We start from the raw sequence: 57,316 nt of genomic DNA, 5'->3' as shown, positions 1-57,316 counted from the left end.
CGAGTGCTCATGGCGGTTCCTGGTTATCGTGGGGGTTGGGGCGTTTGAAATTGTTTTCCTGCCGCACTTCGCGGCGCATGGCGAGAAGCTCAGCGTGCTGTTGCCGGAGGCTGAGCTTAGTGGGCAACCGGGAATCTGCGAGTGCTTGAACGTGACCTGATGTGTTGCGCCTTAAATCAGCGGGTCCCAACGTTGCGACCAATCACTGTCGGCCTTGACCACGCCGCGCAGCAGTTCCAACGCCTGTTGCAACACCGCTGAGTCCCGTGCACGCGAATACACCAGGTAGGTTGGAAAGCTGAATTCCGGCGCCTTGGCTACACGCTCCATCACGCCGCTGTCCAGATAGCTCTGGACCACCCGTGTGCGGAAGTAACCGGCGCCGCCGTTTTCCAGGATGTACTGCAAGGCCAGCGGCCCCAGATTGAAACTCACGGCGGCACGGGCTTTGTCGGGCAGGGCGGCATCGTGCTGCTGGCGAAAGCCCGGGCCCCAGTCGATGTACACGTATGGGGCCGGGTTACTCACCAGTTGCACCAGGATCAGTTTTTCTTCCAGCACTTGCTCCACCTGCAAGCCCGGCCAGTATTGCGGCTGGAACACCAGTGCCGCATCAAGCACACCCAGCTCCAGTTGGCGCAGCAGGTATTCGCCTTCGCGCACGACTGTGCGCAGGGCGTGCCCGGGAATCTGTTCGCGCAGGGCCTGGGCCCAACCGAGCATCAACGGGTTGCACAGGCTGACCTCGCCGCCGATGTGCAGCACATTGCAATAGCCGTCGGGCAACGGCAGATCGCGGCGCGCGGCCTCCCAGGTTTGCAGCAACTGATTGGCGTAAACCACGAACGCCTCGCCGTCGGCGGTCAGCCGCGCACCTGCGCGGTTGCGCACAAACAGCGTGCAGCCCAACTGGGTTTCGAGGTTTTTGACTCGTGCGGTGATCGCGGTCTGGGTGACGTGCAATTTCTCGGCCGCGGCGGCAAGGCTGCCGCAGCGGGTGATTTCGAGGAAAGTGCGTGCAAGTTCGATATCCATACATCTCTCGCAAGTGGCTCAGCCACGCAGTGTAGCCTTCAGGCCGGCGAAAAAATCAGCTCCACATCGATCTGATGCCCCTGGCGCAGCACATACTCGCTTAAACCCTGGCGATTGCGGATCAAGTAGCCGGGATCATAGACGAAGCAAATCAACCGTCGGCACCGCGGGTGTGCGGCATAGCGTGCGATGTCGATGATCAACTGTTCGCCCAGTTGCTTGTCCTTCAACCCCGCGCGGGTCATTTTCACTTCGACCCCGACTTGCAGATCGTGCAGCAGAAAATCCATGCGCGATGAGGCGCCTGCGCAACTGGGCACGGGCTCCTCGGCACGCAGGTCGGCGATATGCAGGCTCAGAAGTGCGCGCAACAGGTCCTGCACATCGTATTCGTTATGCACCGACAGGCCCGTGCGGCCATCGTGACGATGGGTCAGCGCCAGGCAGAAGCGATGAAAATGCTGGAGCAGATGCCGGACGGTATCGAGCGGCGAAGGCGCGGGGGCGTCGGGTTCATCGTCAAAAAAGCGGGCCAGCTGGCGCTCTTCGAAATCCACGATGGCCGTCGGCTCCTTGAGGCTGGCGTAGATCAACAACAGCAGCAAAATGATTTCGAGCAGGACAAACAGCAACAGGCCCGACAAGGCCGGTCGCAGGGTGATCTGCGGTTCGTAACGATAGCGCGGCAGTGTGCCGTCGGCTTTTTCGCCCTGGGGAACGAGCTGGAACTTCAGGCTGACGTATATCCATAAATGCCCACGGTCCGGCACGATAAAACTGGACAGTGCATCCAGGCGCTCCTGGCTCGGCTCGCGGTTGTAGGCCTTGAGTTTGTCGAACAGCGGGTCGGTGTTCTGGCGGAACTCCTCGGAGATCATCAGGTGATACACCGCCGGGTTAGTCTGGTCGGCGGGCTGAAACACCTCATAGATCAGCAACAGGTAGTTGATGGCGATGCTCACCATGATCAGCACCAACAGCAGCCGCGTCCTGCGCTTGTAAAGGCGGGTACTCAGGATGACCTGGGCGAGGGATTGCGGCGACGGCTTGCGCCGGATCGACTTGAACCAACTGATCATAAAGCGGTGTTCTCGCGCGACGGGCTATTGAATACCGATGGACCAGCGTCGGGTCGTCTGGTCTTCGTGGCGTTTGTCGATATCGGTTTCGTATTGGCACTGCGGGCCCTCGCAACTGTATTCGAGCGTGAGCGAGGGCGGAGGTTGAATCGCGAACAGCGAGCTGGACTGCGCCGCCGGTTCGGTCGTCAGGGGCTCAGTCGCGGGCGCGGTGTAAGTCAGATCCAGCGCGGCGCTGCAGGCCATGGCTGGCAGGATGGCGAGCAGTGCACTCGCCACAACGGTCCTTGTGAATGCCATCTAAAACAATCCGTACCACAAAAAATGAAGCGCGAATTATAGGCCGATAGCGAAGGGGGATGCACCGCGCTATCCCCGGACGGCCAACCCACAGATCACGCAGGCTGCCAGCTGTTGAGTGAGGTTGCGTCGTAAACGATGTTCTATCTATCGCCCCACACCTGAATCCACGCAGCGGATGGACGCAGGAGGCCGTTTGCCGTACGCCAGAAAAACCCCGATCCATCGGGCTGCACAGCCGCTGGTCCCTGGGCTGGTTGGCTCCTTGAGGTGCAATTGTTCGACCTGAGGCGCGCTGAGGCTGTTGCCCTCGCCGTTGACCAGCACCATGCGCGCGATGCGCTCGGGAAACAGCGCGGCGTAATGGTCACCCAGGCGTGTCGCTGCTGCGTTGCCCAGGTAATGCAGTTGTGGGTCGCCCAGTTGGACGCGGACGAACTCCATGTCGCGAGCGGCCTGTTCAACGCCCTTGTCCTGGCTCAGGTCGTGCGAGCTGAGCTCAATTACGTCGTAGCGGTTGAGCAATGTGCGATAGGCCTGTGCCGAAGACGCGCCCCAGTGGCTGGCCAGTTGAATGGCGAAGGTGCCCACTGCGTTTCGTTGTGGCGGGTCGCCAGCCTGGGCGAAGACTACGCCCTCGCGACTCAAGGGGTCGCGGGCACCCACTCGGGTCACGTAGAGACGCCGATTGCCTTGGCCGGGGGCCGTATGATCGCGCGGTACGCTCACGATGCCGCATTGGGTGCGCGCCAGTACGTCAGGGTCCAGGCGTTCCGCGGCGGGGAGGGGGCAGTCCAACAGCCAGTCAATGGCGGTGGGTTTGATCAGCGGCTCGGCATGGCCAAGGCTCGCCGCCAAACATAGGCAGCCCCACACCAGGTGTTTTGCAACGGTCATCAGGAGGTCCAGGGCTGCCGTGTGAGAACGGCTTTTTACCAAGGACCTGGGGCTGAAGAATGTAGGGTTAAAAGACGGACGCTGTAGGAAATTTGAGTTTCGTTTATCGGATATCGCTTTGCCAGCCGCCGCCCAATGCTTTGTACAACGTGATGCTGGCCTGCAGGCGTGACAAGCGCAACTGCACGTTCAGGTCCTGGGCGGCGTACAACGTGCGCTGGGTTTCCAGGACGCTGAGCAGGTCCTCGGCGCCCGCCTGATAGCGGCTTTCGGCGATCCGGAAGGCGGTCTGAGCCTGTTGCAGTTCTTTTGTCTGCCAGTGGCGCTGCTGGTCCAGGCGCGTAACGCTGCTGAGGGCTTTTTCCACATCGGCAAACCCATTGATGATTGCGCCGCGGTAGCTTTGCAGCAGTTCATCCTGGCGCGCGCGGGCTTTGTCGCGTTCGGCGCTTAAACGGCCATTGTTGAAGATCGGTCCCACCAGCCCGGCCGTCAGGGTGTAGTAGGGGCTGCGCAGGATATCCAGCGCCTTGTAAGCGTCGGAGCCCACGGTGGCGCCGAGGGTGACCGCCGGCAGCATGGCCGCGCGCGCCACGGTGACGTTGGCCTGCGCCGCTGCCAGTTCGGCTTCGGCCTTGGCAAGGTCCGGCCGGCGGCTGAGCAATTGGCTGGGCATGCCGCTGCCGATGGTCGGCCAGGTCAGGGCCTCAAAGGGCTCGGCGGCCAGGTCCAGGGCTTGCACCGGTTGGCCGAGGAGGGCGGCGAGGGTTATCCGTGATTCTTCGGCAAGCTGTGCAATCAATGGCAACTGGCGCTGCTGGCTGGCCACCAGGCTTTTCTGCCGGGCCAGTTCCAGCGCGGTGGCTGCGCCGGCGTCATAGCGGGTTTGCACCAGGTCGAGCACGTTGCGCGCATTGGCCAGGTTCAGCTCGGCGATCTGTTGGCGTTGGTGCGCGGCCAGGGTTTGTGCGTAGCGGTCGGCCACGTTGCTCAGCAGGGTCAGCTCCACGGTGGCTTGGTCGAACGCGCTGGCTCGCAGGCTGTGCAGGGCGCTGTCGCGCGCGGCGGCGCGACCGCCCCAGAAGTCCACTTCGTAACTGGCGGCAAAGTTGGCGCCAAAGCCGTCCTCGGTGTCATCACTTTTCGACACGTCCAGGTTCGGTCCACCTTCGCCGCGCAGCAGCTTCTGGCGGCTGGCGGTGAGGTTGAACTTTACTTCGGGCAACAACGGCGCGCCGGCGATCACTGCCGTGGCCTGTGCCTGGCGCACTCTGGCCATGGCGGCGGCGACGTCGAAACTGTCACGTCTGGCCTGGTCGATCAGACGGTTCAGTTGCGGGCTGCCAAACTGCGTCCACCACTGGCTGTTGCTGGCCTGGGCCGCGTCGCGCTCGGCGAATTGCCAGGCGGTCGGCGGCGCGACGCCGCTGTCGACGACGGGCGGGTCGCCGGCGCAGGCGTTGAGCAGCAGGCACAGGCTGATGAGGGACAGGTGCGCAGGGATGCATCGTTTATTCACTGGTCAATGCCTTAACCGGATCGAGCCGGGCAGCTTTACGGGCCGGCATAAAGCCGAATACGACGCCGGTGACCAACGCGCAACCAAATGCGCCGAGCACCGCCACCAGGGAAAACTGCACAGCCACTTTGGCCAGTACCAACACACCCCCCACCAGCAGGGCCAGCGCGATACCGCACAGGCCGCCGACCACCGAGAGCATCACCGCTTCGGTGAGGAACTGGCGCAGGATGTCGCGCTGCCGGGCCCCGGTGGCCATGCGGATGCCGATTTCGCGGGTCCGTTCACGCACGGTCATCAGCATGATGTTCATCACGCCGATCCCGCCCACCAGCAACGAGATGGCGGCAATCGAGCCGAGCATCAGCGACAGGGTGTTCTGGGTGTGCGCCTCGGCCTGGATCATCGCGGCGTTGTTGGTCAGCTCGTAGTCGCGTTTGCCGTTGTGCAGGCGTTGCATCAACTGGTCGATGGCCAATTCGGCCTCGTGGACCTTGCGCGCATCGGCGGCGGCGATCACCACATATTCGGGGTCGTAACTGCCGAATAGGCGCACGCTGGCGGCGGTGTAGGGGATGGCGATACGGTCGTCGCTGTCCTTGTCGCCGGAGGCGGCGCCTTTTTCCGCGAGCACGCCGATCACCTGGAATGGCACGTTCTCGATCAGGATGTATTGGCCGATGGGGTCCACCAGGCCTTTGAACAATTTGTCGCGCACACGATGGCCGATCACTGCCACCGTGGCGCCCGCGCGCTCGTCGGCTGCCGTGAAGTAGCTGCCCTCGACCACCGGCCAGTTGAAAATGTCCGGAAAGTTGGTGTCGTTGCCGCCCACATAGGCCACGTAATCGACATTGCCGAAACGCACCCCGGCCTCGCTGCCGTTGACCGGCATGATGCGCTTGACCTGGGGCAAGGCTGCCAGCGCCGCGACATCATTGAGTGTGACCACCCCCGGCGGCGTGCGCGGGTTGGGCGCTGAGCCGCCGAGGTAGAGGATGTTGGAGCCGAAGGCGCCCATCTGCGCCATGACCTGGCGCTTGCTGCCTTCACCCACCGCCAGCATCACCACCACCGAGGCCACGCCGATGATGATCCCCAGCAGGGTCAGCGCGGTGCGGAAACGGTTGATCCACATCACGCGCCAGGCCGCTTGCACCGCGTCCATCAGTTCGGCTTTCCAGGCGCCGTTGTGCTCGGCACCGTCGGCCAGCCGTTGGCGCAGGTCCACGGCTTGCAGTGCGCCGCTGTTGACGGTTGGCGCGCCGCTGTCGGCGTCGGCGGAATCGCTGATGATCAGGCCGTCGCGAATTTCGATAACGCGGTTGGCCCGCGCCGCCACTTCGCGGTCGTGGGTGATCAGGATCACCACGTGGCCCTGGCTGGCCAGTTCGTCCAGCAGGGTCATCACCTCGGCGCCGCTGTGGCTGTCGAGGGCACCGGTGGGTTCGTCGGCGAGGATGATGTGGCCGCCATTCATCAGCGCACGGGCAATCGATACGCGTTGCTGCTGCCCGCCGGACAACTGGTGCGGACGGTTGCCGGTGCGCTCTGCCAGGCCCAGGCGGCTGAGCAGGGCGTGGGCGCGGGCATGGCGCTCGGCGGCGCTGACACCGGCATAGATCGCCGGCATCTCGACGTTTTCCAGGGCCGAACCCGAGGGGATCAGGTGGTAGCCCTGGAACACGAAGCCAAAGGCTTCGCGGCGCAGCCAGGCCAGTGCGTCACTGTCCAGGTGGGCGACGTTTTCGCCGGCGAACAGGTAGTCGCCGACGCTTGGGCGGTCGAGACAGCCGAGGATGTTCATCAGCGTGGACTTACCGGAGCCGGACGCGCCGACAATGGCGACAAACTCCCCGGCATGGATCGACAGGTCGATGCCACGCAACACGTCGACCTGGGGGCTGTCACCGCCGCCGTAGGATTTGCGGATGTTCTTGAGTTCGATCAGAGGCGTGGTCAACTCAACCCCCGGTGCCGGTGGCCGGGCCGATCAGCAGGTGATCGCCTTCACTCAAACCGCTGAGCACCTGCACCCGCAGACGATCACTGATGCCAAGGCGTACTTCGCGTTCTTCGATGCGGCCGTTCTCCAGCACCACGCGGGCGATCTGCCGGTCGGCGCTGCTGGTGCCGGTCAGGGCGGCAACCGGCGCGGTCAGGGTGTCCTTGGCTTGGCCGGCGACAAAAAACACCTGGGTGGTCATTTCGGCCATCAAGGCGTTGTCGCCGTTGTCCACATCCAGCAACACGGTGTAGAGCACCACGCGGCCGGTACCGCTTTTGCCGGAGCTGTTGGGGCTGCCGCTGCCCTGGGTTTCGTTCAATGGCTTGGGCGGTATCGGCAGGATCTGTCGCACGGTGCTGGACCAGCGCCGGTTGCCGCCGCTGAGGGTGGTGAAGTAGGCGGTCATGCCGGGTTTGACGTGACCGATGTCGGCCTCTGAGACCTCAGCCCATACGGTCATCGGCGACAACTTGGCGATGCGCAGGATCAGCGGCGTCTGCTGTTGGGCGTTGAGGGTCTGGCCGACTCGCGCGTCCACCGCGACCACGGTGCCGCTCATCGGCGCATAGATGCGCGTGTAGCCCAGTTCGGCTTCATCGCTGCGCAGGCTGGCCTGGGCCTGGAGTATCTGGGCCTGGAACATGTCGACGCGGGCCTGGGTGGCACTGAGTTCGGCCTTGGCGGTTTGCACATCCTCTTCACGGGTGGCGTTGCCGGCGACGAGGCGCTGCTGGCGCTGGTATTTCTGGCGCGCCAGCGCGTGCAGGGCCTTCTGTTCCTGCAATTGAGCCTTGAGGTTTTCGATGGCATAGCGACTGGCGTCGAGTTTGGCTTTTTGCGTCGAGGGGTCGATTTCCACCAGTAACTGACCTTCCTGGACCTGGTCCCCGGCTTCGACATGGATCTTGCGAATTTGCCCCGATGCCTGGGCGCCCACGTCGACATAACGCCGTGGTTGCAGAGTGCCCAGAGCGGTCACGCTGCTTTCGATATCGGCGCGGGTGACCGTTACGGTGGTGAGCGTGTCGCGGCCCGGCGGCAGCACCTGCCAGGCGGCCAGGGCGAGCAGGGGGATCAGGCACGCAACAACTAGCAGGGCGCGTCGGGCAGGTCGAGGGCGTTTCATGCTTAGGTTCCAGCCAGGAAAGTTCGGAGCGCAGTTGCGCAGAGCTGACAGTTAAACGAGAGAAATGCTCGTCAATTTAGGCTGTTACACGCCGTGTAATAGCTCTTAGGAGTAAAAAAATCGACGGTTGGCGCAAGACTTCTTTAAAAGTAAGTGAGAATTACTATAAATTGCACGCACCCAAACTGCCATTATGCATTTGGCTGACATTTTCAGGCACTCAAGGAACGGATACCGCCCTCTACGGCGGTCGGGAGTCATGTTGGATAGCTACTATCGCGAGCTGGTGTGTTTTCTCAACGCCAAGCTGGGCAACCGTCAGGTGGCCGAAGATGTGGTGCATGACGCTTACGTCCGGGTGCTGGAGCGCTCCAGCGCGGCACCCATCGAGCAGCCTCGCGCGTTTTTATACCGTACGGCGCTGAACCTGGTGATCGACGGCCATCGGCGCAATGCTCTGCGCCAGCATGAGCCCCTGGAAGCCCTCGACAGCGAAGAGCGTTTCTCCCAAAGCACGCCCCACGCCAGCCATGACCAGAGCCAACGACTGGCGCTGCTTGAGCGCGCCCTGGCGGAGTTGCCGGCGGCCTGTCGCGACAGCTTCAAGCTACGCAAGCTGGAAGGCCTGACGCACCTGCAAATCGCCGGGCGCCTGAACATTTCCCGGGCCCTGGTGGAAAAACACATCGTCAACGCCATGAAGCATTGCCGGGTGCGAATGCGCGAGTGGGACGCTCACTGATGCTGATCGGTTAAATTTTATTTCATTGTCCTCGTTTCCTATCAACACATGACCTGTTGTGCAGGTCTTGAAGGTATTTCTGCCCCATCGCCAAGGGGCTTATCCAGAGGACACTGGAATGACACAGGCAATTGCTTCGCCCGCGGTTCACGACCTTATCGGTATCGGTTTCGGCCCATCGAACCTGGCGCTGGCCATCGCCCTGCAGGAACGAGAGAAAACCCAAGGCAAACTGGATGCGCTGTTTCTCGACAAGCAGGCCGACTACCGCTGGCACGGCAATACCCTGGTCACCCAGAGCGAGCTGCAGATTTCGTTCCTCAAGGATCTGGTGACCCTGCGCAACCCCACCAGCCCTTACTCCTTCGTCAATTACCTGAAGGCCCATGACCGCCTGGTTGATTTCATTAACCTGGGCACCTTTTACCCGTGCCGCATGGAGTACAACGACTACCTGCGCTGGGTGGCGGCGCAGTTCCAGAGCCAGGGCCGGTATGGCGAGGAAGTGCTGGCGATCGAACCGATCCTGCACCAGCAGCAGGTCGAGGCGCTGCGCGTGATCTCCCGCGATGCGCTGGGCGAACAGCATGTGCGCACCACACGTTCGGTGGTGGTCAGCGCCGGCGGCACGCCACGGGTACCGGACGCGTTCAAGGCGCTCAAGGACGATAGCCGCGTGTTCCACCACTCCCAGTACCTGGCCCGCATGGCGCAGCAGCCGTGTGTGGACGGCAAGGCGATGCGCATCGCCATCATCGGCGGTGGCCAGAGTGCGGCCGAAGCCTTTATCGACCTCAATGACAGCTACCCGTCGGTGCAGGTCGACATGATCCTGCGCGGTTCGGCGCTTAAACCGGCGGATGACAGCCCATTCGTCAATGAAGTGTTCTCGCCGGCCTTTACCGACCTGGTGTTCCAGCAGGTGGGCGCTGAGCGCGAGCGGTTGGTGGCCGAGTACCAGAACACCAACTATTCGGTGGTCGACCTGGACCTGATCGAGCGTATTTACGGGATTTTCTACCGTCAGAAAGTCTCCGGTATCGCCCGCCATGCGTTCAGCACCATGACCGTGGTCGAGAGGGCCGAGGCCGGCCCGCTGGGCGTGGCACTGACGCTGCGCAACAATGCCACCGGCGCCGTCAGCGTCAATCACTACGATGCCGTCGTGCTCGCCACCGGCTACGAGCGCCAGATGCACCGCGAACTGCTGGCGCCGCTGGAAGCCTACATGGGCGACTTCGAAGTGGCCCGTGACTACCGCATCGTCACCGACGAACGCTGCAAGGCGGGCATCTATATCCAGGGTTTCAGTCAGGCCAGTCATGGCTTGAGCGACACGTTGTTGTCGATTTTGCCGATTCGCGCCGATGAAATTGCCGCGTCGCTGTACGAAAACCATCGTCACCGGGGCTCGGCTCATTCGGTTCGCGACCTGCTGCTGGCCACCGCCAGCTGACAGGGTGCACTTGTGACGCAGAGGGCTGACTGATACTGTACAAAAAACCAGTATTGGCAGCCCTCCATGCAATTGATCGAAAAACTCAGCATCCTCGCCGACGCCGCCAAGTACGACGCCTCCTGCGCCAGCAGTGGCGCGCCCAAACGCAGCTCCGAGGGCAAAGCGGGGCTGGGCTCTACCGACGGCATGGGCATCTGCCACAGCTACACGCCAGACGGGCGCTGCGTATCACTGCTTAAGGTGTTGCTCACCAACTTCTGTCTCTACGACTGCCAATACTGCGTCAACCGCCGCTCCAGCGACGTGCCCCGTGCACGCTTCACTCCGGAGGAAGTGGTGACGCTGACCCTGGATTTCTACCGACGCAATTGCGTCAGCGGGCTGTTCCTCAGCTCAGGCATCATCCGTTCGGCCGACTACACCATGGAGCAGCTCGTGCGGGTGGCCAAACTGTTGCGTGAAGAACACGACTTTCGCGGCTACATCCACCTCAAGACCATTCCCGAAGCCGACCCGGCCCTCATCGCCGAGGCCGGGCGGTATGCCGATCGCTTGAGTGTGAACATCGAGCTGCCCACCGATGCCAGCCTGCAAACCCTGGCGCCGGAGAAGCAGATCGGCTCGATCAAACAGGCCATGCAGACCATCTACACGGGTGAACAGACTGTATTCAACGAACCCCGTGCACCGCGTTTCGCGCCGGCCGGGCAGAGTACCCAGATGATCGTCGGTGCCGATGACACCGACGACAGCACCATCCTTCACGGGGCCGAGTCCCTGTACGGCAACTTCAAGCTGCGCCGCGTGTATTACTCGGCGTTCAGCCCCATTCCCAACAGCCCGAAAAGCGTGCCCCTGGCCGCGCCGCCATTGATGCGCGAGCACCGTTTGTACCAGGCCGACTTTCTGTTGCGCAGCTATGGCTTCAGCGCGGGCGAACTGTTTCAGGGGCCCGGTCACCTTGCCCTGGATATCGACCCCAAGCTGGCCTGGGCCCTGGAACATCGCGAGGTGTTCCCGTTGGACCTGAACCGCGCAGAGCCCACGCTGATCGCGCGCATTCCGGGTATCGGCCTGCGCACCACCCAGCGTCTGGTCGACCTGCGCCGCGAACGCAAGATCCGCTTTGAAGACCTGGCGCGCATGCGTTGCGTGCTGGCCAAGGCCAAGCCGTTTTTTATCACCAGCGATTACCACCCACAGCAGGCCGAAAGTACGAGCGTGTTGCTGCGCGAGCAGTTACGCGACCGCCCGCAGCCGCAGCAGATGGGGTTGTGGGGATGATCAGTCTGGAGTGCGACAACGTGTTCGATACCTGGCGCGAACAGGCGCGCTGGTTGCTCAGCCACCAGATCGACCCCAGCCAGGTGAGCTGGGGCGAGGCTGAGGTGGCGGACCTGTTTGCCACCGATCAGCCGATCCCGCCAGGGCAGGGCCCTTTCCAGGCGCGCATTCCCAAGGCCCTGCTCCAATTGCTGGAGTCGGCCGCCTGTTTCCACGGCGACCAACGGTGGAGCCTGTTGTATGAAGTATTGTGGCGGGTCAGCCATGGCGACCGCACGGCAATGCTTGCGGGAGACAAGCTGGGCAGCGAGTTGCAGCGCCGCATCAAACAGGTCAGCCGTGAAGCCCATCATTTGCATGCATTTGTGCGGTTTATTGCGTTACCCGCCGAGGCGGGGCCTGAGTTGCCAGAGTATGTGGCGTGGCACGAGCCGGCCCACGACATCCTCAAATCAGCCAGCCAGCATTTTGTCGGGCGCATGGGGCGTCATCGCTGGATGATCGCCACGCCATTGGACGGGGTGTATTACGACGGTGAGCAACTGATCCATCAGCGCGAGTGTCCTGAAGCCTGGCGCCAGTTGGCGCAGAATATTGAAGACCCGCACAGTGCCATGTGGCTGACCTACTACAGCCACATCTTCAATCCGGCACGGCTGAACCCTAAGGTGATGGAAGGCCACTTGCCGAGCCGGTTCTGGAAAAACCTGCCGGAGGGCAAGTTGATACCGGGGTTGATCAGCGAGGCGCGTACGGGCAAGCAGAAGGACGGGCAGGCCAGGCGGATAGGGGAAAGGCAAGGAAAGCGAATTGTGCACCCGGTGCTGGTCAATGGGGTCGCCGAAAAATCAACGCCCCCGATTGAACATGGGCATTCGTAAGGCTCAGCCCAACGCAGCGGCGGTGTTTTTGACCACCGCCAACTCCGGATGCGCCACCAACTTATCGATGTGCAACTCGTCGTTGTTCAACCAGGTTTCGGTCAGCACCCGGTAGTGCTCCATGTCCCGGCAGCGCATGCGCAGGCTGTAGTCGAACGGCCCACTGATCAGTTGGCATTCGAACACCTGCGGGCAGGCTTTGATGCAGGCCTCAAAGGCCTTTTGCGCCGAGCGCCCGCTTTGGTTGGACAAAGCCACCAGCACCAGCAGCGAGAGGCCTGGCGACACCATCTGCAGATCGATGATCGCGCCGTACCCACGGATGACCCCACGTCGTTCCAGCTTGCGCACCCGTTCCAGGCAGGGCCTTGGGGTGAGGTGCACCAGCGACGAGAGCTTTTCGTAGGTGATGCGTCCTTGATGGCGCAGCACTTCGATGATCGCCTCGTCGATGCGGTCCAGTGCGGGGGAGGTATGGGGGGCGTTGGCCTTGGTGTCCATGGGTTTCACTTCAATCGGTTGGAAAGAAATTGCTGCAATCGCTCGCTGTTGGGGTGGTCGAGGATACCGCCTCCTTCTTCGACCCGGCCCTGATGCAGCAACAGCACCTGGCTGTACATCTGGCGGGCAAAGCCCATTTCGTGGGTGACCATCAGCATGGTACGGCCTTCCTCGGCCAACGTCTGTATGGCTTTGAGGACTTCTCCTACAAGTGCCGGGTCCAGTGCAGCGGAATCGGCTGTCCCACCCAGTGAATCGGCTTTGGCTCGCGAGAATCTGGCCCGTCCAGTGCGTAAACCGGCAGGCCAGAGCGGTCTCAGGCGCGCTTTTTCTGCTGCGCGCGCGGTTGTTGGGCCAGGCGCGCGAACAGGTCCTTCGGATCGGCCAGGTCCGGAACCAACTCCAGTTCGCTGCCGATATCCAGGGCCTTGGCCACGTCCAGTACATAGCGCAGACCCGAGTAGTCTTCGATGGCAAAACCCACCGAGTCGAACAGGGTGATCTGGTGCGCGTTCTCACGGCCGGGCTGTTGGCCGTTGATCACTTGCCACAGTTCGGTCACTGGCGAGTCTTCCGGCATGTGCTGGATCTCACCTTCAATGCGGCTTTGCGGTTCGTACTCGACAATCACCCGGGCGCGCTCGACGATCCGTCGATCCAGCTCGGTCTTGCCGGGGCAGTCGCCGCCCACGGCGTTGAGGTGCATGCCCGGTTCGATCATCTCGTCCGTGAGGATGGTGGCGTAGGCCTTGTCGGCGGTCACGGTGGTGACAATATCCGCGCCCTTGACCGCTTCGGCCACGCTGTCGGCCAGAATCACCTTGATGGCCGGGAAGGCCCTGAGGTTGGCCGCCAGCTTGGCGGTGGCCTTGGCGTCGATATCGAACAGGCGGATCTCAGTGATACCCAGCATCGCGTGGAAGGCCAGGGCCTGGAACTCGCTCTGGGAACCGTTGCCGATCAGCGCCATGCTGCGGCTGTTGTCGCGCGCCAGGTAGCGCGCCACCAGCGCCGAGGTGGCTGCGGTGCGGATGGCGGTGGTCAGGGTCATTTCCGCCAGCAGCACCGGCTTGCCAGTGTCCACATCGCCCAGGGCGCCAAAGGCCATCACCGTGAGCATGCCGGCCTGGGTGTTTTTCGGGTGGCCATTGACGTATTTGAAGGCGTACAGCGAGGCATCGGACACCGGCATCAACTCGATCACACCGTCCGCTGAATGGTTGGCCAGGCGTGCGCACTTTTCGAAATCCTGCCAGCGCAGGTAGTCGGCGCGGATGTACTCGGCCATCTCGGTGATGCAGGTTTGCAGACCTTTTTGCGAAACCAGATAGCTGAGGTCGTTGACGTCGATATAGCGGGTCATGGCAAGACTCCTTATTAAAATGAGGGGCGGGCGGGCAGATGCACGTGCGCCAGCATGCAGCGGGCATTGGCGCCGCCGATGCGTTCGAGGGGGTCGATGTTCACCACCACTGGCACCCGCAATGGCAGGCGAATCGTCAAGACAGTGTGGATGGTTTGCACGGGGGCACGAATCCATGGGGGGTGAACTGTGGTGCTATTTTGTGCGTTGCAACGGGTGAATCCCGGCTGAAACTCGGGGTCGGCTCAGCCGGGAAAGCTGAAAAGGTGGGTATGACAGCCGTTTCGGCTGTTGCGTCGAATGACGATCACAAAATGTCTTTCCTGAACCCATCCTGAAGAACTTTCTTATTCAGCGTGGGAGAACTTTCCTAGGGTTTACTCTCCAGAAACCGCGGCGTAAGCTTCGCGCGTTTTCATCAATAGCGGAGACCCTCAGTGGGTACTTGTTCAAGTGACAGTCGTCGGCCGGTTTCGGTAACCGGCACAGACTTGGCAAGATAACGCGCATTTTTCCGATGCCGTTGTCTCGCCACTAAACGCGAGAAGCGGCATCAAGACAGCGGCCAGTCCTGGCTCTGTTTCGATCCTCTCTCATCGACGCTGATCGGCACCCGGGTCACCTCGGGATGCTACGGACGCGCCTGCCTTTTGGGTGGGCGGGCCAAGCCGGCTGTGCCTGTCTGACAGGTGCGGTGCGGCCGGGCGGTACCTGCACGACGGTCTTTCCTCGCGCAGGAGTAACACCATGAACCTGACTCTGTTGAAAGAGTTCTTTGCCGGCTTCCTGCGGACCCGGCACATCGCCCGGCATTTCCGTCGCCTGGCCATGCTCGAGACCGTGACCGACGCCAGCGTCAGCCGCGAAGTACCGCCAACGCTGGCGCAAACCCTGGTGGTGGCGGCCAACAGCAGCAGCGTGCAATTGCTCGGCACGTTGGGCAGCCACGTCGAAGGCCTCACTACCCAGGAGGCCGATGCCCTCCGGGTGCAATACGGCCTCAATGAAGTCGAGCACGAGCAGCCGCTGCCGTGGTGGGTGCACCTGTGGCACTGCTACAAAAACCCCTTCAACCTGCTGCTGACCTTGCTGGCGGTGATCTCCTGGCTGACCGAAGACATGAAGGCCGCCACGGTGATTTTCTCGATGGTGGTGCTCTCCACACTGCTGCGTTTCTGGCAGGAGTCCAAGTCGAACAAGGCTGCCGATGCGTTGAAAGCCATGGTCAGCAACACCGCTACGGTGCTGCGCCGCGATGCGGCCAAGCGCCTTGAGCTGCCGATCAAACAACTGGTGCCGGGCGACGTGATCGTGCTGTCGGCCGGCGACATGATCCCCGCCGATTGCCGCGTGATCAGTGCCAAGGACCTGTTTGTCAGCCAGGCGGCGATGACTGGCGAATCAATGCCGGTGGAGAAGTTTGCCCAGCAGCAGGACGCCAGCACCCGTAACCCGCTGGACTTGGAAAACATCCTGTTCATGGGCACCAACGTGGTGTCTGGCGCGGCGACGGCGGTGATCCTGACCACCGGTAACAGCACCTATTTCGGGGCACTGGCCCAGCGCGTGACCGCCACTGACCGCGCCACCACGTCGTTCCAGCAGGGCGTGAACAAAGTCAGCTGGTTGCTGATCCGTTTCATGTTTGTGATGGCGCCGCTGGTGCTGTTCATCAATGGGTTCACCAAGGGCGACTGGACCGAGGCGTTGCTGTTCGCGCTGTCGATTGCCGTGGGCCTGACCCCGGAAATGCTGCCGATGATCGTCACCTCGACGCTGGCCAAGGGCGCGGTGTTTTTGTCGCGCAAGAAAGTCATTGTCAAGCGCCTGGACGCGATCCAGAACTTCGGCGCCATGGACGTGCTGTGCACCGACAAGACCGGCACCCTGACCCAGGACAGGATTTTTCTGGCACGGCATGTGGACGTGTGGGGTCAAGAGTCCGACGACGTATTGGAAATGGCCTACCTCAACAGCTACTACCAGACCGGCCTGAAAAACCTGTTGGACGTGGCCGTGCTGGAACATGTGGAGGTGCATCGCGAGCTGAAGGTCGGCACGGCGTTCCAGAAAATCGACGAGATCCCGTTTGACTTCAACCGTCGGCGCATGTCGGTCGTCGTGGCCGAGCGCGGCCAGCCGCACCTGTTGATTTGCAAGGGCGCGGTGGAGGAGATCCTCTCGGTGTGCAACAACGTGCGCCATGGCGATACCAACGAAGCCTTGACCGACGACCTGCTGGCGCGCATCCGCCAGGTCACTGCCGCGTTCAACGAAGAAGGCCTGCGCGTGGTCGCCGTAGCGGCGCAACCGATGGCGCCCGGGCGGGATACCTACAGCCTGGCGGACGAAAACAACCTGACGTTGATCGGCTACGTGGCCTTTCTCGATCCGCCCAAGGAAAGCACCGCGCCGGCGCTCAAAGCCCTCAAGGCCCACGGTGTGGCGGTCAAAGTGCTGACGGGCGACAACGAGCTGGTCACCGCCAAAATCTGCCGCGAAGTGGGCCTGGAACAACAAGGCCTGCTCATGGGCAACGACATCGAGGACATGACCGACGCCGAGCTGGCCAAGGCCGTGGAAACCACCAACGTGTTCGCCAAACTGACGCCGAGCCACAAAGAACGCATCGTGCGCCTGCTCAAGGCCAATGGGCATGTGGTGGGCTTTATGGGCGACGGCATCAACGACGCGCCGGCGCTGCGCACGGCGGATATCGGTATTTCGGTGGACAGCGCGGTGGACATCGCCAAGGAGGCGGCCGACATCATCCTGTTGGAAAAAAGCCTGATGATTTTAGAGGAGGGCGTGCTGGAAGGTCGGCGCACCTTCGCCAACATGCTCAAGTACATCAAGATGACGGCCAGTTCCAACTTCGGCAACGTGTTCTCGGTGTTGGTGGCCAGTGCGTTTATCCCGTTTTTGCCGATGCTGCCGATGCACTTGCTGGTGCAAAACCTGCTGTACGACATTTCGCAGATTGCGATTCCGTTCGACAACGTCGACGAAGAAATGCTGGCCAAACCCCAGCGCTGGCAACCGGGCGATGTGGGACGCTTCATGCTGTTTTTCGGACCGATCAGTTCGATCTTTGACATCACCACGTTCGCGCTCATGTGGTACGTATTCGACGCCAACACGCCGGACCACCAGACGCTGTTCCAATCGGGCTGGTTCGTGGTGGGGCTGCTGACCCAGACGCTGATTGTGCACATGATCCGCACGCCGAAAATCCCGTTCCTGCAAAGTCGTGCCGCGATGCCGTTGATGGTGATGACGGGCGTGATCATGGCCGTGGGGGTTTTTCTGCCGATGGGGCCACTGGCGCACTACTTCAAATTGCAGGCGTTGCCGTCGCTGTATTTTGTGTTTTTGCCGGTGATTCTGCTGGCGTACATGGCGCTGACCCAGGCGGTGAAGGGCTACTACATCCGTAAGTTTGGCTGGCAATGAACAGGGACGATTTCCTATGCAAGCAATCAACAACATCAACCTCGATTCCCTGATCGACACGTCGGTGAGTCTCACCGCCGCGTTTATCCTCGGTGGCTTGATTGGCTTGGAACGTCAGTACCGTCAGCGCACGGCGGGGCTGCGCACCAATGTGCTGGTGGCGGTAGGGGCGGCGATTTTCGTGGATATGGCTAACCGCCTGGGCGGTGCGGAAGGGGCGGTGCGGGTGGTCGCGTATGTGGTGTCGGGCATCGGCTTTCTCGGCGCCGGCGTGATCATGCGCGAAGAAGGTAACGTGCGCGGGCTCAACACCGCCGCCACGCTATGGGCATCGGCCGCGGTGGGGGCGTGCGCCGGTGCCGATCTGGTGCTTGAAGCGTTGCTGGGTACGCTGTTTGTGCTGGCGGCCAACACCTTGCTGCGACCGATCGTCAATAACATCAACCGCCAGCCGTTGGATGTGGTGTCGGCGGAGGTCACCAACATCCTCTATGTCATCGCCCGGCGCACCCAGCAAACCGCGGTGCTGGCGTTGCTGGAAGCTGAGTTGGCGCGCTGCAACTACCCGGCCAGTGATGTCGATGTGCGCCCGTTCGGCAGTGAGGAAGTGGAAATCGAGGCGACCCTGGCGGTGACCTCGGTGGACGGTGACGAGTTGGACGCACTGGTCGCGCGAATTTCCAGATCGACGCTGGTGGTTCAGGCGTTCTGGAGCCCCAGTACGACGGAGTAACCCTGGGCGCGGCTCTGTCCTGGTGAAGGAAAATCCTACGAGCAATCAAGACTATCCCTTCAATTGAAAAGACACGTCGTTGTTAAGGTTGCGCGCTTGCGCCTGTTCAGGAATCAAGGCGCGTGTTTACCGTGTTTTTCAAAAGGAGGGACCCGTACTGCCTGACGTGTTGCGCAGAGGCATCAGCACCGCTTGTCGGAACTGTTACTTCTAACAGGTAGATGGGACTCGCTTGATATGTGAGCGTATTGATCTTCTCAGGGGAGTCTTATGAGCAACAAAGCTTTAATTGTGGATGATCATCCTTTTATACGCGCCACCGTCAAGTTTCTGCTCAAACAGGAAGGTTTCGACACCATCCTTGAGGCGGGCAACGGTGCCGACGCCATGCAGATTGCCCGCGAGGTGCGTCCGGATCTGGTCATTCTGGACCTGGCGATGCCCAAACTTGGCGGGCTGGAGGTGATCAGCCGGATCAAGTCACTGGAGCTGCCCTGCAGAATCCTGGTGCTGACTTCTTATCTGGCCGTGTTTTTTTCCACCCGCTGTATGCGCGCCGGTGCGATGGGGTTCGTGGCCAAGACGGGAGAGCTGGATGAACTGCAAAAGGCAATCAGGGCGATCCGCTCCGGTTACAGCTGTTTCCCCAGCCTGCCTACCAGTTCGGTGCGCCGCGACGATCTGCAGTCCACTGAGCAGGAGTTGGTAGAGGCGCTTTCCGACCGTGAGTTGACCGTGCTGCAAAAGCTCGCCATAGGCCTGGGTAACAAGGAAATCGCCGAGGACATGCTGCTCAGTCACAAGACCATCAGTACCTACAAAACGCGGCTCAAGGAGAAGTTGCGGATGTCCTCGGTGGTGCACCTGTCCAAGTTTGCTCAGCGTAATCATCTGATCTGAAATGGTCGCCTCAAGGTTGCTCAAGCGCGCGGCCATCCTGCTGATGGGGCTGTTGCCCTTGGCGGCGATGGCCTCTGATGACCCACACAATCTGCGCCTGCTGGGCCACTCCACGCTTGAAAACCCGACGCTGGTGTTGAGCGAGGCGGACTGGCGCTGGCTGCGGGAGCGGCGCACGCTGTCGATGGGGGTATCGGCACCCGATTACGCCCCCTTTGACCTGAGCAATAACAACGACGAACTCGAAGGCATCACCGCCGATTACGCGCAAATGATTGCGCAGATACTGAACATCAGTATTAACGTGCGACGGTATGACACTCGCGATGAGGTGATCGAGGCGCTCAAGACCGGTGAGGTTGACTTGGTCGGGTCGGCCAACGGCTATGAAGCGGCCGATTCGCAGCTGGTGCTGTCCCGATCCTATGCCAACGATCAACCCACGCTGGTCACGCGTACGGGCGAGAGCCATGCACTCAAGCCTGATCTTTCGGGTAAGCGCGTCGCGATGCTCTATCACTACATGCAACCCGACGTCGTCCAGGCCTTTTATCCGAATGCCCGGTTGCTGCTGTTCGGTTCGACCTTCGAAGCCATCGGCGCCGTTGCATTCGGGCAAGCGGATGTGTACCTGGGCGACGCCATCAGTACCCGCTACCTGATCAACAAGAACCATCTGAACAATGTGCGCATGGCGGATTTTTCCGCGCTGGAGACCAACCCTTTCGGCTTCGCGTTCGTCAAGGGTAATACGCGTTTATTGAACATCTTCAACGCTGCACTGGCGACCGTGCCCGCCAACCAGCAACTGGAAATCCTGCGCCGCTGGAGTGCCGGCGGCGGCGGCTTCTTCGAAGCCGAGCGGCTGCGTTTGAGCGGCAGTGAGCAGCGCTGGCTGGAGAAGCATCCCCGGGTGAAGGTGGCGGTGCTCGACAAGTTCGTGCCGTTGTCCTACTTCAATAAACAGGAGCAATTTGAAGGATTAAGCGCCGAGGTGCTGTCGCGGATCAGCCTGCGCACGGGGTTGAAATTCGATGTGGTGCGGGGCAGTTCGCTGCCACGGCAAGCGGATCAGGTCAATGCCGGCAAGGTGGACATGGTGGCGGCGATCAGCCCGAGTGTCGAACGCTCCGAGAAAATGCGTTTTACCCGGCCTTACTTATCCAGCCCCTATGTGTTGGTGGTGCCTGCTGAGAACGATCGCCTGGTGACCCTTGAGGACATGGCCGGTAAACGTCTGTCGTTTATTCGCGGCGACAGCCTTGCCGCGCAGATTATCCAGCACTACCCCAGCATCGAGTTGGTCGATGTGGAGAACCCTGAGCAGGCCATGGAGTCGGTCGCCAAAGGCAGTGTCGATGCAACGGTGCTGTCGCTGATTTCCGCGCGCTACCTCATTGCGCGTCACTATCCCGAACGCCTGCGCATCACCAGCACCGTGGGCACGGAGCCTGCGCGTTTGACGTTTGGCGTCAACCGCAGTCATTTGGAGTTGTATTCGATCCTCGACAAGGCCTTGCTGAGCATTACGCCTGAAGAGATAGACGAGCTGACCAACCATTGGCGCAGCGAGATCCTGATTGATGACAATTACTGGCTGCGTCACCGCAACGTCATTCTCCAGGGGTTCGGTTTGGCTGCGTTGTTGCTGCTGGTTACCCTCGGTTGGGTGTTCTACCTGCGTAGTCTTATTCGCAAGCGTGCCCAGGCCGAGCGTGCTTTGAGTGACCAGATGCGTTTTATGAGCGTGCTGATTGACGGCACCCCCCATCCTATTTACGTGCGTGATCGTCAGGGCCGCTTGATGGCGTGCAATAACGCTTACCTGGATGTGTTTGGCTTCAAGCTCGAAGACGTGATCGGCAAGACCGTGATGCAAACCGATACCGGCAACCCGCCCCAGGCCCAGTCGTTCCATGCCGATTACTTACGGTTGATGGAGCAGGGTGAGCCGCACATTCTCGACCGCGTACTCAAACTGCCCAACGGTGACGTATTGACCATCTACCAATGGATGCTGCCCTACCGTGATGGCGACGATAAGGTGGTGGGCATGATCGCCGGTTGGGTGGACGTGAGCGAGCGCCAGCGTTTATTGGGCCAGCTGCAGGAGGCCAAGGAAGAGGCCGACGCTGCGAACCGCGCCAAGACGACGTTCCTGGCGACCATGAGCCATGAGATCCGTACTCCCATGAATGCAGTGATCGGCATGATCGAGCTGGCGCTTAAAAACGCCGAACAGGGCCGTGCCGACCGCGATGCGCTGGAAGTGGCATCGGTGGCTTCGCGGAGCATGCTGGAGTTGATCGGCGATATTCTCGATATTGCGCGAATTGAGTCCGGCCATCTGTCCCTGAGCCTGGAAACGTCCAACGTGCATGAGCTGCTGGTCTCGGTGGCGCGGGTATTCGAGGGGCTGGCGCGGGACAAGGGCCTGGTTCTGCAAGTGGCGCTGGATCCCTTGATCGACCGCCCGGTGTTGATCGACCCCATGCGTTTCAAACAGGTGATCTCCAATGTGCTGGGCAATGCCATCAAGTTCACCGCCGCCGGCCGTATCTGCCTTGGCGCCCAGGCCATGCCGGCTTTGGCCGGTGACCCTCTGAGCCTGCGGGTATGGGTGGAGGACACGGGTATCGGCATCAGTGCCGAAGATCAACAGCGGTTGTTCAATCCGTTTATCCAAGGCAGCAACCACGAACAATCGGCGCGCAGCGGTTCTGGCCTTGGACTGGTGATCAGCCGCAACCTGTGCCAGATGATGGGCGGCCAACTGCACCTGAGCAGCGTGCTGGGCAAAGGCACGCGGGTGGATGTGACACTGATGCTGGCGTTGGCCGCAGCGGTGCCGACGGCTTCGGCTGCGCTGCCGAGCCCTTCGACACGCGCGCTGAAGATCCTGGTGGTCGATGATTACCCCGCCAACCGCCTGCTGCTGGCGCGACAACTGAGCTTCCTTGGGCATCGCATCGTCACTGCCGACGACGGTGTCCAAGGGCTTGCGCTTTGGCGGGCCGAGCACTTTGATGGGGTGATCACCGATTGCAACATGCCCCTTAAGGACGGTTACGCGTTGGCGCGTGAGATCCGCGTACAAGAACGCGAGCGCGGCTTGAAACCCTGCCTGTTGCTGGGCTTCACCGCCAACGCCCAGGCAGAAGAGGCTGAACGCTGCCGCCAGGCTGGCATGGACGGCTGCCTGTTCAAGCCGACCGGGCTTGAGGATTTGCGGCAGGCCTTGGCCTCGCATGCAGCCGGTGGCGCTGCGGCGATGGAGGAGGCGTTGGTTGATTTGAGCTTGCTGACCACGCTCACCGGGGGTGACAAGGCTGCGCTCGACGAATTGCTGACGCCGTTGTCCGTCAGCCTGGAGGAGGACCGTGCGTTGCTGCCAGCGCTTCGACATCAGGTGAACTTTGCCAAGCTGCATGACGTGGCCCATCGCATTAAAGGTGGCGCGCGCATGGTCAAGGCACGGGCGCTCATTGAGTGCTGCGAGGCCTTGGAGGCAGTGTGTGAACGACGGGACGAGGCCGCATTGGGCGATACGGTCGAGGCCTTGGGCGCGGCTATCACGCAGGTGCATCACACGCTGGTCCGCTACGGCAATCGGGCGTGACTGAAGTCAATGCCCTTTCGGTGGATTTGGGATAGGTCCTACGCGAAGAGGGAATATGCCTGATTTAGTCTGCGGGATATGTCTGGAGAATGGGCGGCCTCACTGACGCGCGCTGCCAGCCCAGGGGTTTGCCATGCCGAACAAAGCACTGACCATCCTGATTGCCGATGAACAGCACCTGCAACGGCTGTACATTGAAAAAATGCTCAACCAATTGGGGTACCACCGGATTGTCCCGGTGCAAACCTCTGAAGAAGTACAAATCCTGACCGCTATTCCCGCTGAGCCTTTTGATGTGCTGATCATCAACGCCGGCCTGCTGGTCAATACCTGCGAGCTGCAATCCCAGGTTCGCCATGTGCTGGTCTACGACCACCTGGAAGCGGGCAAGCCTGCCGGTGCGATGCCGACGGTCCTGGTGCGCCTGCCTGGCGTGCCGGACAACGTCAACCTTGAACACTTCATGGATATCATCGACCCACCCGAGGCCGCGAAGGGCCTGCGGGTGCTGCCGTGGCTGCGGGAATTATCCCGCAGGCCGGTGGCCGGGGTTTAGTTCCACTCTGGCGCAATGCCCTTGGGGTCGCCCGGTGGCGTTCGGCGATCTGCTGGATCACCGGGTCCTTGAGCACTTCGCCGTAGTCCCACTGGTGGGGCGCCGTACCCCTGTGTAGCGGCGCCTTGAACGATCAACCTTGCGCACGCAAACGCTCGGTGGCGTTGCGCAACAGGTGCTCGGTACCTGCCCAGCCCAGGCAACCATCGGTCACCGACACGCCGTACTTCATCGACGGGCTCAGGGGTTGGCAGCCTTCGAACAGGTGGCTCTCGAGCATCATGCCGATCAGCGAGGTGTCGCCTTGCAGGCGTTGTTCCAGCACGTCGTTGAACACTGCCGGCTGACGCAACGGATCCTTGCCGCTGTTGGCATGGCTGCAGTCGACCATGATGCGCGGTGCGACTTTGGATTTGGTCAGGTCGTGCTTCACCTGCGCCACGCTTTGGGCATCGTAGTTCGGCCCACGGTGACCGCCGCGCAGTACCAAGTGGGTGTCGGGGTTGCCGGCAGTCTGGATGATCGCCGGGTGGCCCTGGCTGTCGACGCCGAAGTGGCGGTGCGGGTGGGACGCCGAGCGCATTGCGTCACAGGCAATCGCAACGCCGCCGTCGGTACCGTTCTTGAAGCCCACCGGCATGCCTAGTCCACTGGCCATTTCGCGGTGGATCTGCGACTCGGTGGTGCGTGCGCCAATCGCCACCCAACTGAGCAGGTCATCAAAGTAGCCGGCGGCCATGGGTTGCAGCAGTTCAGTGGCGACCGGCAGGCCCAGGCGCAGCATTTCACGCATCAGCTCGCGGGACAGGGTCAACCCGGCGGCCATGTCATCGCTGCCATCCAGGTGCGGGTCGTAGGCCAGGCCTTTCCAGCCGATGGTGGTGCGTGGTTTTTCGACGTAGGCACGGATCACCAACAGCATCTGGTCGCTGACGTCCAGCGCCAGCTTCTTCAGGTTGCGCGCGTACTCCATGGCCGATTCCGGATCGTGGATCGAACACGGGCCGACAATCACCAGCAAGCGTGAATCTTCGCCATTGAGAATGGCGCGCACGGCTTGGCGATGGGCATGGATCTGTTCGTTGAGGAACGGGCTGAGCGGTAGTTGATGCTTGAGCTCAAGAGCACTGGGCAGGCGTTGGGTCAGGGCTTCATTGGTACTGATGAGGTTCGAAACGGGCAGGGCGGCGACGGAGGAGTTCATATTCAAGGCTTCCTGGACAAGCGGCGGGTTGTTCCCGCGCGCTTGGCCTACTGGGGTGTTCGACAATTGGCCGTACTGGCTACGTGTGTTGGCTTGCCACCAATAGGTGACCGATCGGAGGCGGCAGGCTGTCCCGAACGGAGCTTGCTAAATCGCCATGCGGTGGAGGTGTCGTAGCGGTAATAGGTGGCGTAGTTCATGTCGTGATTCCTTTGAGTGTTCTGCAAAAGTTAAGAGGCCTGAAAAACAAAACCCCCGGTCGGGGAGCCGACCGGGGGTTAGATTTCTCTGGTAGGCGACCCCTTGAGTAGTGGGCGCCGATTTCAAGTATCAGGCGCGCCAGTGGCTAAACCAATACCCAAAATAAAAGCTGACAGCTGCGCTCGAACCGTTCACACAGGCAGCTGGCACCGAGCGCGAGGCGCTGGCAGCAAGGCAAACCTGAGTGTGGACGAGTTGCAACATGGTGTGTCTCCAAATGATCGGTGGAGCTTACTAGAGGCACGCGCAGAGATTCAATCAGTAATTTCTATTGGGTGAAGGGACTTACCGCTATAGGGTACGTGTCGATATGCTGTTCATTCTTTGATACTGATTGCTTGGACGCGACCATGACCGCCTTGACCCTTGCTGCTGCTCAATCCGTTTCAATTGCGGGCGATGTGCCGGCCAATATCCAGCGGCACCTTGTATTTATGCGGGCTGCACGGGAGCAGGGCGTGCAACTGTTGGTATTTCCGGAGTTGTCTTTGACGGGCTATGAACCGTCGCTGGCGGCGGCACTGGCGATTGCCCCCGGCGATGGCCTGTTGACGCCACTGCGGGAAATGGCGCGGGCGCTGCGCATGACTGCCGTGGTGGGCATGCCGATCCGATTGGCGCCTGACGCCGGCGTAGCAATTGGCGCCTTGGTGCTGGGGGCGGATGGCTCCCTGGCGGTCTACACCAAGCAGCACTTGCATGCCGGTGAAGAGGTGGCGTTTGTTGCCGGGCAAGGGGGCGCGCTCCTTGAACTTGAGGCGCAACGTATTGCTCTGGCGGTGTGTGCAGATTTTTGCCATGCCAGTCATCCGCGTGCTGCGGCGCACGCGGGCGCCTCGGTTTACGCCGCCGGGGTGCTGATCAGTGAGAACGGTTACGCCACGGACGCTGCACTGCTGCAAGGCTATGCCATTGAACATGGCCTGCTGGTCGTGATGGCCAACCATGGTGGTCCTTCGGGGGGGGGGGCGTGTGCCGGTCGCAGCGCGATCTGGGCGGCGGATGGCCGTTTGCTTGCCGCGGCACCGGGTCTGGGGGAGGCACTGGTGGTTGCCCGACTGGACAGTGACGGTTGGGCTGGCCATGTGGTGGCTGTCTAAATGGTCTTTCATCTGCGCGCGGCGACGGACCAGGACCTGCCCTTTGCACGAACGTTGACCCGCGAGGCGATGAACGGGTATTACCGGCAGTACGGGCTCTGGTGGTCCAACGACGGCTTCGATACGGCCTGGGCCGGGCGCGAAAACTGGTTGATTTGCCGTGATGACAGCGTGCTGGGCTTTATCAGCCTGAGCCGTGATAGCCGGGCGCTGTATATTCGCGAGCTGCACATGCTCGAAGCCTGTCGCGGGCAGGGTGCGGGCAGTTGGGTGCTGGAGCAGATGGCGCTCAAGGCGCAGGCACTGGGCCTGTTGCGTTTGACGGTGTTCAAGACGAATCCGGCCTGGCAGCTTTATCAGCGCACGGGGTTCAATATCGTTGGGGAAGAAGATTGCTTCTGGCGTATGGAGCGGGTCTGCCGTTCAAGCTAAACCACGCGCCTCATCCTGATAGGCGCATACTGGCTGCAGGAGCCGAGTTCCTGAGTGTTTTTTGGCCGTCAGCCTCAGGGATGACCCCTCTTTTTGCGCCCCGGCGAGCACTTGGTAGGTGGTTGCCGGCTCAACGCCATGTTCACAGGCGAACGTTTGAACTGACTTTCCTTGATGTTGCAGCCTGGCCTCGGCTTTTACGGCAGTCAGGGTTCGGGGCATAGCTCGAAGCCGTTCAAGGTTGTTTAACTAAGAGGTGAGCCTGTCACCTCTGCAGGTTTACAAAATAGGATCATGCATCCAAATGAGTGGAATCGGTTCGCGTTTGAGGCAGGAAAGAGAGCGGCTTGGCCTGTCGCAAAAAGTCTTTGGTGAGATCGGTGGCGTTGAGGCCAACGCGCAAGGCAAGTACGAAAGTGGAGGGCGTGCACCCAAGGCCAACTATTTGTCTCGGGTCGCCGAGAGAGGTGTTGATGTACTGTACGTGTTGACCGGCACGGCCACGCCGCTTCAACTGGAAAACCTGAGCCGGATAGAAGAAAAAGTCCTGGGCGATTACCGCGCGATGTTCAAGGAAGATCAGGATGCTATCCGTCGCCTGACTTCCACCTTGGCTGAACATTGCATTTTGCAGAATGGAAGATCCAAGGCCCAGCCTTAGGATTTCTGACCCTTCGCCCAACAAATCAGGCTGTCCGCTGCGCTGCGGGCGGCTTGCGCTTATCCAAACTCCATATATATGACGCTTGCAACTAGGTCTGGGCCTTGGTTTTTTGCTAAGGTGTTCGGCAACCTATAAGACCATTTCGCGAGGTGTCTGCTTGATTAGGGTGCTAGTAGTCGATGACCATGATCTCGTTCGTACAGGCATTACACGAATGCTGGCTGACATCGATGGCCTGCAAGTAGTCGGCCAGGCCGAATCAGGTGAGGAATCCCTGATCAAGGCCCGGGAGTTGAAGCCCGACGTGGTACTGATGGACGTCAAGATGCCCGGGATCGGCGGTCTTGGCGCTACGACCAAATTGCTGCGCAGCCATCCGGACATTAAAGTCGTGGTGGTGACCGTGTGCGAGGAAGATCCGTTCCCCACCCGCCTGTTGCAGGCCGGTGCCGCCGGTTACCTGACCAAGGGCGCGGGCCTTGCCGAGATGGTGCAAGCCATCCGTCTGGTGTTTGCAGGCCAGCGCTATATCAGCCCGCAGATTGCCCAGCAGTTGGCGATCAAGTCCTTCCAGCCCACCAGCGACTCGCCGTTCGATGCGCTGTCGGAGCGGGAAATCCAGATCGCCTTGATGATCGTCGGTTGCCAGAAGGTTCAGGCCATTTCCGACAAGCTGTGCTTGTCGCCCAAGACCGTCAACACCTATCGCTATCGCATTTTCGAGAAGCTCGCCATCAGCAGTGATGTTGAATTGACCCTGCTCGCGGTGCGCCACGGCATGGTGGACGCCAGCGCCTGACATGACCACATCGTTTGATCCGAGTGCCTTCCTTTCAACCTGCAGTGGCCGCCCCGGCGTGTATCGCATGTTCGACAGCGAGGCGCGCCTGCTGTACGTCGGCAAAGCCAAGAACCTGAAGAACCGCCTGGCGAGCTATTTTCGCAAGACCGGTCTCGCGCCGAAAACCGCCGCCTTGGTGGCACGTATCGCCCAAGTCGAAACCACCATCACCGCCAATGAAACCGAGGCGCTGCTGCTTGAGCAGACGCTGATCAAGGAATGGCGACCGCCCTATAACATCCTGCTGCGTGACGATAAATCCTACCCATATGTGTATTTATCCGACGGCGACTTCCCACGCCTGAGCATTCACCGTGGCGCCAAGAAGGCGAAGGGCAAGTATTTCGGGCCGTATCCCAGCGCCGGTGCGATCCGCGAGAGCCTGAGCCTGCTGCAAAAAACCTTTTTTGTGCGTCAGTGCGAAGACAGCTTTTACAAAAACCGTACGCGGCCCTGCCTGCAATACCAGATCAAACGCTGCAAGGCGCCGTGCGTCGGCTTGGTGGAGCCTGCGGAATACGCCGAGGATGTGCGCCATTCGGTGATGTTCCTCGAAGGACGCAGCAATGCGCTCACCGATGAACTCTCCACGGCGATGGAACAGGCAGCCAGTACCCTGGATTTCGAACGCGCCGCTGAACTGCGTGACCAGATCTCTCTGTTGCGCCGCGTCCAGGACCAGCAAAGCATGGAAGGCGGCACCGGCGACGTCGACGTGATCGCTGCGTTCGTCAACCCGGGGGGCGCCTGTGTGCACTTGATCAGCGTGCGCGGCGGCCGAGTGCTGGGAAGCAAGAACTTCTTCCCGCAGACCGGCATCGACGAGGAAGTGGCCGAAGTGATGGCCGCGTTCCTTGGCCAGTACTACGTCAGCAGTCCCGAGCGCGACCTGCCGTCGGAGCTGATCGTGAACGTGGTGCACGAAGACTTCCCCACCTTGATCGAGGCGATCCACGAGCTGCGCGGCCGCGAACTGGGCATCAGCCACCGTGTGCGCGGCACCCGCGCCCGCTGGCAGCAACTGGCGGTGACTAATGCCGAGCAAGCCCTGAGTGCGCGCCTGGCCAATCGACAGCACGTGGCCGCACGCTTTGACGCCTTGGCCGAGGTCCTCAACCTGGACGAGCCGCCCCAGCGCCTGGAGTGCTACGACATCAGTCACTCCAGCGGCGAAGCTACCGTGGCGTCCTGCGTGGTGTTCGGGCCGGAAGGACCGATCAAATCCGATTACCGACGCTATAACATCGAAGGCGTCACCGCTGGCGATGACTACGCGGCCATGCACCAGGCCCTGACGCGGCGCTTCAGCAAGCTCAAGGACGGGGAGGGCAAGCTGCCCGATATCCTGCTGGTGGACGGCGGCAAGGGCCAGCTGTCCATGGCCCGTGACGTGCTCAACGAACTGGCCGTGCCCGACCTGATTCTCCTGGGTGTGGCCAAGGGCGCGACGCGCAAGGCTGGTTTCGAGACGTTGTACTTGAATGATGCCGCCCATGAGTTCACTTTGAAAGGCGACTCGCCGGCGCTGCATTTGATTCAACAGATTCGCGACGAAGCCCACCGTTTTGCCATTACCGGCCACCGCGCCCGCCGTGGCAAAACCCGGCGAACCTCAACCCTGGAAGGGGTTGCAGGCGTGGGGCCGACGCGACGTCGTGACTTGCTTAAACATTTTGGTGGCTTGCAGGAGCTGTCCCGTGCCAGCATTGACGAGATAGCCAAAGCACCCGGTATCAGTAAAAAGCTCGCTGAGCTGATTTATGCGAATCTGCATAGCGAATAGAATGCCTTTCCACCTCGTAGCCAGTTGTGCCGATGAATATCCCTAATCTGATCACCGTTCTACGCGTCCTGCTCATCCCGATTTTTATTTTGTTGTTCTATTTGCCGTACGAATGGAGCTACCTGGCCTCCAGCTCCGTGTTTGCCTTCGCGGCCGCCACCGACTGGCTCGACGGCTACCTGGCACGCCGCCTGGAGCAGAGCACGCCGTTCGGCGCGTTTCTGGACCCGGTCGCCGACAAACTCATGGTGGCCGTCGCCCTGGTGCTGCTGGTGCAGGAGCACGGTAACCTGTGGCTGACCCTGCCGGCCGCGGTGATCATCGGCCGCGAAATCGTCGTCTCGGCCCTGCGTGAATGGATGGCCGAAATCGGCGCCCGTGCCCACGTCGCCGTGTCCAACATGGGCAAATGGAAAACCGCCGCGCAAATGCTCGCGCTGGTGATCCTGCTGGCCAACCCGTCGGACTTCACTTTCTGGGTCCTGCTCGGCTACGCTTTGCTGCTAATCGCCGCCGGCCTGACACTGTGGTCGATGCTCCAGTACCTGCGCGCCGCCTGGCCGCATCTGCGCACCACCGTTGAAAAGAAATAAAACTTTTTTGAATCAAAGGCTTGACGGGTGCTTAAGATTCTATAGAATGCGCCTCACCAAGCGGGAATAGCTCAGTTGGTAGAGCACGACCTTGCCAAGGTCGGGGTCGCGAGTTCGAGTCTCGTTTCCCGCTCCAAGCATTTAAAAAAGCCACTCTAACGAGTGGCTTTTTTTTGTCTGCGATTTGGGGAAAGAGGTCGAGTGCTGGTTTTGGCGTGGGGTGGGTGAAGGTGTTGTCGCGCTGCACCTGCTCGGTGTTGTAGTGGAAGCGGGTCAGTGCCGGTTCCAGACCGTCGCCGCCACTCAGCGGTTGGTAGATCACTGGGCAATCGGTGTGGGTGCCGATGGTGCCCAGGCCGCCGACACGGTCGGTAAGGATGAGGGCGATTAAGCCGGCTTCATTCGAGGCTTCGGTGCCCGCGACCACGTAGGGCCAACTTAGGGCGCGGTGCGCGACTCCAGGTCTATTTGCGCAGGCCATCGCACTTTGGGCGCCATGCGGCGCGCGAGGTTGACGGACGTTATTGACATGGCACCAGGCGTTACACTCGCCAGCTTCATACGGCAACGTTGCACAGCATTCGATGACAATCAGGTCTGCCCCAAGTGCGCAGAACTCATCGAAATCAAAAATCGCTCCGAGGCTAGAAAGATCCCTCAGCGTTCCACCAAGCTTTGTACGCTGTGTCAGAACGACCAGGACGCGATTGCGCTAGCGGCTAAGAAGGCGAAAGCCGCAGAACTTGAACGGCAGTTGGTCGAATACGTCGGCAAGCAGTTAACCCGCACGGTGGATTACTCAGCGCTGTCGGATGGTCAGGCGTTGCTTCTGCTGGCGTTGGACAGGGCCGTTACCCCGAGATTGACCAATGGCGGCTTCAGAGTAGGTGACTGTCGAAGGCTGGCGCCTCGGTATGTCGGTGACTTCATGCTGCAGTTGCGAGAGGCAGGGCTTGTTGTTGATGACCCCAGTAAAGCAAGCCCGGGTACCTACTATTGGGAGGGCGATGAGATTTGGGTATTGAGGGATCAGGTTGTCTATCGTTTGGCGCCAGATGCTGCATCAAGAAGTGCGGACGAAGTCATCCGTAGTTTGTCCGATAGGGTGTATAGCGATGCTGACGGGCTGTTCAACCTGTGGCTTGATTACGCCGTCGCTGATGTCATGCGCTATTTGTGCGCTGAGTGCGAACTTTATAACCATGATCTTTGCGAACAAGAACTGGCAGAAATCAAAAGTACGATGCGCGCAGCATTGCATACCTACAGCGTTTCACAGCTCTGGTCGGTGGCCTGGAAGGTTGTCAGGGACGCTGCAAGTGATGCTGCGGTTTGCGGAGTTGATCCGCGCCGGTCATGACGTCGGTTTTGCTGTTGAAGAAATTGGTGAGGCGCTTCGATCGTAAAGAGGCCAGTGCAGTCCATACGCACGATGGTTGCGAGAGAGTTGGCCTTGGGGACGCGGCTGGGGTCTTCGTAGTGGCGCTGCGCATTGGCTTACACGCCGCCGAGCTCTCCCAATTCACGCTGGGACGTATCAGCCGATGGAACAAACCCGTGTCTTGACAGTCTTCAAGAGTGCGCCCTGGCAACGGACAGTTCTTGCATGGGGCGGTCCGTCACGTTGGCGTTTTTTTCCCAGGAGGTTTCGCGTGCTCTGGAAGTCAAATCTTGTGGTGCTCGCCCTGTCTGCCGTTGCCTTTTCGGCGCAGGCCCAATCCGACCGTCAAGTGGTCGAGGACATGGTGACTCGTTCGGCCAATGTCTGCCCAGGCCACAGCGCCGAGCGCACCACGCCCACAGTGCGGGCGGTGCCGGTCGGCGCCTTGCGGGTTATGCTCGACCGCGGTTTGGTGATGTGTCCTGACCGACGCCTCGATGCCGATGCGCCGGCTGTATTCTTCGGCAGGGTCGGCGTATTCGAATGGAACCCCGAAGTACCTGCCAGCTCGGAGGTGATCGTCAAGCAGATTGGCGCCATGACCCGCAAGGACGAGTACCCCTCGGACACCCTGGTTTGGGATGCCAAGGGCCTGCCGCTCGAGCAGCGCACTGTGCCGGCTTTCGAACCCAAGCCCGGGGCTGCTGTGCTGTATAAGCTACGCTGAGCCCCGTCGACCCGGCGCGTGGAAGTCAGCGTCACGCGCCGCGCATTATGAAAAAGCCACTCAATGGAGTGGCTTTTTTCTGCCTGCGATTTCGGAACAGACGCTTGCGGTTCAGGGCAGGGCCTTTATCGCCTGCACCACCGCATCGGTGAGGGTCTTGGCGACGATGCGGCGCTGAGCCGTCTCCATCTGCGGGCTCAGCCAGGCAGGCAGACTGTTGAGCATGGGTAACAGCGCCCTCAGTGCGCCTTCGCGGAGGGGACCGCCCGGTTGCTGGCACAGCGATCCGACCAAACTCAGTATTTCTGACTCGTAAGCCTCCCTCAATCGCCGCACGCGATCGTGCATCGGTGCGCTCAGGCATCCGCTGTCCATGACGGCCAGCTTGAAATGCGCGGTCATGTGCTCATGCAGTTGGAGGTGGCCTTCGATCAGCTTTGTCAGGCGTTGTGCGGGCGTCAACCGGCGTTTTTTGATCAGGTCAACGCGCAACAACAACGCCTGGTAAAGCTCCATCAGCCACTCAACCAGCAAGGCCTCCTTGCTCTCGACATGGTGATAAATCGCTCCCGGACTGATGCCCACATGTGCCGCCAATTCACGCATGCTGACCTGGCCGAAGCTGCGCTCCTTGAACAGTTCCAGGGCTCTGCGCTGGAACTCTGAGCGGCTCAGGCCAGGCATGGCACGTTCCGGAGTCATGTGGGCTGTGCCTGCTGTCTGGCTATTTCCTGGTTGCGCAAAATGAAGCGCTGCAACTTGCCGCTGGGGGTCTTGGGCAGTTGCTCGACAAACTCGATTTCCCGCGGGTACGCATGGGCCGCCAGACGCTGTTTGACATGCAGGCGCAGGGCTTCAGCCAATTCGGCGTCTGGCGCGTACCGGGGGTTCAGCACCACGAATGCCTTGATCAACTCGGTGCGTTGCGGGTCGGGTTTGCCTATGACGGCCGCTTCGATCACTGCCGCGTGTTCGATCAGCGCACTCTCCACATCAAAAGGCCCGACGCGATAGCCGGACGTGGTGATCACGTCGTCGTTACGGCCGACGAAGCTGATACTGCCGTCAGCATTGAGCTCTACGATATCGCCGCTCAAGTAGTAGCGGCCGATAAACGCCTTAGTGGGCATGCCAAAGTAGCCGTTGAACCAGCACAGGGGCGAGCGCTCGCGATCCACCGCCAACACGCCGGGCTGGCCGGTGGGTAATTCCCGACCGGCGTCATCCAGCACCACAATCCGGTGACCCGGAACCGCATACCCGGCCGAGCCTTCGTGGATCGGGTGGTGCAGCCCATGGTGATTGCACAGCACCATGCCGATTTCGGTCTGGCCGTAGTGGTCGTGGATAACCACGCCGAGTTGTTCGGCAAACCAACGGATGACTTGCGGGTTGAGCGGCTCGCCGGCGCTGCTGATGACACGCAAGTGGCCGCGCACGGCGTCGGCGAACTCGGCGCCCGCTGCAATCAGCAGGCGATAGGCCGTTGGCGACCCGGCCAGGTTGCTGATGGCGTACTGGGTGATGATCCGGCAGGTGCTTTCGACGCTGAACGGCCCGTCGTAGAACAACGTGGCGTGACCACAGGCCAAGGGCCCGGTCACCGCGTAGTACAAACCATACGCCCAGCCGGGGTCGGCGAGGTTCCAGAAACGGTCGTCTGCGCGCAGCGCTATCGCGTCACGCATATAGCCCTTGAAGGCCAGAATGGCGCTTAACGGCACCTCCAGCGGCTTGGCCGGCCCGGTGGTTCCCGAGGTGCACATCAGCAGGAAAGGCGCACTGGCGTCCAACAACGTCGGTACGCATTGCGCCTGTTGGCGATCCAGCACGCTCCAAAAATCGTAATCGCCCGAATGCGGCAGGGGCGCGTCGGTGACGATGATGGCGGGACAGTCCGTGATGTCGTCGAGCTTGGGACGATTGCTGGCATCGGTCACGATCCAGCGGGCCTTGGAGCAGCCCAGTCGCTGTTCGATCGCCTTGGGACCGAAGGCGGTAAACAGCGGCTGATAGACCGCGCCAATGCGCCAGGTGCCCAGAATGGCAATCAACAGTTCGACCGTGCGCGGCATCAGGCCCGCGACGCGATCGCCCGGCTGAACCCCTTGTTCGCGCAGAAAGTTGCCGAAGCGCGCGGCGTGGGCCTGCAGTTCGCTGAAGGTATGGTGCGTGGAGCGGCCATCGCGGGTTTCGCAATACAGCGCCACGGCATTGCCGTCGGCGTGGCGGTCGCAGCATTCGATGCACGCGTTCAGGGCTGTCAGCTCACCCTGCAAATCCCTGGCGGCCAGTTGTTGATAGTCGAACGATGCCACGGCTGAGTCGTAATCGCGCATAACGTACCTCTTGTTATTGTGAGTGTGCCCCGGCCTGCCGCGCAGGGGGGGCGGTGCTAGCGGTCCATCATCTCGGCAGCTTGCTGGGTCGCCTGGCTGGTTCGCGTGGCCAGTTTGCGCACTTCATCGGCGACCACCGCAAACCCGCGCCCGGCTTCACCGGCCCGCGCGGCCTCAATGGCGGCATTGAGCGCCAGAAGGTTGGTCTGGCTGGCGATGCCCTGGATGGTGGCGACAATCTGCGTCAGCTTGTTGAGGGTTTCCTGCATCACCTGGTGCTGTTGCGCCTGGGCTTCGCGCATCGTGCTTTCTTCATGGTGGGCGTGGATATCGGTGATGGCGCCCACCACCCGTTGCGGGGAACCGTCCGGCGCGCGGCGCGTTTGCCCACGGCCGCGAAACCAGCGGTAAGTGCCGCTCTTGTGCTTGAGCCGATAGTCCACATCGAACGGTGTGTTGCCGCTGCGGTCGTCGACATGCGCGACAAACGCGGCGATGGCCCGCGCACTGTCGTCCGGGTGCAGGCGCGAGGTCCAGCTTTCCAGGGTATTGGGGAACTCCTCGACCGTGTTGCAGCCCAGCAGCCGGCGCATTTGCGATGACCACCAGATGGTGTTTTTCGGGTTTGCCGGGTCGCCGGCCACCACCTCGATATCCCACAGCCCGTCGTGCAGCATTTCCCGGGAAATGTCGAAACGGGTGGCCGCCAGTTCGAGTGCTTCGTTGTGCAGGTGCTGCGCGTGAATGTCGCGCACGCTGCCCCCCAAGACCTGCGCCACCCCTTGCGCATCGCGCTGTGAAACCCCGCTGACTCTGCACCAGCGATAGTCATCGCCGGCCGCCGCCTTCATCCGCACATCCAGCGCGAAGGGGGTACGCCCGCTGCGGTCGGCCAGGTGCCTGGCGAGCGCCGTCAGATGCGCTTGCTGATCGGCCGGGTGCAACTGTTCGCGCCAATCGCCCAGCCGGTCACCACCAGGCACCTGGACTGACGCAGACCCCGTCCACGTCATCGCGCCGTCCGGCGCCGACGCGGCGGTTCCATCCAGTGTCAGCGTCCAGAACAGGTCACCTGCGCCTCGGGTGATCAGTGCCAGGCGGGCTTCCATTTGCTGCAACAGGCGGTCACGGTCGGCCAGGTGTTCGTCCAATTGGCTGACTTGCACGCTCAGTGCGCGGGCCTGCGTCTTGAGGTCGCGCCGCTCTTGCAGCACCTGCTCGACACCGCACAGGATGCGGCGCAATAACGGGTTGCTCGAAGACAATGGCGTGCAGGCCTGGTCGGGCTGCTCCAGTCTGTCGGCGAGCGGCGCCAGTACCCAGCGCGTGGTTGGCCTGAAAAAAAGCATGGAACACCTCACCTCGGTCAAATGGGCTCAGCCTGCAAGCGGCGCGTCGGCGCCGATAAGGCATAGGCATCAAAGGCTGCTGCCCCCGGCAGGGCTTGCCAGGCGTGCGGGCCGGCGGCGATTTCCTCGGCGCTGAGCAGGCAGTGGTCGAGTTCGCGCTGCAAGGCCTGGGTGTCCAGGTCCTGGCCGATAAACACCAGTTCCTGCCGGCAGTCCCCGACGACGCTGTCCCACTTGGCCATGATGCTCTGCAAGCGATATTCATCCCGTGGCCATTGCGACTGCTCGACAAAACTCCACCAGCGCCCCACATAGTCCCACTGGAACTGCCTGCCGCTTTGCGCCAGCAGGCCGGTTTCCAGGTGCCGGCTGGCGAGCCAGAAGTACCCTTTGCTGCGCAGCAGGCGCCCGTTGCGCCAGGGCCGCTGGAGAAAATCGAGCAAGCGCTGTGGGTGGAAGGGCGCGCGCTCGCGGTACACCCAGGACGTCACGCCATAGGTGTCAGATTCGGAGGCCGGGGTGTCGGTCGCGTCCATCTGCCGCATCCAGCCTGGCGACGCGGCAAGGCTCGGTAAATCAAACCGATGGGTGCCGAGGAGGGCGGATAACTCAACGTTACCGTGGGCCATCGGCATGATCAGCGCGGTCGGGTTAAGCCCGGCGAGGATCCCGTGCACCGCCTGGTAGCCCGCGTCATCCAGCAGGTCCCGTTTGTTGACGAGAATGACGTTGGCGTACTCCACCTGCTCGATCAGAAGATCTGCCAGCGGGCGTTGGGGCGTATCCGCCTGTGCATCGTCGCGGGCCACGGCGTCCGGCGACTCAAGCAACACCTGAAAGCGGCTGCCGTCGACCACCGTCACCAAAGTGTCGAGCCGCGCCAGTTCGCTGAGACTGAAGCCGTCGGCATCAAGGAAGGCGAACGTCTCGGCGACCGGCATCGGCTCCGAGATGCCCGTGGATTCGATGAGCAGGTAATCAAAACGCTGCTGGCGTGCCAGGGTGCTGATCTGCTCCAGCAAATCGGCGCGCAGCGTGCAGCAGATACAGCCATTGCTCATTTCGATCAGCTCATCGCGCCCCCGGTGCAGCGATACATCGCGCTGCACCTCTGCGGCATCGATGTTGACCTCGCTCATGTCATTGACGATCACCGCCACTCTCAGGCCTTGGCGGTTGCGCAGGATATGGTTGAGCAGGGTGGTCTTGCCGGCGCCGAGGAAGCCGGAAAGCACCGTCACCGGCAATCGGCCCGCCTGGGCGCCGCTCATCATGGGGTCACCTTGTCCAGGTAGCTTTCGAACAGGTCGACCACCACGAAGCCTTCGTCTGCGGCATCCCCCCACAGATCTCTCGTGCAAAACTCGACGTGGTAAGTCGGCTGGTGCGCCGCGCTCGTATCGCCATGGCCAATGGCATCCGGGAACGGCCATTTTTCCGAGGTGCGATGCAACACCACGCCGCGCTTGCCACGCACGTAGGCCGGCATGCGGATATGCCCGGCCACATACTCATCGCGCACCACAACCCGGTCGCCCACTTCAAAGGGCGCGCGATCGGTGATCGCCGAGCGTCCGTTGGACTGCGCGGGGTTCGCCAGCTTGAAGTGCGAACCCAAGGCCTGATCGAGCTCGGCCTGGGTGATGACGCCGGTTTCGACCAGCAGGGTCGCGGTGGCGATGACATAGCGTTCGTAGTACTGGGTGTCGACGTGCTGGCGAACGTCCAGGCGTTCGACGGCGTGACGCACTTCGTCCACGCTGAATTTTTTCAAGTGATCGGCACCGAGGAACATCAGGCTGTAGGCCAGGTGCTCCCAGTCCTGCTTGAACACCTGTTTGTAGCTCAGGCTGTTGATGGTGTGTGGGACTTTGCCAAAGCCCTGGAAACCGCCGAGATCGTGAAAGCCATCCATAATAAAAACTCCGGGAGTTGAACGATGAGGTGGGGGTGTGTCAGCCGATACGCGGCAGGGCGACGCCGATCAGCACGTCTTTGGTCACCAGCGCCTGAAGCTGCTCTTCACTCATGTGCTCGGTGCCTTCGGGCCTTAGCGGCAACACCAGGTAGCGGCTTTCGGCGCTGGTGTCCCAGACCTTGACTGCCACGTCGCTCGGTAGCTCGGTGCCCAGTTCGCGCAATACGGTGCGGCCCTCCCGGACCAGGCGCGCACGGAACTCGAAGCCCTTGTACCACTCCGGTGGCAGCCCGAGCACCGGCCAGTTGGTGCAGGAGCACAGGCTGCACACGATCACGTTCTTGACCGTTGGCGTATCCTCCAGCGCGACGATGTATTCGCCCTGCGGGCCGGTGTAGCCGAACTGTGCGCACGCAGCGGTGCCATCCTTGAGCAACTGCGCCCGGAACTGCGGGTCGACCCAGGCCTTGGCGACCACACGGGCGCCGTTTTCCGGGGTCCAGCCGTGTTCCATCAGTTGTGTGAGTTGCTCGACATAGCCCTCCGGGATGAGGTCTTTGCCCTTGAGCACTTGAAACAATGCCCACGCCCGCTCGCCGGGCGTTGAAGTCGTCGCGGTTGTGGAAGTCGATGAACTCATGGGGTCTCTCCTGTCAGTCAACGCGGTTGTGATGTGATTCAAACGTGTCGGTGTTTCTTATTGTTTTTCAGGTCATAAACTCAGAGCGTGCGCCAGTCCACCGCGGCTTCAAACGCTGCGGCGGCCTGGTAGATCGTGCCTTCGGCATGGTGTCGGGCGACCAGCATCAGCCCGACCGGAAGGCCGTCCACCAAGCCGCAGGGAATCGACATGGCCGGGTGCCCGGTGATGTCCTGAGGCGCGGTGTTGCCGATCATTTCCAGGGCGCGGGCCACGTACTCGGTGATCGAGCAGTCTGCTGGCGGATGGGGCTGGGCGATGATGGGGGTGGTCGGCATCACCAGCAGGTCATAGGCGAGCAGCGCCTTGTCATAGCCTTGCCGCGCAAACCGTGCGAGGTTTTGGGCCTTGGCGTAGTAGCGCCCGTTGTAGCGCGTGAGGCCGTATTGGCCGACGAACATGCACAGTTTGAGCGACGCCGATAAGTGGTCAGCCTGCTCGCGCCAGCCGGCCTGTTTGTCCAGCAGACCGACGTCGTACAAGCCTTTCCAGTTAAAGCCTGCGCCGTTGCCGTGCATCATCTGCATGGTCAACCCCTCGCAACCGATGGGGTGCCACAGCGATCCCGCCAAGGTGTGTTCGGGAATGGACACCGCTTCCACCTGCGCGCCCAACGCCTCGAGGCGGGCGATGGCCTCGCGCACTTTGTCCGCCACGCGCGGGTCCTGGTTGGCCAGCGCAAACCCTTCCTGCACGACGCCGATTCTGAGCCCGCTCACCCCCCGCGCCAGGTAGCTGCAGTAGTCATCGACCTGCGGCGCCGCCTGGCGTGGATCGAGCCCGTCCGCACCGGCCATGGCCTGCAGCATCAATGCGTTGTCGCGCACGGTGGCGGTGATGGGGCCGACATGATCGATCGTTGCTTCAATCGCCATGATGCCGGTGTAGGGCACCAGTCCATGGGTCGGCTTCATGCCGTAGGTCCCGCAGAAGGCCGACGGAATACGGATTGACCCGCCCTGATCGCCGCCGACGGCGATGTCCACCTCGCCGGCGGCCACCAACGCGGCACTGCCCGATGAGGAGCCACCGGCGGAAAACCCGTGACGGTGCGGGTTATGCACCGGTGCGGGGTCAGAGGTGTGGCTGCCCCCGGACAGGCAGTAGTGCTCGCAGGTGGCTTTGCCGTGGATGGTTGCGCCGGCATCGAGCAAGCGTGTGACCACGGTGGCGTCGAAGCTCGGCACAAAGCCTTGCAGCGTTGCCGCGCCGTTCATCATCGGCACGCCGGCCAGGGCGACGTTGTCTTTGAGCGCGACGGTTTTACCGGCCAGCAGGCCCTCACGGGCACCTTTCACTTCAGCGCGGTAGTACCAGGCGTTGAACGGGTTTTCTTTGTTTGCGGGGCGATAGCCGCCACTGCGCTCGTAGCGGATGGGCGGGATGAAATCACACAGCTCGTCGACCAGATCGTAGGCATCGAAACTCGGTTGCATGAGCTCAAGGTAGGACGCCGCCTGCTCGTGGGTCAGTTGCATGTTCAACTGGGCCGCGATGGCTAAAAGCTGATCAAGCGTGGGGCGATTAATGGCCATGATTTTCCTGTCTTTTTATCGATTCGGTCCGGGTAGCGTTGAAGACCAAATTAGGCCTCTGCTGCCGTAGGCGCATGGTTGAGCAAGACACTCACTTGGCTGAAAAGGACAGCCGGATTCAGAACACTTTCAAGATCCGCAGATTCAGGCGAGCGCCTTCCCTGAAGCCTTGCTCGACCTCGATGTCCTTGCCCAACTGCGCCTGGAGCTGCAGCGTGGGATCGACGAAGTGCGTGACCGTGAAACGCGCGTAGGACGTCGACAGACCGTCGTGCTGGTCAACGCCATCCACCGTGGTGGCGGCCCCGCTCACATAGCCGCCACCGAGCGCGAACGTGGTGCTGGGCGTCCAGTTGTAGCGCACGGCGGCCTGGTATTCGTAGCGCGTGTTCTCTTCGAGTTTCGCGCCGGTGGGGCCGTAGTCGTTATTGCTCGACACCCAGGACACGTCCGCGACGGTGTCCAACGCCCACTGCGCCGAAAAATGGTGGATGTAGGCCGCTTGTAAGGTGGCTCGCCAGCGGTTTTCACCGAGGTTCAAGGCATCGTTTTTGTCGTAGCTGCCGATGGGGATATACAGGTAGGGGGCGAGGGCGAACACGTCCTTGTTCGCGGTCGGTAACGTCCATTTGAGCGGCGCGGTGATGATCGGGTCGGCCACGCCATGGGTGTCCCCCAGCGCGCCGACATCCCCCGAAGCATTCATGTAGCCGAACGGCAGCAATATCTGCGGCTCCCATGAAAGGTTCTCGGCCAGGCCTATGGCATGGATGTAACGCAGGATGCCCACGTCGGAGCTGAGCTTGGCGTTGTCCGAGGTTTTATGGCCGTTCTGATAGAGGTCCGACCGTTGCGCGTGCTGGTAGTAAAACAACACGGCATCGGCCCCGGCGGGCAGCGGCTCGAAATCTCCGGGGGCGACTTCAAGGGCCTGGCTTTTGACGAACGGCAACATCCCCAGCACCAGAACAATCGGTCTCAATTTCATGGTTGCACTCCTTGCGCGACAGAGGCATCGCGCAACATGCCGGTCTGCGCGTGGCAGTTGATGTACTCAAAGATCTGGCTCTTGGCGTCCGACACCGACACTTCGTGGTACAGCCGCAGCTTTTTCAGCCCTGCGGCCACGCGGAAGAACGTCACGAAAATGCGCAGGTGGGTCGGGTGGGACTCGGCCCAGCGTTCGAGTTTTTCCACCGAGCGCCAGTGGCCGATGTTGTAACTGATGTCTAGGAAGTTGCCGTCCAGGTCGATATTGCGTACGAACCGGTTGCTGTAGCAGCCCAACGGCTGGCCGTTGTCACGCAAAAAATCCATGCCGTCCTGCAAGGTCGGCAGGATCTCGTCGAGGTACAGCGAGCGTTCGTCCGCTTCGGCGTCCGCCCAGTCCTGGCCGGAGCGAATCAGCGTGAGGTTGTCGTGCCCCAAAACCACCACGCGCCCGCCTTTTGCCGGATCACCGGCGACCACTTGCAGCTCACTGGTGGGCTTCATCCAGTCGGTCTGGGAGATTGGGAAACGGTCGCGCATCGAGCCCCAGTAACCGTGCTCCTCGATCTCGCCACTGGTTGCATCCATTACCGCGCCGACACCAGGCAGGTTGTCCTGGAAGGCATACAGCGTCTCGAATTGCTCGGCGCGCGGGGCGCTGATTTCGCGGAAATAGCCCAGGCCGTCGTTGAGACGATCCGGTGAGACCCACCAGTCGTTCACCGGCGCCGAGCGCAACCAGCGGCAGTAGGCGGCCGGGTCGTTCCAGTAGCCGACCACGATCAAATTATCGAAGCCGCTGCTGTCGGTGTGGTGGGTCAAGTCATGGGTCTGCGGGCCATCGGCCAGGCTGAAACTGCCGACGATGTGACGCATCGCCTGGAGCGCGGCGTCGCGCTGTGCCTCGCCGCGATACTGCACGCCGAGGTAGGCCATCACCACTTGTTGCAACGTCTCGTCGGCGCGCGCGACCCACATCGGGAACGGCGGCTGGTACTCGTCGGGCACACGGCGCGACAGGCTGCGTGGACATTTGAGGTGTGTGTCGATTGCAGATTCCATCTTGAGTTCCTCGTTATTTGGTTCAGGCCTACGGGTGGGCATCAGTGCTTGGGCGACGGGCCGCGCTTGGCGATTTGTCGTCGGTGCAGCAGCCTCATGACCCCCCACTCAATCAACCAATAAACCGACTCTTCCGGCACCAGGTCGCGCCTCTGCAGGAGCCAGGAGAAATCAGTCAAGGGGGGTGAACAGTGTCGATGCATGGCACGCCTCGTCAGCGGGGTAAGAGCTGCTGTGAGGTGGAAATTAGGCGTCACGGCGAGGCGCCGCTTGGTTCGTCAGGACAACCGTTTGGTTGGAAAAGACAAGGCGCGGCAATGACCGGCGTTGGTGCGCCCATAGCGAAAACGCTGGGGCTCGTGCCTCGAAATGGGTAGGGCGAGGGCCTTGCCGTTACCCCGCCGTGGAGACGGTCTTTGTGAGGGTGGCGGCCTTGAGCGCTCAAGAGGGGCGTGGGTGTGCTTGGCCTATTAATTGCTGTCGGTGACAACCCGTACACCTTTTTCAAGCGCTTACTACATCGCTGTACCGAGGTCCGTGCCATGAACCCAAGCACCCAGTATTCGACCCTTGCCGTTCCCGCACCGCGCCGCTTTGATTATTGGAAAGAAGTGGTCTGTCGCCATTGTCTGGCGGCCGATAGCAAACCCTTGTCCCAGAGCAGTTTCGACGGCGCGCTCGCGATCAATACCGTCGGCGATCTGGACCTCTGTTCGCTGGCATCGCCGCTGCATTATTGGGAGCGCGCCGAGCGGCATCTGCGCAGCGGTCCGGCTGAAGATTTATGGTTGGGTTTCGCCCGAAATGGCCATGGCCAGATAGAGCAGGGCGGACGAAAAGCCAGCCTGGCCGCCGGAAATTTGTTTCTTTATGACGCAACTCAAGCGTTTCGCTTCAGCTTCGGTGGTACCGAAAACCACCTGGTGCGGATTCCGCGAGCGTTACTGACCGACCGCCTGCCGCGTATCGCGGAGTGCACCGCGATGGTCCTCGACGACCGCCGGCCTGGGGTCATCCCCCTGCGTGAGATGCTGCGCCAGGCCGCCAGCACCCCGGCGTCGTTGCAGGACGAGCGCATCGCAACGCGCTATTCAGCAGCCTTGCTCGACCTGCTGGTGATCAGCCTGGAACTCCAGGACCTGAAAACCACCCACCAGGAATTGGACCTTTACGGCCGCATCATGCAGTACATCCAACGGCACCTGACCGAGCCGGACCTGTCGATTGAAGTCATCGCCCAGGCCCACAACGTGTCGACCCGCACCGTTACACGCGCCTTCGCGCGCTACCAGAAAACCCCCGTTGCCGAGATCTGGAAAGAGCGCCTGAATGCCAGCCGCGAAGCGATTGAGCGTGGCCAGGTACGCAGTGTGTCCCAGGCCGCGCTGGACTTCGGGTTCTCTGATTTCTCCCATTTCAGCCATGCGTTTCGCAAAGCGTTTGGCGTGGCGCCCAACACGTTATTGCGGCGCGATTGAGGCCTGCGGATGGCGGGCGGCGACACTCGGCTGCCGCCGGCCCGATTGACGCCAACTCGAATCGATCAAGCCACCGTGCTCCTGCGCACCTCCTTGCCTCATAGGCGCAACGTCCCCTCATTGCCTCCCTCAACGGCATCGCATTGAAGCGACCGCCGCAAGCGTCGCTGATCTCCCCATCGCCAACTTTTTAATGAGTGAAGTGAATTCTGGCGTAGGCAAAGGGTTTTCTTTTTTTGGATAAAAACATTTATTGACTAAAGAATATTTGCCGGTTAATTATTACTGCGCATCTGCTCACATGCAGAGTCATTTCCAGGGTTGTCACCATGGGTCAGAAAATCACGCCTTCATTGGCCAGCCTGTATGTGCAGGCGGCCGAATCCTCGCCCGCGCCGGGCTTGGCTCCCGTATTGATGCAGGGCTTTCCGGCAGCGCCGAAACACCGGGTTACGTGGAGCAATTGGATGCTTCCTCCGTTCAGTCAATGGGGGTTTCGCAATTTGGCGCGGCTGCGTCCCACCATCGACGTGCCGGCGGGCGCAGGGGCTGCGGGGCTGCTCAAGACGGCTCCGGCAGCGCTGGATTCGCTGTATTTCGACAGTGAATGCGGGCTGAGCATCAGCGTCATGGATCACCTTGTCGCCAGTCAGACCGATGCTTTTTTAGTGATGCAGGGCGACACGGTGTTGTTCGAACGTTACTTCAATGGCCAGTGCGCCGCGGACCGCCACATCATGTTTTCGGTGACCAAGTCACTGATCGGTACCCTGGGCGAACAACTGGTCACCCAAGGTGTGCTCAAGCCCGAGTTGCCTGCGGCGTACTACGTACCTGAATTGGCCGGCAGCGCATTTGGTGATGCCACCGTGCGCCAGTTGTTCGACATGGCCGTGGGCATCGACTACAGCGAGGTGTATGACGACCCCAACTCCGAGAGTTCGCAATACGGTTATGCCTGCGGTTTTCAACCGGCACCGGCGCAGTACGCCCAGTTCGAGTCGCTGTACCAGTACCTGCCATCCCTGAAAAAACGCGGCGGCCACGGTGGTTTTTTCCATTACGTAACGGCCACCACCGAAGCCTTGGCGTGGGTCATGGAGCGCGCCTCGGGAGAGGCGTGCAGCCAGATGCTGGCGTCGATCTGGGGGCGCCTGGGGTGCGAGCGCGACGGCTATTTCATGGCCGATCCCTGGGGGCGCAATGTGGCCGGCGCAGGCTTCAGCGCCACGTTGAGAGACATGGCTCGTTTCGGTCGGTTACTGGCTAACGATGGCCGTCACGACGGGGTCGAGCTGCTGTCACCCGAGACCGTCGACCGTATCGCCGCCGGGGCGGACCCTGCGATCTATGCGCAGAATGCCGAATTCTCCCAATGGACGCCGGGTGCGTCCTATCGAAGCCAGTGGTACGTGTTCAACGACCACAGTCAGGCGCTGTTGGCCGGTGGGATTCACGGCCAGTACCTGTTCGTCGACAAGCCGTCGGGCGTGGTGATCGTCAAGCAATCGTCGCTGGCCGATGCGGTCGGCCCGTTCGATGCCGACAGCGTGCGCATGTTGCGCGCCATCGCCGCTCACCTGAGCCACTGACACACGCCAAACAATAAGAGTCTTGCGTTCTATTCACCTGGCCTGGCCAGGTGTTGGCGGCGCGCTGCGTCGCCATTGACTGCCCTGTAACAACAATAATTCCACAGGAGCTTCTTATGGTTTTCACCACGCGTTTTTCTCGAGCGCTGTTAATGCTCGGCTTACCCCTGACCACCCAGGCCGCGCTGGCGGGCTACACCTTTGAGGACGGTAACCTCAAAGGCGAAGTCAACCTCACCGCCGGTGGCGCGACGCTGTTCAGCCGCGGCGTTAACTTCGGCAGCGGCCAGGTTGACGCTCGCAGCGGCAAAAATGGCGGAAGCCGGATCAACTGGCAGGAGGTCTACGTCAAACCGGGCGTCAAGCTCGACTACGCGCTGCAACCGGTCTTCAGCCTGCTGGCTGGCGGTTCCTTGGTGGCGGCCAGTACGTTCGGCGATGGCGATCCCGGCGGCTTGACCCGCAGCTCCGACGGCAAGGTCGCCGCCGAAGAGCTCTACGCGGGTTTTCGCAGCGGCGAATGGACGCTCACCGCCGGCCGCCAGAACTACATGATCGGCACCGGTTTCATCGTCATGGACGGCAACCTCGACCAATTCAAGGACGGCGCGTACTGGCTCGGCCCGCGCACCGCTTTCAAGGATTCAGCCGTCCTGGCGTGGGATCACGGCGCGTTGAAGTCCCAGGCTTTCACTTTGCGCACCGACGACGACCTGGGCGATTTTCGCATGACCGGCGTCAACTTCGATTACAACCTCGATAACAGAGTGACGCTGGGCGCCATGGCCATGAAGGTCAATGCCCTGGGCCCCAAAGGCAGCACCCTGCCGCGCCGTCGGGACGGGATGCAGGTGTACAACCTGCGGGCCCTCAACGCCAAGCTTCCCGGTGTGCAGGACCTGACGTTGAACGCCGAGTACGCCGTGGAGCGCGGCAGCGGCGAGGGGGTGGATTACGCGGCGAACGCCTGGTACGGCCAGGCCGACTATGCCTTCAGCACGTTGCCGTTGACGCCGATCATCGGCTATCGCTACGCGAGCTTTTCCGGTGATGACAACCTGGGCGACAACCGCCAGAAAGCCTGGGACCCGTTGAGCAAAGGCTTCGTCGACTGGAGCACATGGCTGGTCGGGGACGTGGTCGGTAACTACCTGCTGTTCAACAGCAACGAAAACGTCCAGCAGTTCTCGCTCAAGACCCACCTCAGCGAGACCCTGACCCTCGGCGCCATCCACTACCAGTTCTGGCTGGATGAGAAAAACTACATGGGCGCGGCGGTCAGTGACCGGCGTTTTGCCGATGAGAGTGTGGTTTTCCTCGACTGGACGCCTACGCCGTCGTTCTATACGTCGCTGTCTTATAACTGGGTCAAACCACTGGCCGCCGCCAAGCAAGTGTTCGGCAACGACCAGAAGTTCAGTGCGCTGGAACTGTATTTCACCTATCGCTATTAAGTGCTGCGAGCCATCGTGGCCGCGCTGGAGTGTTTTGATCATGAACAGGTTTTTGCGTAATACCTTGCTGGGCACCTTTGCATCACTGCTGATCAGTGGCGTTTGCCTGGCCGAAGAACGGACCGTGCGGATCTACAACTGGATCGAATACCTGCCGCCGGAAGTGCTCAAAGGCTTCCAGGAAGAAACCGGCATTCGCCCGATCTATGACGTGTTCGACAGCTCCGAAACCATGGAGTCCAAGCTGCTGACGGGCAACTCCGGGTATGACGTGGTGTTCCCCGGTTCGGCCAACCTGGGGCACCTGATCACGGCCGGTGCCGTGCAACCGCTGGACCGCAGCCAACTGCCGAACTGGCAGCACCTGGACCCGCAGTTCATGCAATCGCTGGAAGCGGTGGGTGACACCGGTAATCGCTACGCCGTGCCTTATCTGTGGGGCACCACGTTAATCGGTTACAACGTCGACAAGGTGCGCAACGCCCTCGGGCCCGACGTGCAAATGAACACCTGGGACATCATCTTCAAGGAAGAAAATCTCGCCAAACTCGCCAGTTGCGGCGTGGGCTTTCTCGATGCGGCCAATGAAATCGTGCCGATCGCCTTGCACTACAAGGGCCTGGCCCCCAACAGCCAGAAGCGCGAGGACTATTCGCAGGCCCAGGCGGCCATGATGAAGATCCGCCCTTACATCACCTACTTCAACTCCTCGCGCTACGGCATGGACCTGGCCAACGGTGATATCTGCGTGGGTGTGGGTTGGTCTGGCGGTGTGGCGCTGGCCAAGCGTTTGGCCGATGCCGCCGGCAAGGGCGTCAAGGTCGAGATGGCGTTGCCCAGGGAAGGCGCGCCGATGTGGTCGGACGTGATGATGATCCCGGCCAAGGCGCCGGACCTCGCTGAGGCCCATGCTTTCATCAACTACATCCTGCGCCCGGACGTCATTGCACTCATCAGCAACAAGATCGGCTACCCCAACCCGAACAAGGACGCCACCGCGCTGGTCGACGCGAGTATCCGCAACGATCCAAACATGTATGTGCCGGAGCAAGCGCGCAAGACTCTGTTCGCGCTGGAGCCGGTTCCGGCCGCTGTCGAGCGGATCCGCACCCGCACCTGGACTGCTATCAAGACCAATCGCTGACCCAACATGGCCCGGTACGTGTGTGCCGGGTCCGGAGCTGTGTGATGACTGAACCCCTGGATTTGATGGCCCTGGCACCCAACCTGCAGCGCGTACTGACGTTGCGCGTTGCCATAGGGCCGGGCGTAATGCTGGGTGACAGCGTCGACGGCTGGCGCTGCAATTACCCGATCGTGGGCGGTGATTTCGACGGCGTCGGCGTCAGTGGTCAGGTGCTGGCCGGTGGCGAGGACGTGTTTGTGTTGCGTGCCGACGGCGTGGGGCAACTCGATGCGCGCTACAGCCTCAGGACCGATCAGGGTGAGCTGATCAACCTGCGCAACCGCGGCGTGCTGGCCATGACCGAATACGGGCGCCAACTGGAGCGCAACGGGCAGTGGCCGATTCCGGAGACGGAATACCGCTGCACGTGTACCCCGGTGTTCCAGGTGCCCAAGGGGCGGCTGGACTGGCTCACGCGCTCAAGTTTTATCGGCCTGGTGCAGTACCCCAGCGCCGAGCAGGTGGTGATCCGCTGTTATCGGTTTTACTAAAGGGGGTTGCCCGGCAGGCCTGGGAACAGTTCAGGCCTGCATCCCATAGAACACCAATTCGGTGATGCGCCTGACCTGCAGCGAATGCGCGTCGATATCCGGGTGCTCCTGGTTCACCAGCCTGAACAGCTGCAAGTGTGAGTAGTCGTTCAACAGAAACGCCGCCAACTCCACGTCCAGCTGGGGACGCAGTTTGCCGGCCTGTTGCAGTTCACGCAGCAGTTGGCTGATTTCGGCCCTGAGCGCATCGTTCATGGCGCGGTAGCCCTCGGGCAATTCGTTACTGCCGCCGAACAGGATCAGCGGCAGCAGCTCGCGCCACAGGCTGGGATGCATCACCTCCAGGGCGTAACCGGTCAGCAACCGCTCCAAGTGGCACATCGCGTCGACCGGGTCTTCGATGTCCTGGATCAGGCTGCGGGTGTCAGTGATGGCGCGTTGATCGGCCTGGTGCAGGATTTCCAGGATGATTTCCTGTTTGTTGCCGAAATACTTGAACACCGTCGGCGCCGACACACCCGCCTGGCCGGCGATTTGTTCGATGGTGGTGGCCTGGAAACCCTGGCGTTCAAACAGCTCGATGGCCGCCTGGCTGATGGCCTGGCGCCGTTCGGCTTTCTGACGTTCACGCAGTCCGCTCACAGAAGGTCCTTGTTACGAGAAGAAGAGGGCGCTTGTCGCCCCTTACCCGTGCAAAATACTTAACTGGATAAAACTTTTAAAGCGCTAATTATCAAGCCGTGTCCCAGGGCGTTCTCGTTCAAGGGGTGTGTCGCTGATGCTTCTTCAAGCGGTAGGCAAATTGCGCCCGGCTGAGCCCTACCAGCCTGGCCGCAGCGGCCAGGTTGCCGGCGTTCTGTTGCAGCGCCTCATGGATCAGGCGCGACTCGAGGCCTTCGATGGAAAACCCCTGGTCCAGTTGGCCGAGGGTCTCCAGCAAGGGTGGGCGGACCGTGGACACCGCAGTGGACAGGCTGCCGTGATCGTCCAGGCCGTACGGGTCCGTCGGCATCGGCTCGTTGCGAAACAGATGCACCAGGTCAATGGCCTGGCCTTCGTCACTGGCGATCAAGCCGCGCTCGATCAGATTTTGCAGCTCGCGCACGTTCCCCGCGAAGTCATAGCGCAGCAGTACCTTCAACGCACGCATGGTCAGGCCCGCGGGCGTGCGCGCGTATTCCTGGCAGAAGCGCGTGAGAAACGCATTGATCAACAGCGGGATGTCATCCCGGCGCTCACGCAGGGGGGGCAGGGCGATGGGGTAGACATTGAGGCGGTAGAACAAGTCTTCGCGAAACGTGCCGTCGGCCACGGCTTTGCGCAGGTCGATATTGGTCGCGGCCACCACGCGCACATCCACCGTGATCCCGCGCACGCCACCGACCCGTTCGATCTCACGCTCCTGCAAGGCCCGCAGCAGTTTGCTTTGCCCGGTCAGGCTGAGGCTGGTGATTTCATCCAGGAACAAGGTGCCGCCCTGGGCCCGCTCGAAGCGACCGGGGCGTGAATGGGTGGCGCCGGTGTATGCGCCGCGTTCGACACCGAACAGTTCGGCCTCGATCAGGGTGTCCGGGATGGCCGCGCAGTTGAGCGCCACGAATGGCTGCTGATGGCGCGCGCTGAGCTGGTGCAACTGGCGCGCGAACATCTCCTTGCCCACGCCGGACTCACCGCTGATCAGCACCGTGGCGGGTGTCAGCGCAACCCGTTGCAGGGCCTGCATCGCCGTGTTGAACGCCGCACTGGCGCCCACCAACGGCAGTGGTGCGCTGGCGCCTGTCCGGGGGCCTGGCGGGCTTGGGTGCGTGGGGACGGGCGCGGGGCCGCTGACGGTCTGGGACACATTCAGGTAACGCAGGTCCTGCTCGACGTCTCCCCATTGCTCGGCGGTCTTGCCGATCACCCGGCAACGGCTGTGGCCCATGCCACGGCATTCCACTTCGCGGAAAATCACCAATTGCCCGAACAGGCCGCTGACGAAGCCGATGGCGTAGCCGGTTTCCGTCCAGCACACCGGGTCCTGGCCGGTGCCGTAAGCCCCCACGTGTTCGTCGGCCTCGCAGGAGTGGTGCCAGAGAAACTCGCCTTCATAGAACCCCGAGTCGGCGTCGAACTTGAAGTGCAGCGGTTCGACTTTGGTCATGCCCTCCAGCGTGTGCAGGTGCGTCCCGGCCCGGAACACGGCGGCGGCATCGGCCTGGGGCCAGCGTTCGCGAATTAAACGAGCGTCCCGCGCGCCCGAGGCATAGCCGGTACGGGTGAAAAGCCCGCGCGCCTGCTCCAGCCCCAGGCGTTCGATGACCTCCCGGCGCAGCGCGCCGAAGGAGGAACTGTGCAGCAGCAACATGCGCTGGTCGTTGAGCCAGATCCGCCCGTCTTCGGGAGAAAAGAACAAACAGTCCGTCAGCTCCGCTGTCGTGGGCGAGCTGGTGTCGCTGAGTTGGCGGCTGTCGCCACGCGGATGATACGGCGCAGTCACTGCCGGGTCGTCGGGCAGCGTGCTGGGGGGATGAGTCATTGTTATGCCCCTGCAAAGCGAGTGAACGATATGAGTAACAGCTGAGATAGTTATTAAACATAACCTTATCAATTGAACAAGTGGCACGCCCCGATTTTTTGTCCGCGACCGGCGCGGAGGTATGCGCGGTCCGTTGAAAGGACCGTTGCAGAGCGTTCAAAGGCGTATGTGCGTGCTGCGACGCGCAGACGGCACAGCCTTTGCTCAACACCTGATGCGGCGCCTGCCCTCGTGCAGGCGATGACAAATACAAAAAACCGGAGTTGCCATGTCAGTGTCTGAAACCACCTCGCTGCTGCAGCGAGCCATTGAGTCCGAATGCCTGTTCAACGGTGACTGGGTACCCGCCTCGGGTTCCGTGACGCCCGTGATCGAACCCGCCACCGGCGAACCGCTGATGCGTTGCGCCATGGCCAGCCCGGCGGATATCGCCATTGCCAGCCGCAGCGCGGCGCTGGCCCAACCGGCGTGGGCCGCACTCGGCCCGCGTGAGCGCGCCGAGGTGTTTCGCAAGGCGGCCCTCGTGGCCCAGCAGTCTTTTGAGGAACTGGCGTTGTATGTCGCCCGGGAAACCGGCGGCGCGTTGTTCAAGGGCGAACACGAAGTGCGCGAGGCGATTGTGCTGCTGCATCAGGCGGCGGGTCTGTTGTCCCAACCTCACGGGGTGGTGCTGCCCAGCGAAGCCGGACGGCTGTCCTATGCCCGGCGTCAGCCCCATGGGGTGGTCGGGGTGATTTCACCGTTCAACTTCCCCCTGGTGTTGTCGATGCGCTCGGTGGCGCCGGCTCTGGCGGCAGGGAACGCGGTGGTGCTCAAGCCTGACCCGCAAACCCCGGTCAGCGGCGGTTTCCTCATCGCCCGTCTGTTCGAAGAAGCCGGGCTGCCCAAAGGTCTGTTGCAGGTATTACCCGGCGCCGCGCCGGCCGGTGAGGCGCTGTGCCGCGACCCCAACGTACGCATGATCGCCTTCACCGGCTCCACGGAGGCAGGACGCAAAGTCGCCGAAGTGGCCGGGCGACACCTGAAAAAAGTCGCGCTGGAATTGGGCGGCAAGAACCCGTTGATCATCCTGGAGGACGCCGACCTCGAGCAGGCCGCGAACAACGCGGCCTGGGGCGCCTGGCTGCACCAGGGGCAGATCTGCATGGCGACCGGGTTGATTCTGGTGCATGCCTCCGTCGCCGCCAGTTTCACCCGCAAGCTGGTGGCCAAGGCCCGTGCGCTCAGCGTCGGCAACGCCGCCCGAGGCGAGGCCGCGCTTGGCCCGTTGATCAACCCGCGCCAATTGCAGCGCGTGCACGCGATCGTCAGCGACAGCCTGCAGGCCGGCGCACGGCTGGAGGCGGGGGGCGAATATGACCAGCTGTTTTACCAACCGACCGTGCTCAGCGGGGTGCGGCCGGGTATGCGCGCATTCGACGATGAAGTCTTCGGGCCGGTGGCCACGGTGGTCAGCTTTGACACGGACGAGGAGGCCATCGAGTTGGCCAATCGCACCGAGTACGGCCTCTCGGCCGCGATCATTTCACCGTCGGTGGGGCGTGCCATGGCCATGGGCGAACGCCTGAACTGCGGCATGCTGCACATCAACGACCAGACCGTGGCGGACGAGTGCATCAACCCCTTCGGCGGACGCGGCGCCTCGGGCAACGGCGGCAGCGTGGGCGGGCCAGCCGACTGGGACGAGTACACCCAATGGCAATGGGTCACCGTAAAAAATACGCCGCCGACCTATCCCTACTGAGCCCTGGCTCACGCAATGCCTATACAACAATAAGAGGGCTTGACCATGAACCTGTACAACAAAACCTTGATCGTCACCGGTGTCGCGTCGGGCATTGGTGCGGAAGTCGCGCGGTTGGCGCGCTTCCAGGGCGCCACGGTCATCGGGGTAGACCGCCATGAACCGCAGTTGACGCTGGACGGTTTTTTCCATGCCGACCTGAGCGATCCGACCAGCATCGATGCACTGGTGGCGCGTCTGCCGGCGCGGGTCGACGCGCTGTGCAACATCGCCGGCGTACCCGGCACGGCCCCGGCGCAAACGGTGGCCGAGGTCAATTACCTGGGCTTGCGCCACCTCACACAAGCGTTGCTGCCGCGCCTGTCGGCTGGCGGCAGCATCGTCAATGTCGCCTCGGTGTTGGGTGCGCAATGGCCCCAACGCCTGGAGCTGCACAAGGCCCTGGCCGCGACGCAAAGCTACCAGGCCGGGCAGCAGTGGCTGGCGGCAAACCCGGTCGAGCAGGCCACCTGTTATCAGTACTTCAAGGAAGCGCTGATCGTCTGGACCTTGCAGCAAGCCCAAGGCTGGTTTCGCGATCACGCGGTGCGTATCAACTGCGTCGCGCCGGGGCCGGTGTTCACCCCGATTCTGGGAGATTTCGTCAGCATGCTCGGGCCGCAGCGGGTGGCCGAGGACAGCCAGCGCATGACCCGCCCCGCGTTGGCCGATGAAGTGGCGTCGGTGATTGCCTTTTTGTGCTCGGACGCGGCGCGCTGGGTCAATGGGGTCAATCTGCCGGTGGATGGCGGGTTGGCCGCCACCTACGTGTAGGCCGCGCAAGCGCGTCACACCCCGGTGCGCAGCCAGTGTGCCGGGGGTCTTGAACAACAACAAAAATACAGGACATACATCATGCTCAAGCCTTGCTTGCGGACAGTTGCGGCCACGACTTTTGTCGCACTGTCATCCACTGTTCACGCCTATGACTTGCCCGGCCTCAACCTGGGCAGCACCAGTTTCTATGACGGTTCGCCAGCGCCTGCCGGACCGGGTTGGTACCTGGAGGAATACCTGACCTATTCGCGCGCCAGCCGCTTCAACGATGCCCACGGCAACAAGCTGGCACTGCCCAGGCAGGACGTGGAGGTGGTGGCGCCGACCACGCAAATCATTTACGTCGGCCAACCCCTGGCCAACGGCGCAATGCCTGGCTTCACCCTGATCAACACTTCCCTGGCCCATGTGGACGTCGACGATGGGTTGAATAACGCGGCCTTGAGTTCCCGCGCCGGCTTTGGCGATGTGGTCGTCGGCCCGTTCCTGCAGTTGCCGACCCTGAGCCGCGCCGATGGCAGCCCGCTGTTGACCCAGCGGGTCGAATTCGACGTGTCGATCCCGGTGGGCGCCTATGACCGCAAGCGTTCGATCAACCCAGGAAGCAATTTCTGGTCCTTCAACCCGTATTACGCGGCGACGTACTGGTTCAACCCCAAGTGGTCGGCGAGCGGTCGCTTCATGTACCTGTGGAACGGCAAGAATGACAAGCCGCAGGCGGGCTTCGGTGATGTCTCCGACACCCAGGCCGGGCAGGCGCTGCATGCCAACCTGACGTTGCAGTACGCCATCGACCAGCAGTTGAGCGTGGGGCTGAACGGGTATTGGTTGAAGCAGATCACCGATACCGAGGTGCAGGGGCATGCGGTGAGTGGGCGCCGAGAAAAGGTCTGGGCCATCGGCCCAGGCCTGGTCTACGCGTTCAACAAGGAGAATGTGTTGTCAGTGAACACGTACTTCGAACAGCAGGCGCAGAATCGCACCCAGGGCAACAAGCTGGTGCTTAATTGGCTGCACCAGTTCTAGGCAGGTTCAGTGGCGCCGCACGCACCATCACGCTGATGATGGTGAGTGCGGCGATCACCACACCTGGAGAGGTTGCCAGCAGCACGCCGGCGGTGCCGGCTCCGGCTGCCAGCAGTTGCCCGGCGGCCAGCGGCCCGGCCACCGAGCCCAGTCGGCCGATGGCCACGGCCGCGCCCACGCCAGTGGCGCGCACGGCGGTGGGGTAGGCCGGTGGCGCGCTGGCATACAGCACCAATTGCGCGGCCATCACGAACAACCCCGCGGCAAAGCCTGCGATGGCCATGGGCACTATGCCCACCGACAGGCCCACGCCCGCCAGCGCTGCCAGCAGGCCGGCATACACGAACAGCACCACCTTGAGTGCGTTGCAACGGTCCAGCAACACGCCGCCGAGCAGCGAACCGAGGGCACCGCCGATATTGAAGAGCATCTGCACCATGCCGGCCTGGGGCTTGCTGAAGCCTTGTTCCAGCAACAGCGAAGGCAGCCAGTTGAGCAGCATGTACATCACGGTCAGGGTGAAGAAGTAACTGAGCCACAACGCCAGTGTGGTGCGTGCGCGGCCTTCGCCGAACAGTGCCTGGCCGGTGGAGGGGCGGGCGCCGGGGGTGTCTTCGGCCTGTTGGCGAAAGGCGGTGGATTCGGGCAGCAGCAGGATCATCAACGGCACAGCCAGCAGCGGTGCCAAACCGCCGATGATAAAGGTGGTCTGCCAGTGTTCACTGGAAAACATCGCCACCACCGCAGCCAGTGCGCCACCCAATGGCACTCCGCAATACATCACGCTGATGGCGGTGCCACGGTTGCGTTCGCTCACCGCTTCGGCACACAACGCGATCAGGTTCGGCAGCGCGGCGCCCAGGCCCAGGCCGGTCAGGAAGCGCACCAGCAACAGGCTCGAATAGCTGTTCACAAATGCCGTGCTCAGGGAGAACAGCCCGAACAGCAGCACCGCGCTCACCAGGATTTTCTTGCGGCCGATGCGGTCGGCGATCCATCCGCCGAAGAAGGCACCGGGCAGCAGGCCAATGATCCCGACGCTGAATACCCAGCCGAGCATTTTCGGGTCGAGGGCAAACGTCTGGCGCAACCCTGCGGCAGTGGTGCCGGCGGCCTGTAGATCGAACCCTTCGATCAGGGCAACGATAAAGCACAAAGCGATCGTCAACGTCGAACGACGCGCGGGAGTGTTCATGGGCAAACCTCATTGTTGTTTTTGTTGTGGTAGCGAGCCTGCTGGGCGGCTGGCAATTAAGATAACAAATATAACTATAAAAAGAAGGGCGCCTGGGCCGCGCCAAAAATCATCCCGCAAGCCGCCTAGGCCGGCTATTTGAGATTGGCAGTGGCAGGAAAAGTGGAAATAGATAGGCTTATTAACGTTCGATTATCGGTCAGTCGCGGTTGACGAGCGTCGTGAGCGTTTCCATTCTCTGTTCGCGAAGCCGATTGGGCCAAGTGTGTGTCACCCCCAAAAACAACAACAAAAAATGGACATCGAACATGCCAAAACTCCCTACGGGCGCCGTCGCGGCGGCCTGCTGTGTGTCGAAAAGCACACCACGTCTGATCAGCACACTGCTGATGCTCGGCGTGCTGCCCACCCCGCTGTGGGCGGCGGGGTTTATCGACGACAGCCATGGCAACCTGACGTTGCGCAATTACTACCTGGATCGTGACTACAAGGACGACGGCGCCAAAACCGCTGCACGGGAATGGGCCCAGGCGTTCATCCTCAATCTGGAGTCGGGGTATACGCCTGGCCCGCTGGGTTTTGGCCTGGATGTGCGCGGCTTGATGGGGGTCAAGCTTGACTCCTCGCCGGACCGCAGCGGCACCGAGTTGCTGCCGGTGTCGGCCAGCGACAAGCGTGCCGCCGACGAATATTCACGCCTGGCGCCGACCGCTAAACTGCGGTTTGCGCAAACCACGGTGAAGGCCGGGGACGTGTCGATCTTCCTGCCATTCGCCTTTGCCAGCCCATCGCGCCTGCTGCCGCAGACCTTTCGCGGTACCACCTTGAGCTCCAAGGACATCGACGGGCTGACCCTCAATACCGGCTATATCGACCGCATCAACAAGCGCGATTCCACCGACTACCAGCCCATGACCATCGCCTCGCCCAACCGACGTTTCAACGCGACCGCCAGCACCTCGCACCTGGCTTACGTCGGCGGCGATTATCAGGTCAATAAAGACCTGAGCCTGCGCGCCTATCATGCCGAGGTCGCCGACCTTTACCAGCAGGACACCCTGGCGTTACTGCACAACCTGCCGCTGGGCGAGGGCGTGCTCACCAGTGACCTGCGCAGTTTCTTCAGTCGTGAGGACGGCAGCGCCAAGGCCGGTAACGTGGATAACCGCAACCTTTCGGCGCTGTTCGGCTATCGCCTGGGCGGGCACCGAGTGAGCCTGGGTTATATGCATTCGAGCGGCGATACCGCCACGCCGTATATCTCCGGCACCGAGCTGATGGGCATGAGCGAGCTGACCATGAGTTCGGATTTTCTCAATGCCAAGGAGCGCACCTGGCAGGCCATCTACGACTATGACTTTGCCGCGTCGGGCGTGCCGGGCCTCAAAAGTCGCCTGCGTTACGTGCGTGGCGACAACATCGAGCTGGCCGCCTTCAACGCCGAGGATCGCAAAGAGCGCGAGTTCCAGATGGAACTGGGCT

General features: G+C 61.7%; 50 protein-coding genes, 1 tRNA gene and 3 pseudogenes (2 of these 54 running past the window's edge). 29 read left to right on the top strand and 25 right to left on the bottom strand.

From position 1 onward, the window contains the following. On the top strand, positions 1 to 160 hold the 3' portion of the coding sequence (locus PSH59_RS16345; RefSeq protein ID WP_305393200.1) for a hypothetical protein. 128 nt of this gene lie to the left of the window's left edge; 160 of the gene's 288 nt are visible here — the last part of the coding sequence; its start codon lies beyond the left edge, outside the window; the stop codon is at positions 158 to 160. An 11-nt stretch (positions 161 to 171) separates the two neighbouring features. Here the strand turns inward: PSH59_RS16345 and PSH59_RS16340 are convergent, their stop codons facing one another. The 7 genes from PSH59_RS16340 to PSH59_RS16310 all read right to left on the bottom strand — a co-directional run bounded on the left by PSH59_RS16340 (position 172) and on the right by PSH59_RS16310 (position 7,964). After that, positions 172 to 1,035, bottom strand: a complete 864-nt coding sequence (locus tag PSH59_RS16340) for a LysR family transcriptional regulator (protein ID WP_248079737.1) — start codon at positions 1,033 to 1,035, stop codon at positions 172 to 174. 38 nt (positions 1,036 to 1,073) lie between these two features. Then, positions 1,074 to 2,114 (bottom strand): hypothetical protein, encoded by a 1,041-nt coding sequence (locus tag PSH59_RS16335; protein WP_305393199.1) that lies wholly within the window; start codon positions 2,112 to 2,114, stop codon positions 1,074 to 1,076. Positions 2,115 to 2,138: 24 nt separating this feature from the next. Beyond that, complete coding sequence (locus tag PSH59_RS16330; protein ID WP_305393198.1) at positions 2,139 to 2,414, bottom strand: hypothetical protein; 276 nt, start codon at positions 2,412 to 2,414, stop codon at positions 2,139 to 2,141. A gap of 147 nt (positions 2,415 to 2,561) precedes the next feature. Then, positions 2,562 to 3,311: an alpha/beta fold hydrolase gene (locus tag PSH59_RS16325; RefSeq protein ID WP_305393197.1), complete on the bottom strand. Its 750-nt coding sequence runs from the start codon at positions 3,309 to 3,311 to the stop codon at positions 2,562 to 2,564. Between the two features lie 103 nt (positions 3,312 to 3,414). Beyond that, positions 3,415 to 4,830 (bottom strand): efflux transporter outer membrane subunit, encoded by a 1,416-nt coding sequence (locus tag PSH59_RS16320; protein WP_370694383.1) that lies wholly within the window; start codon positions 4,828 to 4,830, stop codon positions 3,415 to 3,417. After that, positions 4,823 to 6,793: a MacB family efflux pump subunit gene (locus PSH59_RS16315; protein ID WP_305393196.1), complete on the bottom strand. Its 1,971-nt coding sequence runs from the start codon at positions 6,791 to 6,793 to the stop codon at positions 4,823 to 4,825. Before PSH59_RS16315 ends, PSH59_RS16320 begins: the two co-directional genes overlap by 8 nt. 1 nt (position 6,794) lies before the next feature. Beyond that, positions 6,795 to 7,964, bottom strand: a complete 1,170-nt coding sequence (locus tag PSH59_RS16310) for an efflux RND transporter periplasmic adaptor subunit (RefSeq protein WP_248079727.1) — start codon at positions 7,962 to 7,964, stop codon at positions 6,795 to 6,797. Between the two features lie 259 nt (positions 7,965 to 8,223). On the opposite strand from PSH59_RS16310, the gene PSH59_RS16305 reads away from it, so the two are divergent. From PSH59_RS16305 to PSH59_RS16290, 4 genes are all read left to right on the top strand, one after another. After that, entirely contained in the window at positions 8,224 to 8,706 is a 483-nt protein-coding gene (locus tag PSH59_RS16305; protein WP_305393195.1) for a sigma-70 family RNA polymerase sigma factor, read from the top strand. Between the two features lie 118 nt (positions 8,707 to 8,824). Further along, positions 8,825 to 10,162 carry a lysine N(6)-hydroxylase/L-ornithine N(5)-oxygenase family protein gene (locus PSH59_RS16300; RefSeq protein WP_248079725.1) on the top strand — a complete coding sequence of 446 codons (1,338 nt, stop codon included), beginning with the start codon at positions 8,825 to 8,827 and terminating at the stop codon, positions 10,160 to 10,162. Between the two features lie 66 nt (positions 10,163 to 10,228). Continuing rightward, positions 10,229 to 11,449 carry a putative DNA modification/repair radical SAM protein gene (locus PSH59_RS16295; protein ID WP_305393194.1) on the top strand — a complete coding sequence of 407 codons (1,221 nt, stop codon included), beginning with the start codon at positions 10,229 to 10,231 and terminating at the stop codon, positions 11,447 to 11,449. Further along, positions 11,446 to 12,330 carry a TIGR03915 family putative DNA repair protein gene (locus PSH59_RS16290; RefSeq protein WP_305393193.1) on the top strand — a complete coding sequence of 295 codons (885 nt, stop codon included), beginning with the start codon at positions 11,446 to 11,448 and terminating at the stop codon, positions 12,328 to 12,330. Before PSH59_RS16295 ends, PSH59_RS16290 begins: the two co-directional genes overlap by 4 nt. Positions 12,331 to 12,333: 3 nt before the next feature. On the opposite strand, the gene PSH59_RS16285 is transcribed toward PSH59_RS16290, so the two are convergent. The 4 genes and pseudogenes from PSH59_RS16285 to PSH59_RS16270 all read right to left on the bottom strand — a co-directional run. Continuing rightward, positions 12,334 to 12,831, bottom strand: coding sequence for an Lrp/AsnC family transcriptional regulator (locus tag PSH59_RS16285; RefSeq protein WP_248079718.1), 498 nt, complete (start codon positions 12,829 to 12,831; stop codon positions 12,334 to 12,336). Between the two features lie 5 nt (positions 12,832 to 12,836). Continuing rightward, positions 12,837 to 13,061, bottom strand: a pseudogene (locus tag PSH59_RS16280) (histidine/lysine/arginine/ornithine ABC transporter ATP-binding protein); the annotation flags it as partial. A gap of 86 nt (positions 13,062 to 13,147) precedes the next feature. After that, positions 13,148 to 14,194: an ornithine cyclodeaminase gene (locus tag PSH59_RS16275; RefSeq protein WP_305393192.1), complete on the bottom strand. Its 1,047-nt coding sequence runs from the start codon at positions 14,192 to 14,194 to the stop codon at positions 13,148 to 13,150. A gap of 14 nt (positions 14,195 to 14,208) precedes the next feature. After that, a pseudogene (locus PSH59_RS16270) lies at positions 14,209 to 14,307 on the bottom strand (amidinotransferase); the annotation flags it as partial. 634 nt (positions 14,308 to 14,941) lie between these two features. Here PSH59_RS16270 and mgtA point away from each other — a divergent pair. The 5 genes from mgtA to PSH59_RS16245 all read left to right on the top strand — a co-directional run bounded on the left by mgtA (position 14,942) and on the right by PSH59_RS16245 (position 23,455). Continuing rightward, positions 14,942 to 17,647 (top strand): magnesium-translocating P-type ATPase, encoded by a 2,706-nt coding sequence (mgtA, locus tag PSH59_RS16265; protein ID WP_305393191.1) that lies wholly within the window; start codon positions 14,942 to 14,944, stop codon positions 17,645 to 17,647. A 16-nt stretch (positions 17,648 to 17,663) separates the two neighbouring features. After that, positions 17,664 to 18,380, top strand: coding sequence for an MgtC/SapB family protein (locus tag PSH59_RS16260; RefSeq protein WP_305393190.1), 717 nt, complete (start codon positions 17,664 to 17,666; stop codon positions 18,378 to 18,380). Positions 18,381 to 18,650: 270 nt separating this feature from the next. After that, positions 18,651 to 19,280 carry a response regulator transcription factor gene (locus PSH59_RS16255; RefSeq protein WP_248079710.1) on the top strand — a complete coding sequence of 210 codons (630 nt, stop codon included), beginning with the start codon at positions 18,651 to 18,653 and terminating at the stop codon, positions 19,278 to 19,280. Position 19,281: 1 nt separating this feature from the next. Beyond that, entirely contained in the window at positions 19,282 to 22,899 is a 3,618-nt protein-coding gene (locus PSH59_RS16250) for a transporter substrate-binding domain-containing protein (protein WP_305393189.1), read from the top strand. Positions 22,900 to 23,032: 133 nt separating this feature from the next. Beyond that, complete coding sequence (locus PSH59_RS16245; RefSeq protein WP_248079707.1) at positions 23,033 to 23,455, top strand: chemotaxis protein CheY; 423 nt, start codon at positions 23,033 to 23,035, stop codon at positions 23,453 to 23,455. A gap of 133 nt (positions 23,456 to 23,588) precedes the next feature. Here PSH59_RS16245 and PSH59_RS16240 read toward each other — a convergent pair whose 3' ends face one another. After that, entirely contained in the window at positions 23,589 to 24,659 is a 1,071-nt protein-coding gene (locus PSH59_RS16240; protein ID WP_305393188.1) for a 3-deoxy-7-phosphoheptulonate synthase, read from the bottom strand. A gap of 611 nt (positions 24,660 to 25,270) precedes the next feature. Here PSH59_RS16240 and PSH59_RS16235 point away from each other — a divergent pair. Further along, positions 25,271 to 26,020 carry a carbon-nitrogen hydrolase family protein gene (locus tag PSH59_RS16235; protein ID WP_305393187.1) on the top strand — a complete coding sequence of 250 codons (750 nt, stop codon included), beginning with the start codon at positions 25,271 to 25,273 and terminating at the stop codon, positions 26,018 to 26,020. Beyond that, entirely contained in the window at positions 26,021 to 26,452 is a 432-nt protein-coding gene (locus PSH59_RS16230; RefSeq protein ID WP_248079701.1) for a GNAT family N-acetyltransferase, read from the top strand. 90 nt (positions 26,453 to 26,542) lie between these two features. Here the strand turns inward: PSH59_RS16230 and PSH59_RS16225 are convergent. Then, positions 26,543 to 26,674 (bottom strand): annotated as a pseudogene (locus tag PSH59_RS16225) (DNA-binding protein); the annotation flags it as partial. An 82-nt stretch (positions 26,675 to 26,756) separates the two neighbouring features. Between PSH59_RS16225 and PSH59_RS16220 the strand changes: the two are divergent. From PSH59_RS16220 to PSH59_RS16185, 8 genes are all read left to right on the top strand, one after another. Next, positions 26,757 to 27,113, top strand: a complete 357-nt coding sequence (locus PSH59_RS16220; RefSeq protein ID WP_305393186.1) for a helix-turn-helix domain-containing protein — start codon at positions 26,757 to 26,759, stop codon at positions 27,111 to 27,113. Between the two features lie 160 nt (positions 27,114 to 27,273). Next, on the top strand, positions 27,274 to 27,915 hold the full coding sequence (gene uvrY, locus PSH59_RS16215; protein ID WP_010566015.1) for a UvrY/SirA/GacA family response regulator transcription factor: 642 nt from the start codon (positions 27,274 to 27,276) through the stop codon (positions 27,913 to 27,915). A gap of 1 nt (position 27,916) precedes the next feature. Further along, entirely contained in the window at positions 27,917 to 29,740 is a 1,824-nt protein-coding gene (gene uvrC / locus PSH59_RS16210; protein ID WP_248079697.1) for an excinuclease ABC subunit UvrC, read from the top strand. A gap of 32 nt (positions 29,741 to 29,772) precedes the next feature. Continuing rightward, positions 29,773 to 30,333, top strand: coding sequence for a CDP-diacylglycerol--glycerol-3-phosphate 3-phosphatidyltransferase (gene pgsA / locus PSH59_RS16205; protein WP_010566013.1), 561 nt, complete (start codon positions 29,773 to 29,775; stop codon positions 30,331 to 30,333). A gap of 60 nt (positions 30,334 to 30,393) precedes the next feature. Further along, positions 30,394 to 30,469, top strand: a tRNA-Gly gene (locus PSH59_RS16200). A gap of 84 nt (positions 30,470 to 30,553) precedes the next feature. Further along, the gene (locus tag PSH59_RS16195; protein WP_305393185.1) at positions 30,554 to 30,724 is read left to right on the top strand and encodes a hypothetical protein; all 171 of its coding nucleotides are present in this window, start codon (positions 30,554 to 30,556) and stop codon (positions 30,722 to 30,724) included. A gap of 138 nt (positions 30,725 to 30,862) precedes the next feature. Next, positions 30,863 to 31,693: a hypothetical protein gene (locus PSH59_RS16190; RefSeq protein WP_305393184.1), complete on the top strand. Its 831-nt coding sequence runs from the start codon at positions 30,863 to 30,865 to the stop codon at positions 31,691 to 31,693. A gap of 292 nt (positions 31,694 to 31,985) precedes the next feature. Continuing rightward, positions 31,986 to 32,441: a hypothetical protein gene (locus tag PSH59_RS16185; protein WP_305393183.1), complete on the top strand. Its 456-nt coding sequence runs from the start codon at positions 31,986 to 31,988 to the stop codon at positions 32,439 to 32,441. Positions 32,442 to 32,552: 111 nt separating this feature from the next. Here the strand turns inward: PSH59_RS16185 and PSH59_RS16180 are convergent, their stop codons facing one another. The 9 genes from PSH59_RS16180 to PSH59_RS16140 form a co-directional block, all read right to left on the bottom strand. Beyond that, a complete protein-coding gene (locus PSH59_RS16180) occupies positions 32,553 to 33,143 on the bottom strand; it encodes a TetR/AcrR family transcriptional regulator (RefSeq protein WP_305393182.1) in 591 nt (196 codons plus the stop codon). Continuing rightward, entirely contained in the window at positions 33,140 to 34,780 is a 1,641-nt protein-coding gene (locus tag PSH59_RS16175; protein ID WP_305393181.1) for an AMP-binding protein, read from the bottom strand. Before PSH59_RS16175 ends, PSH59_RS16180 begins: the two co-directional genes overlap by 4 nt. Before the next feature lie 56 nt (positions 34,781 to 34,836). Further along, positions 34,837 to 36,129, bottom strand: a complete 1,293-nt coding sequence (locus PSH59_RS16170) for a methyl-accepting chemotaxis protein (protein WP_305393180.1) — start codon at positions 36,127 to 36,129, stop codon at positions 34,837 to 34,839. A gap of 17 nt (positions 36,130 to 36,146) precedes the next feature. Next, positions 36,147 to 37,403 (bottom strand): GTP-binding protein, encoded by a 1,257-nt coding sequence (locus tag PSH59_RS16165; protein WP_305393179.1) that lies wholly within the window; start codon positions 37,401 to 37,403, stop codon positions 36,147 to 36,149. Then, complete coding sequence (nthB, locus tag PSH59_RS16160; protein ID WP_305393178.1) at positions 37,400 to 38,044, bottom strand: nitrile hydratase subunit beta; 645 nt, start codon at positions 38,042 to 38,044, stop codon at positions 37,400 to 37,402. The genes PSH59_RS16165 and nthB overlap by 4 nt, the downstream gene beginning before the upstream one ends. A 40-nt stretch (positions 38,045 to 38,084) precedes the next feature. Next, entirely contained in the window at positions 38,085 to 38,687 is a 603-nt protein-coding gene (gene nthA, locus PSH59_RS16155; protein WP_248079693.1) for a nitrile hydratase subunit alpha, read from the bottom strand. Between the two features lie 80 nt (positions 38,688 to 38,767). Continuing rightward, entirely contained in the window at positions 38,768 to 40,282 is a 1,515-nt protein-coding gene (locus tag PSH59_RS16150; RefSeq protein WP_305393177.1) for an amidase, read from the bottom strand. A 118-nt stretch (positions 40,283 to 40,400) separates the two neighbouring features. Beyond that, the gene (locus tag PSH59_RS16145) at positions 40,401 to 41,270 is read right to left on the bottom strand and encodes a transporter (protein ID WP_305393176.1); all 870 of its coding nucleotides are present in this window, start codon (positions 41,268 to 41,270) and stop codon (positions 40,401 to 40,403) included. Next, positions 41,267 to 42,334 carry a phenylacetaldoxime dehydratase family protein gene (locus tag PSH59_RS16140; protein WP_305393175.1) on the bottom strand — a complete coding sequence of 356 codons (1,068 nt, stop codon included), beginning with the start codon at positions 42,332 to 42,334 and terminating at the stop codon, positions 41,267 to 41,269. The genes PSH59_RS16145 and PSH59_RS16140 overlap by 4 nt, the downstream gene beginning before the upstream one ends. A 542-nt stretch (positions 42,335 to 42,876) precedes the next feature. Between PSH59_RS16140 and PSH59_RS16135 the strand changes: the two genes are divergently transcribed. The 5 genes from PSH59_RS16135 (at position 42,877) to PSH59_RS16115 (ending at position 48,535) form a co-directional block, all read left to right on the top strand. Further along, positions 42,877 to 43,812 (top strand): helix-turn-helix domain-containing protein, encoded by a 936-nt coding sequence (locus tag PSH59_RS16135; protein ID WP_248079687.1) that lies wholly within the window; start codon positions 42,877 to 42,879, stop codon positions 43,810 to 43,812. Positions 43,813 to 44,141: 329 nt separating this feature from the next. After that, positions 44,142 to 45,404, top strand: a complete 1,263-nt coding sequence (locus tag PSH59_RS16130; RefSeq protein ID WP_305393174.1) for a serine hydrolase — start codon at positions 44,142 to 44,144, stop codon at positions 45,402 to 45,404. Positions 45,405 to 45,520: 116 nt separating this feature from the next. Beyond that, the gene (locus PSH59_RS16125; RefSeq protein WP_305393173.1) at positions 45,521 to 46,858 is read left to right on the top strand and encodes a hypothetical protein; all 1,338 of its coding nucleotides are present in this window, start codon (positions 45,521 to 45,523) and stop codon (positions 46,856 to 46,858) included. A 40-nt stretch (positions 46,859 to 46,898) separates the two neighbouring features. Continuing rightward, positions 46,899 to 48,002, top strand: a complete 1,104-nt coding sequence (locus PSH59_RS16120) for a polyamine ABC transporter substrate-binding protein (RefSeq protein WP_248079681.1) — start codon at positions 46,899 to 46,901, stop codon at positions 48,000 to 48,002. Between the two features lie 44 nt (positions 48,003 to 48,046). Beyond that, complete coding sequence (locus PSH59_RS16115) at positions 48,047 to 48,535, top strand: DUF3237 domain-containing protein (protein WP_305393172.1); 489 nt, start codon at positions 48,047 to 48,049, stop codon at positions 48,533 to 48,535. Positions 48,536 to 48,565: 30 nt separating this feature from the next. Here PSH59_RS16115 and PSH59_RS16110 read toward each other — a convergent pair whose 3' ends face one another. Then, the gene (locus PSH59_RS16110; protein WP_248079678.1) at positions 48,566 to 49,177 is read right to left on the bottom strand and encodes a TetR/AcrR family transcriptional regulator; all 612 of its coding nucleotides are present in this window, start codon (positions 49,175 to 49,177) and stop codon (positions 48,566 to 48,568) included. A gap of 118 nt (positions 49,178 to 49,295) precedes the next feature. Beyond that, the gene (locus tag PSH59_RS16105) at positions 49,296 to 51,053 is read right to left on the bottom strand and encodes a sigma-54-dependent Fis family transcriptional regulator (RefSeq protein ID WP_305393171.1); all 1,758 of its coding nucleotides are present in this window, start codon (positions 51,051 to 51,053) and stop codon (positions 49,296 to 49,298) included. Positions 51,054 to 51,321: 268 nt separating this feature from the next. On the opposite strand from PSH59_RS16105, the gene PSH59_RS16100 reads away from it, so the two are divergent. The 3 genes from PSH59_RS16100 to PSH59_RS16090 all read left to right on the top strand — a co-directional run bounded on the left by PSH59_RS16100 (position 51,322) and on the right by PSH59_RS16090 (position 54,639). Beyond that, positions 51,322 to 52,797, top strand: a complete 1,476-nt coding sequence (locus PSH59_RS16100) for a benzaldehyde dehydrogenase (protein ID WP_305393170.1) — start codon at positions 51,322 to 51,324, stop codon at positions 52,795 to 52,797. Positions 52,798 to 52,842: 45 nt separating this feature from the next. Beyond that, positions 52,843 to 53,610: a coniferyl-alcohol dehydrogenase gene (locus PSH59_RS16095; RefSeq protein ID WP_248079672.1), complete on the top strand. Its 768-nt coding sequence runs from the start codon at positions 52,843 to 52,845 to the stop codon at positions 53,608 to 53,610. An 81-nt stretch (positions 53,611 to 53,691) separates the two neighbouring features. Next, on the top strand, positions 53,692 to 54,639 hold the full coding sequence (locus PSH59_RS16090) for a transporter (RefSeq protein WP_248079670.1): 948 nt from the start codon (positions 53,692 to 53,694) through the stop codon (positions 54,637 to 54,639). Here the strand turns inward: PSH59_RS16090 and mhpT are convergent. Further along, positions 54,617 to 55,834, bottom strand: a complete 1,218-nt coding sequence (gene mhpT / locus PSH59_RS16085; protein WP_305393169.1) for a 3-(3-hydroxy-phenyl)propionate transporter MhpT — start codon at positions 55,832 to 55,834, stop codon at positions 54,617 to 54,619. The genes PSH59_RS16090 and mhpT overlap by 23 nt on opposite strands. A 308-nt stretch (positions 55,835 to 56,142) precedes the next feature. On the opposite strand from mhpT, the gene PSH59_RS16080 reads away from it, so the two are divergent. Then, on the top strand, positions 56,143 to 57,316 hold the 5' portion of the coding sequence (locus PSH59_RS16080) for an OprD family porin (protein ID WP_305393168.1). Its footprint extends 143 nt past the window's final position; only the first 1,174 of its 1,317 coding nucleotides appear in the window; its start codon is at positions 56,143 to 56,145; its stop codon lies beyond the right edge, outside the window.

The sequence above is a fragment of the Pseudomonas sp. FP2309 genome, from assembly GCF_030687575.1.
Classification (GTDB): Bacteria; Pseudomonadota; Gammaproteobacteria; order Pseudomonadales; family Pseudomonadaceae; genus Aquipseudomonas.
This window is presented reverse-complemented; position numbering and strand designations above follow the sequence as displayed.

Coding starts and splice junctions, on each gene's coding strand:
- PSH59_RS16340 (WP_248079737.1), bottom strand. CDS start 1,035: ATGGATATCGAACTTGCACGCACTTTCCTCGAAATCACCCGCTGCGGC.
- PSH59_RS16335 (WP_305393199.1), bottom strand. CDS start 2,114: ATGATCAGTTGGTTCAAGTCGATCCGGCGCAAGCCGTCGCCGCAATCC.
- PSH59_RS16330 (WP_305393198.1), bottom strand. CDS start 2,414: ATGGCATTCACAAGGACCGTTGTGGCGAGTGCACTGCTCGCCATCCTG.
- PSH59_RS16325 (WP_305393197.1), bottom strand. CDS start 3,311: ATGACCGTTGCAAAACACCTGGTGTGGGGCTGCCTATGTTTGGCGGCG.
- PSH59_RS16310 (WP_248079727.1), bottom strand. CDS start 7,964: ATGAAACGCCCTCGACCTGCCCGACGCGCCCTGCTAGTTGTTGCGTGC.
- PSH59_RS16305 (WP_305393195.1), top strand. CDS start 8,224: ATGTTGGATAGCTACTATCGCGAGCTGGTGTGTTTTCTCAACGCCAAG.
- PSH59_RS16300 (WP_248079725.1), top strand. CDS start 8,825: ATGACACAGGCAATTGCTTCGCCCGCGGTTCACGACCTTATCGGTATC.
- PSH59_RS16295 (WP_305393194.1), top strand. CDS start 10,229: ATGCAATTGATCGAAAAACTCAGCATCCTCGCCGACGCCGCCAAGTAC.
- PSH59_RS16290 (WP_305393193.1), top strand. CDS start 11,446: ATGATCAGTCTGGAGTGCGACAACGTGTTCGATACCTGGCGCGAACAG.
- PSH59_RS16285 (WP_248079718.1), bottom strand. CDS start 12,831: ATGGACACCAAGGCCAACGCCCCCCATACCTCCCCCGCACTGGACCGC.
- PSH59_RS16275 (WP_305393192.1), bottom strand. CDS start 14,194: ATGACCCGCTATATCGACGTCAACGACCTCAGCTATCTGGTTTCGCAA.
- mgtA (WP_305393191.1), top strand. CDS start 14,942: ATGAACCTGACTCTGTTGAAAGAGTTCTTTGCCGGCTTCCTGCGGACC.
- PSH59_RS16260 (WP_305393190.1), top strand. CDS start 17,664: ATGCAAGCAATCAACAACATCAACCTCGATTCCCTGATCGACACGTCG.
- PSH59_RS16255 (WP_248079710.1), top strand. CDS start 18,651: ATGAGCAACAAAGCTTTAATTGTGGATGATCATCCTTTTATACGCGCC.
- PSH59_RS16250 (WP_305393189.1), top strand. CDS start 19,282: ATGGTCGCCTCAAGGTTGCTCAAGCGCGCGGCCATCCTGCTGATGGGG.
- PSH59_RS16245 (WP_248079707.1), top strand. CDS start 23,033: ATGCCGAACAAAGCACTGACCATCCTGATTGCCGATGAACAGCACCTG.
- PSH59_RS16240 (WP_305393188.1), bottom strand. CDS start 24,659: ATGAACTCCTCCGTCGCCGCCCTGCCCGTTTCGAACCTCATCAGTACC.
- PSH59_RS16235 (WP_305393187.1), top strand. CDS start 25,271: ATGACCGCCTTGACCCTTGCTGCTGCTCAATCCGTTTCAATTGCGGGC.
- PSH59_RS16230 (WP_248079701.1), top strand. CDS start 26,021: ATGGTCTTTCATCTGCGCGCGGCGACGGACCAGGACCTGCCCTTTGCA.
- PSH59_RS16220 (WP_305393186.1), top strand. CDS start 26,757: ATGAGTGGAATCGGTTCGCGTTTGAGGCAGGAAAGAGAGCGGCTTGGC.
- uvrC (WP_248079697.1), top strand. CDS start 27,917: ATGACCACATCGTTTGATCCGAGTGCCTTCCTTTCAACCTGCAGTGGC.
- pgsA (WP_010566013.1), top strand. CDS start 29,773: ATGAATATCCCTAATCTGATCACCGTTCTACGCGTCCTGCTCATCCCG.
- PSH59_RS16190 (WP_305393184.1), top strand. CDS start 30,863: ATGGCACCAGGCGTTACACTCGCCAGCTTCATACGGCAACGTTGCACA.
- PSH59_RS16180 (WP_305393182.1), bottom strand. CDS start 33,143: ATGACTCCGGAACGTGCCATGCCTGGCCTGAGCCGCTCAGAGTTCCAG.
- PSH59_RS16175 (WP_305393181.1), bottom strand. CDS start 34,780: ATGCGCGATTACGACTCAGCCGTGGCATCGTTCGACTATCAACAACTG.
- PSH59_RS16170 (WP_305393180.1), bottom strand. CDS start 36,129: ATGCTTTTTTTCAGGCCAACCACGCGCTGGGTACTGGCGCCGCTCGCC.
- PSH59_RS16165 (WP_305393179.1), bottom strand. CDS start 37,403: ATGATGAGCGGCGCCCAGGCGGGCCGATTGCCGGTGACGGTGCTTTCC.
- nthB (WP_305393178.1), bottom strand. CDS start 38,044: ATGGATGGCTTTCACGATCTCGGCGGTTTCCAGGGCTTTGGCAAAGTC.
- nthA (WP_248079693.1), bottom strand. CDS start 38,687: ATGAGTTCATCGACTTCCACAACCGCGACGACTTCAACGCCCGGCGAG.
- PSH59_RS16150 (WP_305393177.1), bottom strand. CDS start 40,282: ATGGCCATTAATCGCCCCACGCTTGATCAGCTTTTAGCCATCGCGGCC.
- PSH59_RS16145 (WP_305393176.1), bottom strand. CDS start 41,270: ATGAAATTGAGACCGATTGTTCTGGTGCTGGGGATGTTGCCGTTCGTC.
- PSH59_RS16140 (WP_305393175.1), bottom strand. CDS start 42,334: ATGGAATCTGCAATCGACACACACCTCAAATGTCCACGCAGCCTGTCG.
- PSH59_RS16135 (WP_248079687.1), top strand. CDS start 42,877: ATGAACCCAAGCACCCAGTATTCGACCCTTGCCGTTCCCGCACCGCGC.
- PSH59_RS16130 (WP_305393174.1), top strand. CDS start 44,142: ATGGGTCAGAAAATCACGCCTTCATTGGCCAGCCTGTATGTGCAGGCG.
- PSH59_RS16125 (WP_305393173.1), top strand. CDS start 45,521: ATGGTTTTCACCACGCGTTTTTCTCGAGCGCTGTTAATGCTCGGCTTA.
- PSH59_RS16120 (WP_248079681.1), top strand. CDS start 46,899: ATGAACAGGTTTTTGCGTAATACCTTGCTGGGCACCTTTGCATCACTG.
- PSH59_RS16115 (WP_305393172.1), top strand. CDS start 48,047: ATGACTGAACCCCTGGATTTGATGGCCCTGGCACCCAACCTGCAGCGC.
- PSH59_RS16105 (WP_305393171.1), bottom strand. CDS start 51,053: ATGACTCATCCCCCCAGCACGCTGCCCGACGACCCGGCAGTGACTGCG.
- PSH59_RS16100 (WP_305393170.1), top strand. CDS start 51,322: ATGTCAGTGTCTGAAACCACCTCGCTGCTGCAGCGAGCCATTGAGTCC.
- PSH59_RS16095 (WP_248079672.1), top strand. CDS start 52,843: ATGAACCTGTACAACAAAACCTTGATCGTCACCGGTGTCGCGTCGGGC.
- PSH59_RS16090 (WP_248079670.1), top strand. CDS start 53,692: ATGCTCAAGCCTTGCTTGCGGACAGTTGCGGCCACGACTTTTGTCGCA.
- mhpT (WP_305393169.1), bottom strand. CDS start 55,834: ATGAACACTCCCGCGCGTCGTTCGACGTTGACGATCGCTTTGTGCTTT.